This is a genomic window from Paenarthrobacter sp. 22069, from assembly GCF_052046035.1.
Lineage (GTDB): Bacteria > Actinomycetota > Actinomycetes > Actinomycetales > Micrococcaceae > Arthrobacter.
Map to the genome: position 1 here is coordinate 1 of NZ_JBQEQF010000002.1, position 47,148 is coordinate 47,148.

44 protein-coding genes, 2 pseudogenes and 1 riboswitch (1 of these 47 only partly in view) are annotated in these 47,148 nt (G+C 66.7%); of the genes and pseudogenes, 13 read left to right on the forward strand and 33 right to left on the reverse strand.

Annotated features, from left to right (window positions below):
- On the forward strand, nt 1-678 hold a 678-nt coding region (istB, locus tag ACTJK0_RS01500), incomplete at its 5' end, for an IS21-like element helper ATPase IstB (protein WP_440744013.1).
- A gap of 375 nt (nt 679-1,053) precedes the next feature.
- On the opposite strand, the gene ACTJK0_RS01505 is transcribed toward istB, so the two are convergent.
- The 3 genes from ACTJK0_RS01505 to ACTJK0_RS01515 all read right to left on the reverse strand — a co-directional run bounded on the left by ACTJK0_RS01505 (nt 1,054) and on the right by ACTJK0_RS01515 (nt 3,879).
- Nucleotides 1,054-1,359: a hypothetical protein gene (locus ACTJK0_RS01505; RefSeq protein ID WP_440744014.1), complete on the reverse strand. Its 306-nt coding sequence runs from the start codon at nt 1,357-1,359 to the stop codon at nt 1,054-1,056.
- A 286-nt stretch (nt 1,360-1,645) separates the two neighbouring features.
- Entirely contained in the window at nt 1,646-2,104 is a 459-nt protein-coding gene (locus ACTJK0_RS01510; RefSeq protein ID WP_440744015.1) for a hypothetical protein, read from the reverse strand.
- Between the two features lie 317 nt (nt 2,105-2,421).
- A complete protein-coding gene (locus ACTJK0_RS01515; RefSeq protein WP_440744016.1) occupies nt 2,422-3,879 on the reverse strand; it encodes an FAD-binding oxidoreductase in 1,458 nt (485 codons plus the stop codon).
- A gap of 468 nt (nt 3,880-4,347) precedes the next feature.
- Between ACTJK0_RS01515 and ACTJK0_RS01520 the strand changes: the two genes are divergently transcribed.
- From ACTJK0_RS01520 to ACTJK0_RS01530, 3 genes are all read left to right on the forward strand, one after another.
- Nucleotides 4,348-4,659, forward strand: a complete 312-nt coding sequence (locus ACTJK0_RS01520; RefSeq protein WP_440744017.1) for a hypothetical protein — start codon at nt 4,348-4,350, stop codon at nt 4,657-4,659.
- A 241-nt stretch (nt 4,660-4,900) separates the two neighbouring features.
- On the forward strand, nt 4,901-5,272 hold the full coding sequence (locus ACTJK0_RS01525) for a DUF7793 family protein (protein WP_440744018.1): 372 nt from the start codon (nt 4,901-4,903) through the stop codon (nt 5,270-5,272).
- A gap of 170 nt (nt 5,273-5,442) precedes the next feature.
- Nucleotides 5,443-5,856 (forward strand): nuclear transport factor 2 family protein, encoded by a 414-nt coding sequence (locus ACTJK0_RS01530; RefSeq protein ID WP_440744019.1) that lies wholly within the window; start codon nt 5,443-5,445, stop codon nt 5,854-5,856.
- A 204-nt stretch (nt 5,857-6,060) separates the two neighbouring features.
- On the opposite strand, the gene ACTJK0_RS01535 is transcribed toward ACTJK0_RS01530, so the two are convergent.
- On the reverse strand, nt 6,061-7,038 hold the full coding sequence (locus ACTJK0_RS01535) for an NAD(P)H-dependent flavin oxidoreductase (RefSeq protein ID WP_440744020.1): 978 nt from the start codon (nt 7,036-7,038) through the stop codon (nt 6,061-6,063).
- A 457-nt stretch (nt 7,039-7,495) separates the two neighbouring features.
- Between ACTJK0_RS01535 and ACTJK0_RS01540 the strand changes: the two genes are divergently transcribed.
- Nucleotides 7,496-8,299 carry an alpha/beta fold hydrolase gene (locus ACTJK0_RS01540; RefSeq protein ID WP_440744021.1) on the forward strand — a complete coding sequence of 268 codons (804 nt, stop codon included), beginning with the start codon at nt 7,496-7,498 and terminating at the stop codon, nt 8,297-8,299.
- A 595-nt stretch (nt 8,300-8,894) separates the two neighbouring features.
- Here the strand turns inward: ACTJK0_RS01540 and ACTJK0_RS01545 are convergent.
- The 14 genes and pseudogenes from ACTJK0_RS01545 to ACTJK0_RS01610 all read right to left on the reverse strand — a co-directional run.
- Nucleotides 8,895-9,578: pseudogene (locus ACTJK0_RS01545) on the reverse strand (magnesium chelatase domain-containing protein); the annotation flags it as partial.
- Nucleotides 9,578-9,934: a YraN family protein gene (locus ACTJK0_RS01550; RefSeq protein WP_440744022.1), complete on the reverse strand. Its 357-nt coding sequence runs from the start codon at nt 9,932-9,934 to the stop codon at nt 9,578-9,580. The pseudogene ACTJK0_RS01545 and the gene ACTJK0_RS01550, both read right to left, overlap by 1 nt.
- 107 nt (nt 9,935-10,041) lie before the next feature.
- Nucleotides 10,042-10,368: a DUF2469 domain-containing protein gene (locus ACTJK0_RS01555; RefSeq protein ID WP_440744023.1), complete on the reverse strand. Its 327-nt coding sequence runs from the start codon at nt 10,366-10,368 to the stop codon at nt 10,042-10,044.
- Nucleotides 10,369-10,415: 47 nt separating this feature from the next.
- Nucleotides 10,416-11,201: a ribonuclease HII gene (locus tag ACTJK0_RS01560; protein ID WP_440744024.1), complete on the reverse strand. Its 786-nt coding sequence runs from the start codon at nt 11,199-11,201 to the stop codon at nt 10,416-10,418.
- A 2-nt stretch (nt 11,202-11,203) separates the two neighbouring features.
- The gene (gene lepB, locus ACTJK0_RS01565; RefSeq protein WP_110540936.1) at nt 11,204-12,025 is read right to left on the reverse strand and encodes a signal peptidase I; all 822 of its coding nucleotides are present in this window, start codon (nt 12,023-12,025) and stop codon (nt 11,204-11,206) included.
- Complete coding sequence (gene lepB / locus ACTJK0_RS01570) at nt 12,026-12,703, reverse strand: signal peptidase I (RefSeq protein WP_110540937.1); 678 nt, start codon at nt 12,701-12,703, stop codon at nt 12,026-12,028.
- Nucleotides 12,704-12,786: 83 nt separating this feature from the next.
- The gene (gene rplS, locus ACTJK0_RS01575) at nt 12,787-13,146 is read right to left on the reverse strand and encodes a 50S ribosomal protein L19 (protein ID WP_018768283.1); all 360 of its coding nucleotides are present in this window, start codon (nt 13,144-13,146) and stop codon (nt 12,787-12,789) included.
- A gap of 235 nt (nt 13,147-13,381) precedes the next feature.
- Entirely contained in the window at nt 13,382-14,194 is an 813-nt protein-coding gene (trmD, locus tag ACTJK0_RS01580; protein ID WP_440744025.1) for a tRNA (guanosine(37)-N1)-methyltransferase TrmD, read from the reverse strand.
- Nucleotides 14,195-14,740, reverse strand: a complete 546-nt coding sequence (gene rimM / locus ACTJK0_RS01585; protein ID WP_440744026.1) for a ribosome maturation factor RimM — start codon at nt 14,738-14,740, stop codon at nt 14,195-14,197.
- A 114-nt stretch (nt 14,741-14,854) separates the two neighbouring features.
- Nucleotides 14,855-15,097, reverse strand: a complete 243-nt coding sequence (locus tag ACTJK0_RS01590; RefSeq protein WP_013601399.1) for an RNA-binding protein — start codon at nt 15,095-15,097, stop codon at nt 14,855-14,857.
- Nucleotide 15,098: 1 nt separating this feature from the next.
- Entirely contained in the window at nt 15,099-15,521 is a 423-nt protein-coding gene (gene rpsP / locus ACTJK0_RS01595) for a 30S ribosomal protein S16 (RefSeq protein ID WP_110542049.1), read from the reverse strand.
- Nucleotides 15,522-15,759: 238 nt separating this feature from the next.
- Nucleotides 15,760-16,215 carry a hypothetical protein gene (locus ACTJK0_RS01600; RefSeq protein WP_110540940.1) on the reverse strand — a complete coding sequence of 152 codons (456 nt, stop codon included), beginning with the start codon at nt 16,213-16,215 and terminating at the stop codon, nt 15,760-15,762.
- A gap of 121 nt (nt 16,216-16,336) precedes the next feature.
- Nucleotides 16,337-17,212 carry a VOC family protein gene (locus ACTJK0_RS01605; protein ID WP_110540941.1) on the reverse strand — a complete coding sequence of 292 codons (876 nt, stop codon included), beginning with the start codon at nt 17,210-17,212 and terminating at the stop codon, nt 16,337-16,339.
- A gap of 99 nt (nt 17,213-17,311) precedes the next feature.
- Nucleotides 17,312-18,394 (reverse strand): amidohydrolase family protein, encoded by a 1,083-nt coding sequence (locus ACTJK0_RS01610; protein WP_440744027.1) that lies wholly within the window; start codon nt 18,392-18,394, stop codon nt 17,312-17,314.
- A gap of 79 nt (nt 18,395-18,473) precedes the next feature.
- Nucleotides 18,474-18,581: riboswitch (TPP riboswitch) on the forward strand.
- Here ACTJK0_RS01610 and thiC point away from each other — a divergent pair.
- Nucleotides 18,577-20,403: a phosphomethylpyrimidine synthase ThiC gene (thiC, locus tag ACTJK0_RS01615; RefSeq protein WP_440744028.1), complete on the forward strand. Its 1,827-nt coding sequence runs from the start codon at nt 18,577-18,579 to the stop codon at nt 20,401-20,403. (Overlaps the previous riboswitch by 5 nt.)
- Here the strand turns inward: thiC and ACTJK0_RS01620 are convergent.
- On the reverse strand, nt 20,400-21,134 hold the full coding sequence (locus tag ACTJK0_RS01620; protein ID WP_110540944.1) for an alpha/beta fold hydrolase: 735 nt from the start codon (nt 21,132-21,134) through the stop codon (nt 20,400-20,402). The two genes, thiC and ACTJK0_RS01620, sit on opposite strands and share 4 nt — an antisense overlap.
- 103 nt (nt 21,135-21,237) lie before the next feature.
- Nucleotides 21,238-22,821, reverse strand: coding sequence for a signal recognition particle protein (ffh, locus tag ACTJK0_RS01625; protein WP_440744029.1), 1,584 nt, complete (start codon nt 22,819-22,821; stop codon nt 21,238-21,240).
- A gap of 84 nt (nt 22,822-22,905) precedes the next feature.
- Here ffh and ACTJK0_RS01630 point away from each other — a divergent pair, with 84 nt between their 5' ends.
- Nucleotides 22,906-24,324 carry a glucose-6-phosphate dehydrogenase gene (locus tag ACTJK0_RS01630; RefSeq protein ID WP_440744030.1) on the forward strand — a complete coding sequence of 473 codons (1,419 nt, stop codon included), beginning with the start codon at nt 22,906-22,908 and terminating at the stop codon, nt 24,322-24,324.
- Nucleotides 24,325-24,398: 74 nt separating this feature from the next.
- Here the strand turns inward: ACTJK0_RS01630 and ACTJK0_RS01635 are convergent, their stop codons facing one another.
- Nucleotides 24,399-24,737 carry a P-II family nitrogen regulator gene (locus tag ACTJK0_RS01635; protein ID WP_043453189.1) on the reverse strand — a complete coding sequence of 113 codons (339 nt, stop codon included), beginning with the start codon at nt 24,735-24,737 and terminating at the stop codon, nt 24,399-24,401.
- Nucleotides 24,734-26,095 (reverse strand): ammonium transporter, encoded by a 1,362-nt coding sequence (locus ACTJK0_RS01640; protein WP_440744031.1) that lies wholly within the window; start codon nt 26,093-26,095, stop codon nt 24,734-24,736. The genes ACTJK0_RS01635 and ACTJK0_RS01640 overlap by 4 nt, the downstream gene beginning before the upstream one ends.
- A gap of 225 nt (nt 26,096-26,320) precedes the next feature.
- Between ACTJK0_RS01640 and ACTJK0_RS01645 the strand changes: the two genes are divergently transcribed.
- Nucleotides 26,321-27,562, forward strand: a complete 1,242-nt coding sequence (locus tag ACTJK0_RS01645) for an MFS transporter (RefSeq protein ID WP_110540948.1) — start codon at nt 26,321-26,323, stop codon at nt 27,560-27,562.
- A 13-nt stretch (nt 27,563-27,575) separates the two neighbouring features.
- Here the strand turns inward: ACTJK0_RS01645 and ftsY are convergent, their stop codons facing one another.
- Together ftsY and smc are read right to left on the reverse strand one after the other, a co-directional pair.
- Nucleotides 27,576-28,781, reverse strand: a complete 1,206-nt coding sequence (gene ftsY / locus ACTJK0_RS01650; protein WP_440744032.1) for a signal recognition particle-docking protein FtsY — start codon at nt 28,779-28,781, stop codon at nt 27,576-27,578.
- A gap of 89 nt (nt 28,782-28,870) precedes the next feature.
- Nucleotides 28,871-32,494, reverse strand: coding sequence for a chromosome segregation protein SMC (gene smc, locus ACTJK0_RS01655; RefSeq protein ID WP_440744033.1), 3,624 nt, complete (start codon nt 32,492-32,494; stop codon nt 28,871-28,873).
- Nucleotides 32,495-32,722: 228 nt separating this feature from the next.
- On the opposite strand from smc, the gene ACTJK0_RS01660 reads away from it, so the two are divergent.
- Genes ACTJK0_RS01660 through ACTJK0_RS01670 form a run of 3 tightly spaced genes read left to right on the forward strand, consistent with a single transcriptional unit; the run spans nt 32,723 to nt 37,475 of the window.
- Nucleotides 32,723-33,745 carry a 3-oxoacyl-ACP synthase III gene (locus tag ACTJK0_RS01660; RefSeq protein ID WP_440744034.1) on the forward strand — a complete coding sequence of 341 codons (1,023 nt, stop codon included), beginning with the start codon at nt 32,723-32,725 and terminating at the stop codon, nt 33,743-33,745.
- Nucleotides 33,739-36,507: an alpha/beta fold hydrolase gene (locus ACTJK0_RS01665; RefSeq protein ID WP_440744035.1), complete on the forward strand. Its 2,769-nt coding sequence runs from the start codon at nt 33,739-33,741 to the stop codon at nt 36,505-36,507. The genes ACTJK0_RS01660 and ACTJK0_RS01665 overlap by 7 nt, the downstream gene beginning before the upstream one ends.
- Complete coding sequence (locus tag ACTJK0_RS01670; RefSeq protein WP_440744036.1) at nt 36,504-37,475, forward strand: NAD-dependent epimerase/dehydratase family protein; 972 nt, start codon at nt 36,504-36,506, stop codon at nt 37,473-37,475. Before ACTJK0_RS01665 ends, ACTJK0_RS01670 begins: the two co-directional genes overlap by 4 nt.
- A gap of 54 nt (nt 37,476-37,529) precedes the next feature.
- Here the strand turns inward: ACTJK0_RS01670 and mutM are convergent, their stop codons facing one another.
- The 5 genes from mutM to coaD all read right to left on the reverse strand — a co-directional run bounded on the left by mutM (nt 37,530) and on the right by coaD (nt 40,635).
- A complete protein-coding gene (gene mutM, locus ACTJK0_RS01675) occupies nt 37,530-38,492 on the reverse strand; it encodes a bifunctional DNA-formamidopyrimidine glycosylase/DNA-(apurinic or apyrimidinic site) lyase (protein ID WP_110540953.1) in 963 nt (320 codons plus the stop codon).
- Between the two features lie 5 nt (nt 38,493-38,497).
- Nucleotides 38,498-39,226, reverse strand: a complete 729-nt coding sequence (gene rnc, locus ACTJK0_RS01680) for a ribonuclease III (protein WP_110540954.1) — start codon at nt 39,224-39,226, stop codon at nt 38,498-38,500.
- Between the two features lie 21 nt (nt 39,227-39,247).
- Nucleotides 39,248-39,451: a 50S ribosomal protein L32 gene (rpmF, locus tag ACTJK0_RS01685; protein WP_009356569.1), complete on the reverse strand. Its 204-nt coding sequence runs from the start codon at nt 39,449-39,451 to the stop codon at nt 39,248-39,250.
- A 36-nt stretch (nt 39,452-39,487) separates the two neighbouring features.
- On the reverse strand, nt 39,488-40,012 hold the full coding sequence (locus ACTJK0_RS01690; RefSeq protein ID WP_110540955.1) for a DUF177 domain-containing protein: 525 nt from the start codon (nt 40,010-40,012) through the stop codon (nt 39,488-39,490).
- Nucleotides 40,013-40,134: 122 nt separating this feature from the next.
- Entirely contained in the window at nt 40,135-40,635 is a 501-nt protein-coding gene (gene coaD / locus ACTJK0_RS01695; RefSeq protein WP_440744037.1) for a pantetheine-phosphate adenylyltransferase, read from the reverse strand.
- Nucleotides 40,636-40,678: 43 nt separating this feature from the next.
- Between coaD and ACTJK0_RS01700 the strand changes: the two genes are divergently transcribed.
- On the forward strand, nt 40,679-41,908 hold the full coding sequence (locus ACTJK0_RS01700) for an aminotransferase class I/II-fold pyridoxal phosphate-dependent enzyme (RefSeq protein ID WP_440744038.1): 1,230 nt from the start codon (nt 40,679-40,681) through the stop codon (nt 41,906-41,908).
- The gene (locus ACTJK0_RS01705; RefSeq protein WP_440744039.1) at nt 41,908-42,696 is read left to right on the forward strand and encodes a spermidine synthase; all 789 of its coding nucleotides are present in this window, start codon (nt 41,908-41,910) and stop codon (nt 42,694-42,696) included. The genes ACTJK0_RS01700 and ACTJK0_RS01705 overlap by 1 nt, the downstream gene beginning before the upstream one ends.
- Here the strand turns inward: ACTJK0_RS01705 and rsmD are convergent.
- The 4 genes and pseudogenes from rsmD to thiL all read right to left on the reverse strand — a co-directional run.
- On the reverse strand, nt 42,693-43,322 hold the full coding sequence (gene rsmD / locus ACTJK0_RS01710; RefSeq protein ID WP_110542052.1) for a 16S rRNA (guanine(966)-N(2))-methyltransferase RsmD: 630 nt from the start codon (nt 43,320-43,322) through the stop codon (nt 42,693-42,695). The genes ACTJK0_RS01705 and rsmD overlap by 4 nt on opposite strands.
- 42 nt (nt 43,323-43,364) lie before the next feature.
- Complete coding sequence (locus ACTJK0_RS01715) at nt 43,365-45,635, reverse strand: ATP-dependent DNA helicase RecG (protein WP_440744040.1); 2,271 nt, start codon at nt 45,633-45,635, stop codon at nt 43,365-43,367.
- Complete coding sequence (locus tag ACTJK0_RS01720) at nt 45,625-46,611, reverse strand: DAK2 domain-containing protein (RefSeq protein ID WP_110542053.1); 987 nt, start codon at nt 46,609-46,611, stop codon at nt 45,625-45,627. Before ACTJK0_RS01720 ends, ACTJK0_RS01715 begins: the two co-directional genes overlap by 11 nt.
- Nucleotides 46,612-46,633: 22 nt before the next feature.
- A pseudogene (gene thiL / locus ACTJK0_RS01725) lies at nt 46,634-47,148 on the reverse strand (thiamine-phosphate kinase) (it continues 474 nt past the right edge of the window).

A 47,148-nucleotide genomic window follows, 5' to 3' on the forward strand; every position in this document is an offset into this window, starting at 1 on the left:
ATCGCGACCGCCCGCGCCCAGCGCTGGGAACCAACCGAGATCATCAAGGCACTGTTCACCGAAGAAGCCGCAGGCCGGGCCCGGTCCATGCTCGCCACCCGGCGCAAAGCAGCAGGCTTCCCGACCGGGAAGACCTTCGACGTCTGGGACCCCGCCGTCTCCTCCATCCCGGCGCCCACCCAGCAAGCCCTGCGCACCCTGGAATGGATCACCCGACGCGAGAACCTGGTCGTCTGCGGGCCCTCCGGCACCGGGAAAACGTTCTTCCTCGAAGCCCTCGGCCAGCAAGCCGTCGAAGCCGGGATGCGCGTTGCCTGGTTCAGACTCGAAGACCTCGGCGCCCTCATCCGCGCACACCGCACCGACGACAGCGTCACCAGGGCCGTGGCTAGAATCCTCCGCGCGGAACTCGTCGTGATCGATGACATCGGCCTTCTCCCGGTGGCCACCGACGCCGCCGAAGGACTCTACCGGGTCGTGGACGCCGCCTACGAGAAACGCTCCGTCGCGATCAGCTCGAACCTGCACCCCGCCGGCTTCGATGAACTGATGCCCAAAACCCTCGCCACGGCAACCGTGGACCGGCTCCTGCACCACGCCCACGTCTGCCAAACCAGCGGCGACTCCATCCGACTCACTCAAGCCCTCGCCGGGAAAGGAGTCACCGAACTGAACTAACAAACCCTCGACGATGGCCAATCCCACCGAAAACCCTCAGTGGGCAGATCTGTTGGCCATCACCGGGCAGATTTACTGGCCACCAGCGGGCCGATTAACTGGCCGCCCGTGGGCAGAAACCAAAGGCCATTGACATCCTTGCATTATCAGGCAAAACGGTGCTTTCACCACATGATCATCAAGTTCTGACTTCTAACTGTGTAGGCATGGATCTGGTAGGAGACAGCAGCCGGGGTGGGGACGGACAATGAGCGGCTATGGAACCAAATGCTGAGGTTTCCCGTGGCCCCTGCCTGGGGGAAGCGTGGGCCTACAGGCTGCGTGACGATGCGCCGTCCGAGCGGGTGCGGATTATGCGGGTGGAGGCCGGAGAAGCTATGTTGCAGCCAGGGCGGCCCGCAGGGCTGCAGGGTCCGGCAGTCCGGCCAGGCCATGGCTGGTGAGATAGACGCGGCAGGACAATGCCGGAGCGGAGGGGGCCGGGAACAGGTCCCCTCCGCCTGCGGTGAATGTGGGCGATCCATGGAAGGCAAGGGCAGTGGCGTCGTCCTCGGAGGCCACGACCCGGATAGTGAGCCGGTCAGCGGCTATGCCTTCCGCGGTCAGGGCCTCCCGGAACAACTCCGCTGCAGGGCCGGTATTGGGGCAGCCCGGGATGACCCTGAGCTCGTAGCCAGTCACTCCCGACGCCCGGGAACTCTGATGGCGACCGGCTTCGGTGCGGCATCGTCGCCGCATCCGGCGCAGCAGGAACCGCCGGTTTCTGGTTGCTGCACGGTGTCCGGTGCGGTGGTGTCAGCAGCGGCGGCGTTCGCATGACCGGCTTGTAGTTCAGACACAGTTCCCCGCGGTCCAGAGTAAGCAGACGCCCTGTTTGATGAAAGCCTAACCTGCGTCGCCCATGCGACCGGGCAGATCGGGGCAGGACTTCCGCCAGCGACCTTCGACGCCGGAGTGTGGCCAAGGACTACCCGACGCCCTTGGCTTCCAGTCGCTTCAGGCCCAGGCGCAGAGAGCTTGCCACTGGAGCGCCCCGCGTCGCGACAATCAAGAACGCTGCAACCCGCCCCGCCATGCTGGTTGGAGTCCGGTTCCACGTGATGTGAATGCGTGATCCGCCCGATACGTTCGGCTTGATCCGTGCGCTCACGTAACTTCCGGGTGCGCAGAAATTGCTCTCCTGCACAGTCCACGTCACTGTCTCGGGATCTGACCAGTCGTAGTGTTCCTTGGCCCAGATCGCGCCGCCGGGAGCCTTGCTCCCTTCCCTGATATCCGCGTACGTGTCCCCCACGTCGTACACCTCATACAGCGGCGCATGAATGCCCGGCCAGACGTTCGGCCTGCCCGGGCTGAAATCCAACAGCGCTTCCCTCACCGTCGCCGGCGGAACGCGGGTATCCACAACCATCTCCACTTTAGGCATTCCAGTTCCTTCCCTGATACATCCAGTCTGACCACTTCCTGCACGCGCACCAGCGGACCGGCTCGAGGGGACAACACATCCAAGGTCCTGCTCCAGCTTCGCGGGCGGAGTTACGAGGGGGACTGAACACCGATTACCTGCTTTTGACGGTGTCGAAGGTATTCTCGCCCTGCCACAGCCAAGGTCACAGGCGCTAAAGGATGACGGCAGCACCGCCTGAATGCGGCCCCACGAGCCCATCGAACCGCCGGGGTTTGCCGGTTATCTCGCTGAAGCAAAGCCCCGAAATATTGACTTAGTGAAGGCTCTTCCGCGTTTCAGGCCACCGGTTTGATGTTCTGGTTGATGTGGAACAGGTTGCCGGGATCGTACTTGGCCTTGATCTTGGCTAGCCGGGCGTAGTTTCCCCCGTAGTTGTCCTCTATGCGGGACTGGTCGTCGGCGTCAAGGAAATTTACATAGCCCGCGCCGGCCCCATGGGGATGCAGGGCCTGGTAGTAGTCTCGGACCCACTTCGTGTTGGCGTCGTTGTCCGCCGGGGACTCCCACATTCCGGCGATGGCTACCGAGAAGTTGACGTCCCGGTAAGGAAAGGCAGTCTCATCCTGTCCTACGCGTTGGGCCGCGCCATTAATGGGATAGAAATGATTGGCGGTTTGGGGGCTGGGCACGCCGGCTCCGAATTTCTGGGCAACGCCGATCACATCGTCGCTTAGCTCTGGAAGGAACTCCGCCTTCCAATATGCTTGGAGGCCTTTCGGAAGAAGCGGGTCGAACAGAGTGTTGAGCATCGGGTACGGGAGCGGCCCGATAAACGACCCAGCAACGGGGGCGACGTCCAGGAATTGCTTCCATTGCCGCTCGCCTTCATCGTGGGGACCTGTCCAGCCACCCACCACAACCACCACGGGCTTGCCGTGGTGCTCCTCCGGCAGGAAGGGGACCGGCGGGCCCTGGTGGAATCCGAGGAAGATTCCCATCTCTTCCGGAGCCGTGGCAATGTAGTCCCGGTACAGCTGGGAAACAGCCTCAGCGTGCTCGAGCAGATAGATGACCACACCGCCGTACACCACGTCGACGGGATGCAGGTCGAATTCCAGGGAAGTGACGACGCCGAAGTTTCCTGTGCCGCCACGTAACGCCCAGAACAGATCATCATTCTCGGTTGCGCTGGCTGTGAGGAACTTCCCCTCTGCGGTAACCACATCCGCGGATTTGAGGTTGTCGCAGGACAGACCATACTTACGGGCGAGGTAGCCGATGCCGCCGCCGAGCGTCAGTCCAGCAACACCTGTGGATCCGATAATGCCGCCGGTTGTTGCTAGCCCGAATGCGTTTGTTGCGTGGTTGAAGTCAGCCCAGGTGGTGCCGGCCTCAGCCCGGGCCGTTACGGCAGTAGGATCTACCCGGACGCCCCTGCGGTCGGCGAAGTCCAGCACGAGGCCCCCGTCGCAGGTCCCGAATCCGGGCGCACTGTGCCCACCACCTCTAAGCGCCAGGTCCAGGCCCTCGTCGCGGGCAAAGTTGACTCCCGCGATGACGTCCGCGACTTGCGAAACACGCAATATGGCTGCGGGATGTTTGTCAATCATGCCGTTATAGACGGTTCGTGAGGCGTCGTAGAGGGGGTGGTCGGAAGTGATGACCTGGCCGCGTACTTTTTCCTGCAGGGCCTGAAATCCGTTGTTGTCCATGGTGACTCCCATTCCCCCTGAGCATGCCTGCACGATCAGGGACTCGGCACAGCCACCCTCCCGGCCGTGCGGGACATTCATGATGTAGCCACTGCGGGCCGGAGGAGAGCCCGGGAGCAGACCGACAGGCCTGCTGCAGCGGCGGAGACCGGATGCACCTATGCTGCGTGAGTCTTGGCACGCAGCTATCGGCGTGATTCGCGAACATGCGCCTGCCGCGAGCCCGGTAGGCGAAGCTGGCGAGCACACCCTTCGGATCGACGACTAACCGTAACGTACGCCTGCCCGTTTCCGAGGTCAAGAAGCGGCAAGAAAAGGCGTTGCCCTCTACGCCGTCATCACCTGGCTACGGCATGAGGAGACACGCGGCAGCCGAGCTGCGCCTGCCGACCTGAGGCGGTCGCCGATTTCAACAGATGGACACTGAATTACTGCCGCCCATTGAGGGCCGGTTGTTTCGAATGCCGGCGCTATTGTCTTTGCCTTCGGTAAAAGAGCTTAATGGAGCTCGAGCGACGCTCCGTCGCTCCTGACAGTAAGGAGAAAGCCATGACCCTGACAAGGAGATCACTCGCGGTTGCGGGCATTGTATTTGCGGGGACTTTGGGACTGGCGCCGGCTGCGTCTGCAACGATCCACCCCATTGTCGAATCGTATGATTGCGCCAGCGATGCAGCCTTTGCGAATCATCCACTGGGAGACGTGGCAGAGGTTCCAGGTGTGACACCGGGCTATGGCAGCCACTCGACGAACAGTGACCTCGCATCGCTGTCCGCCACGTCGGATGGCTTCACGGACTTCTCGAGCCCGGCGTGGTCTGACTTCAAGCTCAACGGTGTTTGCGGGCAGGTTGGCCGGTAGGCAAGCAGGATGCGCGGCCCCTGTCTGGGAGGGGCGCGTGTATAAGTTTCATCGACAGACAGCTGCGCGCTCAGGACGAGCGCGCTTTTCGTGGAAAGAGTTGTTGGGCGTCCAACTATGCGAAGTTCGCCAGCAAATTAGCGGTCATCGTCTCCCACTCGTCATCAGGTCACAAAGAGCATTTCCGCTTCGCCACTCGGCCTACAGCCGCTGCCGTTGCAACAGAGCTAGGGGATAGACGATGGAATCGATAGTGGTCGAAGGCGGCAAAGGCGCCGTCGAACTCCAAGCTGATGGAGTCATTCACCTTACCTGGAAACCCAATGTCAGTATCGAGGCTCAAGACGCATACGCCGCAACGGCCGCAGTCAACGAAATAGCCGAGGGTTCGGAATATCCGCTGCTGGTGGAAATGGTGACAGTAGAGGCCGTGAGCCGCCAGGCCAGCGCCGTCTTTTCCATCCCGTCTGCGGCCTCCCGGATCGCCTTATTTGGATCCGGCCCTGTGGATCGCGTTCTCGCAAACTTCTTCTTCGACGTGCGCGTCCCTCCTTGCCCCACCCGCTATTTCAGTTCCCGGACCGAATCCATAAACTGGCTGCTCGGAGAATAAGCTGCCCGCCGCCGTGGTTCAAACTCGCCCCGCGGCGAAGGAATGGGTTTCCTGTATCTACGAGCCACATTCTGTACCTTGGAATCTGTTGTCGGGCAGTTCCATCTTCCTCGACGCCCCGAACGTTCGGACTGTTGCCAAACCGGCTCCGGACCTCCAGCATTGTGTGAATGGGCAACGATCCAGAGGCAGTGGCGCAACGGTGGGTCAGGGCCTTGTCGTTACATGACCTGGAAGCAGCAGTGAATTGCTTCGACAGGGCCTACATCGACGAAGCTCCGGCGCGCCGTGGGGAATCCGTCCAGGGGCAAGACGCTGTCCGGCAAAATTTCGAGACACTGCTGAGGGACCTTCCTGACCTCACGGCGAAGATTTCCCATACGGTAGCGGACGGCGACGAGGTGTGGATGGAGTGGGGCATGCGCGGGACCCGCCGGGATGGCACGGTCATGGATTTCGTGGGAGTCAACATCTTCCAGGTCCTGGACGGCAGGTTCCGCTCCGGCCGGATCTATACGGAAATTGTGCGCGATGCCGGCGGTATCGATGCCCAGATTGACCGTATGACCAAGGGTGCGCCGTAAGAGCCCGGGCCCACGCTCCGGAACGCTCGTCGCCGCAGTACCCTGCCGAGCAGGCGACAATGCAGACCAAGTGTCCGGAGGAACGGGACAGGCGCCACAGTCCCCGGGGAGCCGGTTGACATCGTCATTTCCCCAGACTCTCCGGTCAGGGTCGCAGCCCGACCGCTGGCAGCCCCAATCCGGGAGGTTCGGCTTCTGCGGACGTCAGCCATTAAGACGGGAAGTGCTCTTGAGCGCTTCGGTGGCCTGCTCGATGAGTCGCTGGACTATGTCCCGGGCCGGCAGAACCTCGCCGATCATGCCGGCCGACTGTCCTGTGAACGGCACGAATCTCTCCATGCTCTGCTGCCTGACGGCTTCCATGATCTCGCCCTGGAGGCGGGCGGCGTCAGCGGATGCATCAGCGCGGTGGTCTTGCCATTGCTCGATGAACGGCGTCCACAGAGCCCGGGGAACAACATCGAAGGCGCCGCCACCGGGCTTACCGAAGATGTCATCCCACACGTCCACCTTCACAGCGCTCTGGGAACCCGCCGCCAAAATCGCCTGTTTCCATTCACCACTGATAGTCGCCTCTTCCGAAGCCAGAAACCGGGTACCAAGGTTCACGCCCTGTGCACCGAGGACAAGGGCAGCAGCCAAACCCCTGCCATCGGCGATTCCTCCGGCTGCCAGGACCGGCACCGGACTCACAGCATCCACCACCTGGGGGACAAGGACCACCGTCGATACCTTGCCGCCGAAGCCCCCTGCCTCGGTTCCCTGGGCGATGATCACATCAACTCCCCGCTCAGCGACCAGAAGCGCCTGTTCCACCGTATGCACCTGCTGGATAAACAGGGCACCCGCCTCATGTGCACGCGCGGGCAGATCGCCCGGATCGCCGAGTGCAAGGGATACGACAGGCGCGTGCATCTCAAGGGCGATGTCGAAGGAATCGGGATGCTGTTGAAGCCAGGGCTGCGTGAAGTTGACCGCGAACGGACGCTCGGTCAGTCTGCGCAGAACGGCCAGTTGTTGCCGCAGGTCTTCAGGCGACCGGGCCGCGCCGCCCAGGCTTCCCAGGGCGCCCGCATTGGACACCGCGGCCGCCAGTTCGGCGCCGCTGCCGAATGGTCCCATGCCCGCCTGAACAACAGGGTGCTCGACTCCGAGCAATTCGCAAAAGGTTGTCCACAGCATTTCATTCCTCCCGGAGAAGCCGTTGATCAGGCCGAGTTTACGCCCGAGCGGTCATTTTGTGCGGCGGCCGCTGCGAGCAACCAACGGGATCCGGACGCGGGTTAACCCGGACGGACCTCCGACGGGTTGAACCGGTGCCACCACATAGTGAGCTGCACGCATGCAAGCGACTCCGCGCGCAGAGGGCGAAATCGGCGGGTTTCCGGTCGGCCAGTTCAGGGACGTAGTGCACAATGAAACACTCCGCGGTCGGCGTGGTGAGGAAGGATCTGATTCTCAGCTTCCTGGTACGACGCGCGGCTGGGATCGCTGGCGGTTGCCGGTGATCAAGACCTGCCCGAGAACGCATTAGACGCTTGAGGTCACGGACGCGGCGGGCGACGATGGCGGCCGCCGCTGCCACCGCCCCTTCGGATGCAACCTTGACACCTCAGGGCAGTGCTCCGATAGTGATCGCATGGATGCCGTCAAAGTCGATGCCCAGCGCATCACATACCGGACGGCGGGCACCGGCCCGCCGTTAGTCCTCCTGCACGGGGCCTATGAAGACAGCCGGGTCTGGGAACGACAGCTGAAGGACCTCTCCAGCGAGTTCACCGTCGTCGCGTGGGACGCACCGGGCTGTGGTGAGTCTGACGACCTGGTGGACGGGGCAGGCACTCTGGGCGAGATCCTCGCCGGATTCCTCGCGACGCTCGGCCTGACAGGCGGGACGCAGAAGCCGCACGTGCTGGGCCTGTCCTTCGGCTCGGTTGTTGCGCTGGATCTGTGGAAGGAACATCCCGAGATCCCGGCAACGCTCATCCTCGCCTCGGCGTATGCCGGCTGGGCAGGCTCGCTCCCACCTGAGGAGGTCGAGCAACGGTACCGCCAGGTGAGTGCGGAACTGGAAAAGCCTCCGTCCGAGATCATCCCAGTCTGGCTGCCCACGCTCCTCACGGAGCGGGCCACGGAGCCGATGAAAGCCCAGGTCGCCAGCCTCTTCGAGAACTTCCGTCCGTCGGGGATGCGGGCGCTCTTGGCTGCGTCGGGGCGCGCAGACTACAGCCCGGTGCTGCCGACCATCACGGTCCCAACGCTCCTGCTGTATGGGGCCGCGGACGTTCGCTCGCCCCTTACGGTGGCGGAGGACATGCACCGGCGGATCCCGGGATCCGAGCTCGTGATCCTCCCGGACGTGGGTCACTTGAGCTTCATCGAGGCCCCGGAAGCGTTCGCCGGTGCGGTGCGCCGTTGGCTGCACGCGCACAGCGAGACCTGACCCGGCGTTCCCGGCGCGGTTCGTGCGTGAATGCGGGCCCTCACCTCGGGTGTTTCTCCCCCAATCGTCACCAACCGGGTCGGACCGCCAGCAAGTGTCCGGACGTCCGGCCAGCGGCCTAGCCTGCTTCTGTTCCGGGACGTAGCCTTTCCGTAGTACATGCTGCGGAGAAAAGGGCAGGATTCGATGACGTTCGGAGGCCCACCATGATGCTCGATACCACGACCCTGCGTGCCGCTTTCGGCGTGATCGCACTTACCCTGCTGGTTCTTTTCTACCTCGTGACGTTCCGTCACACCCGTTCGGAGTACAGTGCCTGGTGGTGCACCGCGCTCGGTTCCTTTTCGGATCCGGCGCTTTTCTTTTGGACGGAACCTCCCAGCAGGTGTGGGCGAACCCGCTGGGAAACACACTGCTGGTCGCCGGCACCGCCAGCGTCTGGTCCCAGCTCACCGCTCGTCGTCCACGGCGAGCCCGGGCAGCAGCTCGGCCGGGCTCGGGCAGGCGCTGCTTCCGCGCGATGAATGTCGCGCGCATGTTTGACGGCAAGTCGGCCGCCGCTTAGGCCTTCACGCATACACGGTTAAGGACATATACCCGGTGGCCCGGTGAGCAGCACGTGGTGTGCTCCGGCGGCCGCGACCTCCAGCGCCCGGCGTGCGTCGCCCTGCCCCGAGACGTCGGCCATGTCCGGGCACGGTCCCGCTGCAATCGAACCATCACCGGCGTCGTCTGCGTCGTCCGGCTCAAAATCGAGGGCAAGCTCCTGTGGATCCGCGCCACAGTCGAGCGCCAGCCGGGCCAGCGTGCGATAGCCGCGGACCCTGGCCCCGGGGACGAGGGAGGCCTCGCAAAGGTTGGCCTGTGCCACCACGATGTCGGGATAGCCGGCCTGCACTGCTGCCATGACCGCGGGCAGGACGCCGCGGACCGGCCGTAACCGGCCGTCGAGGCCCAGTTCGGCGATGAAGACGGTGCGTCCGGTAGGTTTGATGTCGTTCGCGGCCCTGAGCACAGCCATGGTGACGGCAAGGTCGAAACCTGAGCCACGCTTGGGCAGCGAGGCGGGGATGAGGTTTGCGGTGATCTTCCTGCGGCTGAGCGGGATCCCGGAGTTCTTTGCGGCCGAGCGGATGCGCTCCTTGGCTTCGTTGAGGGCTGCATCCGGCAGTCCCAGGATGACGAAGGCGGGCAGCGTCTGCCCGATGTCCGCCTCGACCTCCACCATGTACCCGTTGAGCCCCACCAGGGCCACCGAGTAAGTCCGGCCGAGCACCATCACCCCACCCCCTTGAGGTGTTCCACCACGGGTTCCCCGCCGCCGTCGTCCACGACAGCAATGACGTCCACGCGGCGCAGGGGCATACGCAACTCCCGGTCACGGCACCACGCTGCCCCCAGGCGATGCAGCCGCGCCAGCTTTTCCGGGCCCACGGCTTCGAAGGGATGGCCATAGTCCAGGGTGCGGCGCGTCTTGACTTCGGCGATGACCAGTATGTCGCCGTCGAGGGCAACGATGTCGATCTCGCCCTCAGAACACCTCCAGTTGCGCTCCACAACGAGCATGCCCAGCGCCTCGAGAAGGCCGGCCGCAAGGTCTTCGCCGTGCCTGCCCAGCAGATCTTTCGATTTCATGTCTACCTCCGCAACCAGCCTGCAGGCGGGCGGCCACGGACGACAGGAGGCCCCTGCCGTATGTGGACAGGGGCCTCTGTGGAGGGTAAGTGGGACTGCGGGAAGGTCTAGTTGCCCAGGTCCACGTCCTTGGGCAGCGCCAGTTCATCGCTGCGGGGCAGTTCCTCGACGTTGACGTCCTTGAAGGTCAGGACCCGGACGCTCTTGACGAACCGCGCAGAGCGATAGACGTCCCATACCCAGGCATCCTGGAGGGTCAGGTCGAAATAGACTTCGCCGTCAGCGCTGCGGGCCTGGAGGTCCACATGGTTGGCGAGGTAGAAGCGCCGCTCGGTCTCGACGACGTAGCTGAAGAGGCCGACAACGTCGCGGTATTCACGATAGAGCTGAAGCTCCATGTCGGTTTCATAGTTCTCAAGATCTTCAGCACTCATGCTTCCATCTTGCACCATGTCCGGCACGGCTGCCGCCGCAGGGCGGGTCAGTCGTCGAACGGCTCTTCCCCGTCGGGCACCTCGACGCCCTGCAGTTCCCCGCCCAGCAGCCGCCAGCTGACCCGGTGGTAAGGCGTGGGCCCGGCGGCACGCAGGACGTCGCGGTGCGTGCGGGTGGCATACCCCTTGTTGACGTCCCATCCATAAGCCGGGTATTCGACGTGCAGGCCGCGCATGATCCGGTCCCGTTCCACCTTGGCTATGACGCTCGCGGCCGCCACGCTGAGGCACTGCATGTCCGCCTTCACCTTGGTGTGGACGGGCGCGTCACAGGAGGCCTCAAGCACCGGCTGGTCGAACAGGGAGAGCTGCTCCGCCGGTGAAAGCCAGTTGTGGCTTCCATCCAGCAGCACGGCGTCCGGAACGACCCCGGCGCCGAGGATGCTGCCCCAGGCCCGGGTTCCGGCGAGCCGCAGGGCAGCGATGATGCCGAGCGAATCAATCTCGCCGGCGCTTGCGTGCCCCACCGCCGAGGCGACGCTCCAGCGCCGCACCAGGGGATCCAGCCGTTCGCGTTCCGCGGGGCTGAGGAGCTTGCTGTCCCGCACGCCGGCCAGCGGCTTTTGGCGTTCCAGATCCACCACGGCAATTCCCACGCTGACAGGTCCGGCAAGGGCGCCGCGGCCCACCTCGTCCACACCGGCAAGCAATCGGATTCCCTGGGCCTTGAAGGTGCGCTCATGCCGCAGCGTGGGAGCCTTGCCGCCACGGGCCGACGGCTTAGTGCCGGAACGTGGCGTGGGCGCCGGGGAGGTCTGCACCGCGGAGGACATGGTCAGCGCGCCGCCGGGACGTTCTTGAAGACATCCGGATAGTTGTCCAGTGTCTTGATCCGGTTCAGCGGCCAGGCGATGACGGCGGCCTTGCCTTCCAGGTCCTTGAGGTCGATGAATCCGCCGTCGGTCTCCATGTGGGCACGGGAATCGGCTGAGTGGTTGCGGTTGTCGCCCATCACCCACACCTTGCCTTCCGGGACGGTGACGTCGAAGTTGCGGACCTGCGGGACCTCGGCGGGATTGATGTAGGCCTCGTCGATGGAGGTTCCGTTGATGGTCAGTTTACCGCCGGCGTCACAGCACACCACATGGTCGCCGGGGAGCCCGATGACGCGCTTGACGAGGTGCTGGTCCGTATTGTCAGGCAGGAGTCCAACGAATGTCAGGCCGTCCTGGACCCAGGTGAACGGGCCCTGTTCCTTGGCCGGGGCGGGCGGCAGCCAGCCCTTGGTGTCACGGAATACCACGACGTCTCCGCGGCTGAGTGCGAAGGGCTCCGGAACCAGGAGGTTGACGAAGATCCGGTCGTCGATGTCCAGGGTGTTCACCATGGACTCCGAGGGGATGAAAAAAGCCCGGAACAGGAAGGTCTTGATCAGGAAGGACAGCACCACCGCGATGACCACGACGGTGGCGATTTCCTTCAGCCATCCCAGCAACGGGTTGCCGGATTTCGCGGCGGTTTTCGAGGCCGTCCGGTTGCGCCGGTTGACGGAGCCGGCGGCTTCGCCGGCGTCAGTAGTCCCGGAGGCTGGAACGGCCGGCGGTTCTGTGGGGCCGTCGTGGCGCGGGTCGGGGTTCCGCGCTTGGTTCTCGGGCATTTACCGTCCGTTCTGTGTTGTGGGCACCGCTGCGGGCGGCCGTGCTACTGGAGCAAATCTATCAAGCGGCCAGAGGATCTGGACCGGCCGGCCGATCACCCGGTCCACCGGGACCAGGCCGCCACCGGGGGCACCGAGCAGGCTGCGGGAATCGGCGGACACGGAGCGGTGGTCCCCCATCAGCCAGAGCCTGCCCTGCGGGACCACCACGTTGAATTTTTGGGTACTGGGGGCATCCCCGGGGAAGATATAGGGCTCGTCCAGGGCGGATCCATTGACGGTGACGTGCCCACCGGCATCGCAGCAGGCCACGGCGTCCCCGGGGAGGCCGATAACGCGCTTGACGTAGGTGGTGTCACTGCCCGTGAGCCCAACCCATTGCAGGGCCGAGGCGGCGGCATCCATAACCGGACCCTTGCCACTGTTGAGGGGCGCAAAACTGCCCCGGCCGTCAAAGACAACCACGTCGCCGTGCCTGATGGGTTCGCCCTGGAAATCGGTGCGGGACACCAGGATGCGGTCCCCGCCCTGCAGGAGCGGTTCCATGGAATTGGAAGGGATGAAGTAGACATCCAGCCAGAGGGACCGCACCAGTCCGCTGATGGCGACCGCCACGACCAAGGCCGCCAAAACAAAACGCCAGCCCTTTTTGCGGGGCTGGCGTTTTGTCTGGTGCATGGTCCGTATCCTGGCGCTGGTGCAGTGCTCCGGCGCTTGCCGGCTACGGCCGCGCTCCTGCCTGGGTGAAGTCCGGCAGGGACTTACTTGGCGGAGCTGAAGTCGCGCTTTTCCTTGATCTTGGCGGCCTTGCCACGCAGCGCACGCATGTAGTACAGCTTGGCGCGGCGGACGTCACCCTTGGTGACAACCTCGATCTTTTCGATGATCGGGGAGTGCACCGGGAAGGTACGCTCCACACCGACACCGAAGGAAACCTTGCGGACGGTGAAGGTTTCGCGCACGCCGTCACCCTGGCGGCCCAGGACGAAGCCCTGGAATACCTGGACACGGGTGTTCTTGCCTTCGATGATGTTCACGTGCACCTTGAGGGTGTCGCCCGCGCGGAATTCGGGAACATCGTTGCGCAGCGAGGCTGCATCGACGGAATCGAGAATATGCATGATTGCACTCCTGGTGAACGCCACAGGTCATTCACTTTGGGTCACGGCGGTCAAGTCCGGCTGCTGGTGGGCAGGCCGGGTCTCACCGCCGAAGAAAAAGTGGTCCGGCCGCTTCAAGGGTTGATGGGCCGGTTGTCCGGCTGTTGGCCGCGCTACCCCCTGTGGCAGGTGCGGACCCAGCAGACACAAGGGTTAATTTTGCCACAGCGGCAGGGTTACGCCAATTCCGTCGGGATTAATCCTGCTGCCCGGCCGCTGCATCCGGGCGGTGCACCAGTTTGCCGTCCACGATGTCGTACCCCAGGCTGTGCAGTTCGGTACGGTCGGCACGCGGCAGGCTGCCGGCGTCGAACCCTTCCAGCAGGTCCGGCCGGCGCTGGGCCGTCCGGCGGTACTGTTCGTGGCGCCGCCATTGCGCGATCCTGCCGTGGTTGCCGCTGAGGAGGACAGGGGGCACTTCGCGGTCGCGCCAGACCGAGGGCTTGGTGTAGACGGGGTACTCCAGGAGTCCGTCCGAGTGGGACTCCTCCACCAGGGACTCGGGGTTACCCACCACGCCGGGAAGCAGCCTGCCGATGGCTTCGACCATGGCAAGGACGGCCACTTCCCCACCGTTGAGCACATAGTCACCCAGGCTGACGGGACGGACGGTGAAATGTTCCTGCGCCCATTCGATGACCCGCTCGTCAATGCCTTCATACCGGCCGCAGGCGAAGGCCAGGTGCTGCTCTTCCGCCAGTTCGTAGGCGAGGGCCTGGGTAAAGCGTTCACCTGCGGGTGACGGGACGATCAGCACGGGCCGGCGGGTGGGGTCCGGACGTCCGTCCGCGACGGCGGAGAGTGCCTGCGCCCAGGGTTCGGGCTTCATCACCATCCCGGCGCCGCCGCCATACGGGGTGTCGTCGACGGAACGGTGCTTGTCGGTGGTGAAGCTGCGCAGGTCGTGGACGTGCAGGTCGAGGATTCCGTCCTGCCGCGCCTTGCCAATCAGGGAGAGTTCCAGCGGAGCCAGGTACTCGGGAAAGATGCTGACGACGTCGATCCGCATCTAGTCAGCGCTTTCCGTTGCGGAGGGGGCGGAGTCTTCGGTATTGAGTTCGAAGAGGCCGTCCGGCGGGGTGAGGAGGATGAAGCCTTCCTCGATATTGACCTCGGGGACGATTTGCTCCACGAACGGGACGAGGATTTCAGCCCCTTCCGGGGTAGTGACCAGAAGCAGATCCTGGACGGGCATGGTGTTCAGGGCGCTCACCTTGCCCACCACCTGTGTCCCCACCCGCGCCTCCAAGCCGACGAGTTCGTGCTCGTACCAGCCCTCGTCGTCGTCCTCGTCAAGCTCTTCCGTTTCGATGAACAGCTTGGCGCCGCGGAGGGTTTCGGCCGTGTTGCGGTCCGCCACTTCCTCGAACCCGAGGAGCAGGATGTCCTTGTTCCAGCGCGCACTGCTTACGGTCAGGGGCCCTGCCGTAGCAGGCTCAACCACGAACTCCGTGCCGGGGACGAAGCGGTCCTCCGGAGCGTCGGTCAGCACCTGGACCGTGACTTCCCCGCGAATGCCGTGCGGCTTGCCAATCCGTGCCACCTGAAGCTGCATCTGTTCCTCTGTTCCGGGTTGTGGTGGTTCTGTTAGGGCTTTTGTTGATAAAGCAGTCCGGCCCCTCCACCTGTGGTGGAGGGGCCGGAGCAGAAACTGAATGTTGCCGAGCGCTCAGCGGCGGCGGTCGGTGTCGACGACGTCGACCCGCACCGGTTCGCCGCCGGCCAGCGCCGCCACGACGGTGCGCAAAGCGCGCGCCGTCCGGCCCTGCCGGCCAATCACCCGTCCCAGGTCGTCCTGGTGAACGCGCACCTCGAGGGTGTCCCCGCGGCGGTTGCTCTTCGAACTGACCTTGACGTCATCCGGGGAATCGACGATTCCGCGGACCAGGTGCTCCAGCGCTTCTGCCAGCAACTTACTCAGCCTCGGTGGTCTCAGCTTCGGCGTCGGCCGGGGCCTCGGCAGCGTCAGACTTGGAGGCCTTCTTGGTGATGGCTTCCGGGATGATGACCGAGCCCTTCTCCGGGGCAACGAAGGATTCCTTCTCGACCTTGGTCTTGAGGGTGCCTTCCTGGCCCGGCAGGCCCTTGAACTTCTGCCAGTCGCCGGTGATCTTCAGGATCGCGGCAACCTGCTCGGACGGCTGGGCGCCGACGGAGAGCCAGTACTGGGCACGCTCGGAGTTGACCTCGATGAACGAGGGCTCTTCGGTGGGGTGGTACTTGCCGATTTCCTCGATGGCGCGGCCATCACGCTTGGTGCGTGAGTCCGCAACAACGATGCGGTAGTACGGGGCGCGCATCTTGCCGAAGCGCTTAAGGCGAATCTTTACGGCCACTTTTGTGGTCACTCCTGTTTCAGAAAAGGGGGTGAACCCGGCTTTCTGCACCCGTGGGGCGGGCCGTACTTGCGGGCTCGAAGGACAGGATCCGGACACGGAGAGAGGGGCCGCGCGGATCGAGTACCTGTCCATTGTGCCAGATGGGCGGCGTTATTTCGAACTTGGAACCACCGGACCGTCCACCGCGGGAGCTTGAAGGAATGCCGGATGGTTCCGCAGGTGCAGGCGGGAAAGGTCAGGCGGACCAGACGTACAGGCCCGTGCGCTCCGAATCGTCGATTCCGGCGGCGAGTTCCGCCACCAGCTGCACGTAGGTGCGCGCCTGCCCGGCGTCGAATGGCATGTCTTCCTGCGCCGCCCACTGCTCGGCAACGTCCTCGAGCACGTTGCCGTCGCCTTCGGTCTCGTAGGTAAGCAGGTCCGCGAGGGCGCGCACCATGGCCGGCGGCACCGCGAGGAGGGTGTCGCTGGCGACGTCCACCAGGGTCAGCTCATAGTCTGCGCCACCGGCGTGCACGGCCGTCCCGGCGAGGTCCCCGAGCTGCTCCACTTCAAAGTCGCTGATGTCCGGGATACGCACCGCCTGGCCGGCAGGGCCCGCATCCGCCCCCGCAGCGCCGCCTTCGTCAAGGATGCCGGCGCGTTTCAACGCGGCGTCATGGGTGGCGGCAAAGATTTCGGTGAAGCCCATGGGGGGTGCCCTTCTTCCGTTGGCGGAACTGCGCGCCGTCCGCTGCCTGCGGCCCGGCCGTACGGGATCAGCCTAGTAGTTGCGGGGATGCCGGTGCACGCGGGGCGGTGACGGGCACCGGTCAGCGGACCGCCACCCGCAGCCTGTTCCGCCAGGGATCCTCGAAGCGAAGCTCCGCTCCGGTGTGGTGCGCGGGCACGCCGGCGACCTTGAGCCGGTCAGCCAGCGCTCCGACGTCGTCCCCGGAAGGAACCTCGACGAGTACTTCGCCCAGTCCAAGCGTGTCCTTTCGCGGTCCGGCGCCGCGGCTGTTCCAGACGTTCATGGCCATGTGGTGGTGATAGCGGCCGGCGGAGACGAACAGTGCCTGGCCATGCCAGCCGGCAGTCTTTTCGAACCCGAGAGTTCCGACGTAGAAGTCCCGGGCCGTCTGGACGTCGCCCACCTGCAGGTGGACGTGGCCCACCCCGGCGGATGCCTGCCGCTGGCCTTCAAGCGACGCCTCGGTAAGGTGCTGGTCAAGATAGCGCTGGGGCGGCAGTGCGAGGCTGTCCATGACCACATCGGTCCCGTTCCAGGACCAGTTGCTGCGGGGCCGGTCCCAGTACAGCTCAATGCCGTTGCCTTCGGGATCGGTGAAGTAGAAGGCCTCACTCACCAGGTGGTCGGCGCTGCCGGTAAACGACCGCGGCTCATACTGGGCCGCTGTGGCGATCGTGGCAGCAAGGGACCCCTGGTCCTCGAACAGCAATGCCGTGTGGAACAGGCCGGCCTCTCCCCTGCCGGGAAGATTCAACCCCGGCGCCGGTGCCAGGTGGACCAGGGGGCGGCCCAACCTGCCAAGGTAGAGTCCGCCATCCTGTTCGGCCACCACTTCAAGGCCCAGCGCGCGCTGGTAGTAGTCGGTCATGACCTTCATGTCGCCCACCTTGAGCATCACCGTGCCCATGGCGAGGTCGGCAGGAAGAAGATCCTGGCTGCTGGGTGCTGCGGTCATCTGAAGCTCCTTGTATTGGAAGGCCGCCCGGTTGCCGGCCTGTCACATATTAAAATTACTTGAAGCTTCAATTTATTCCAAGTCCTGGAAGGGCAGAGATCAGCGGATGATGCGTCCGGCCAGGACCACGTGGGTGAGTGTCCTGATCGTCTCCGGCACCGCCCGCGGATCGTCGCTGCACAGCACCACGTCCGCGCGGGCCCATTCCTCCAGGCCTTCCGCGCCCAGCCACCTCCGGGCTGACCAGCAGGCGGCATCCAGGGCAGCTGCCATGGGGAGGCCGGCGGCATGCAGCGCAAGGATCTCGTCGGCAATCCTGCCGTGCCGGATCACGCTGCCCGCGTCGGTTCCGGCAAATATCCGCACCCCCGCGGCATGGGCCTGCGCCACACGCTCCAGGCGGCCCTCCCACAGGGCGCGCATGTGGGCCGCGTACCTGGGAAACTTTGCGTCAGCCTGCGCTGCAATGTCCGGGAAGGTGGCGATGTTGATGAGCGTGGGCACGATCGGCACCCCTTGTTCCACGAACCGCGGCAGGTGCCGGGGCAGGAGCCCGGTGGCGTGCTCGACGCAGTCGATGCCTGCGTCCAGCACCTGGTCCAGGGTGTCCTCGGCGAAACAATGGGCGGTCACCCGGGCGCCTTCGTCATGGGCCGCATGGACGGCGTCACGGACGACGGCGGCAGGAAAGGACGGAGCCAGGTCACCGGCGCTCCGGTCAATCCAGTCCCCCACGAGCTTGACCCAGCCGTCGCCGTCGCGCGCCTGCTTCCGGACGGCCTCCACGAGGCCCTCCGGCTCGACTTCCTCGGCGAACCCGCGCAGATAGCGCCGGGTGCGGGCCACGTGGCGGCCGGCGCGGATCAGCACCGGGAATTCCCGGCCGCCCTGCATCCACCGGGTGTCCGCAGGTGAGCCGGCGTCCCGCACCAGCAGGGTTCCGGCGTTGAGGTCGTCGAGTGCCTGGTCCCGGGCGGCAGCAGGCTCCACTGGCCCACCCGGACCCAGCCCGATGTGGCAGTGGGCGTCCACGAACCCGGGCAGGACCCAGCCGTCGAGGACATGGTCGGGAAGGGCAGCCGGCGGCGTGAACGTCAGCCTGCCGTCCACTGCCCAGAGCCCGTGGCGTACCCGGTCCGGTGCCGTGAGAACGGGCCCGCGAAAGTGAATGATTCCTGCCATGCCGGCTCCTTTCAGTGCCCGGTCAGGCTAGCACCCGCATTTGTGACACGACTGTTCCGGGCGCCTGTGATAGCTTCGTTGCTGACCACACGGGTGCCCCTGCAGGGGCTGAGATCGGGCTGATGCAGCCTGCGACCGTTGAACCTGTCCGGGTAATGCCGGCGAAGGAAGTGAGTATTCCCTTGAGTACACAAAACACCCAGTTGAACCCTGCCCAGCAGCTGTCCACGGGAGAGCCCGGGGACACTACCACTCCCGGGGTGACCCAGTCCCTGGCGTCGCATTCGCTGGCGTTCATCGAAGATGCCGGCGCCGGAATCCGGGTGCCCGTGACGGAGATTGCCCTGGAGCCATCACCCAACGGGCAGCCGAATGAACCGTTCCGGACCTACCGGACCGCAGGTCCGGGCAGTGACCCCGTGCGCGGCCTGCAGCCGTTCCGCGCCGAATGGATCGAGGCGCGCGGGGACACGGAGCCCTACAGCGGCCGGGAGCGCAACCTGCTCGACGACGGCCGCTCCGCCGTGCGCCGCGGCGCCGCGTCCGCCGAATGGAAGGGCGCCCAGCCGGTGCCCCGCCGCGCCGTCGGCGGCAGGACGGTGACGCAGATGCACTATGCCCGGCAGGGCATCATCACCCAGGAAATGCGCTTCGTGGCGCTGCGCGAAAACTGCGATGTTGAACTGGTCCGCAGCGAACTGGCCGCGGGCCGGGCCATCATTCCCAGCAACATCAACCATCCGGAGTCCGAGCCGATGATCATCGGCAAGGCCTTCCTGGTGAAGATCAACGCGAACATCGGCAACTCCGCGGTGACCAGTTCCATCGCCGAGGAAGTGGACAAGCTGCAGTGGGCCACCCAGTGGGGCGCCGACACCGTCATGGACCTGTCCACAGGCGACGACATCCACACCACACGGGAGTGGATCATCCGCAACTCCCCCGTGCCGATCGGCACCGTTCCGATCTACCAGGCCCTGGAAAAGGTGAACGGCGAAGCCAACGCGCTGACCTGGGAGATCTTCCGCGACACGGTCATTGAGCAGTGCGAGCAGGGCGTGGATTACATGACCATCCATGCCGGCGTGCTGCTCCGGTATGTTCCGCTGACGGCCAACCGCGTGACGGGCATTGTCTCCCGAGGCGGGTCGATCATGGCCGGATGGTGCCTGGCCCACCACCAGGAAAACTTCCTGTACACGCACTTCGATGAGCTGTGCGAAATCTTCGCCAAGTACGACGTCGCCTTCTCCCTCGGCGACGGGCTGCGCCCCGGTTCCACGGCGGATGCCAACGACGCCGCGCAGTTCGCGGAGCTGGACACCCTGGCAGAGCTGACGCAGCGCGCCTGGGAGTACGACGTGCAGGTAATGGTGGAAGGCCCCGGCCACGTCCCCTTCCACCTGGTACGCGAAAACGTCGAGCGCCAGCAGGAGCTGTGCAAGGGTGCGCCCTTCTACACCCTGGGGCCGCTGGTGACCGACGTTGCCCCCGGCTACGACCACATCACGTCGGCAATCGGCGCCACCGAGATCGCCCGATACGGCACCGCGATGCTCTGCTACGTCACTCCTAAGGAACACCTCGGCCTGCCCAACAAGGACGATGTCAAGACCGGCGTCATCACCTACAAGATCGCCGCGCACGCAGCCGACCTCGCCAAGGGCCACCCCGGGGCGCATGAACGCGATGACGCCCTGTCCAAAGCCCGATTCGAATTCCGCTGGCGGGACCAGTTTGCACTGTCCCTGGACCCGGTGACGGCCGAGTCGTTCCACGACGAAACCCTTCCGGCCGAGCCTGCCAAGACGGCGCACTTTTGTTCCATGTGCGGTCCAAAGTTCTGCTCGATGCGGATCAGCCAGGACATCCGGGACGAATTCGGATCAGCGGAAGCGCAGGCGGCGCTGGCCGGGGCGGTTGACGGGATGCGGGAGAAGAGCCAGGAATTCCTGGCGGCCGGCGGCAAGGTCTACCTGCCGGAGCTTCGCGTTCCTGCGGACAACTAGGACGCCCGGGCGGGCTGGCTCCGGCTGACCCCGCCAATGAACTGCCGGATGGCCCGGTCGCCGTCGGGCGAGTCATGGGGCCGGTGCCCGCCCGCGGCGACGCGGTGCAGGGCACCGGTCTCCCGAAGGTATCCGGCAATTTCCTCATAAAGGGGTTCCCACCCGCCGGTCAGCACCAGGGTGGGCACGCCGGGGACGATGTGGAGCGGCGCCTCCCAGGCCGGGGCCTGGAGCCTCAGCCTGCGGGCCGACCGTTTTTCCTCCGTGGTGGCGGGCTGCTGAAGGTCCGTGGCGTACACCCTCCGGACGAATTCACGCTGGAAGTCTTCGTCGCTGAGCTGGTGCCGGACCTCGAACAGGGGCTCCATGAGGCTGATGTGGGCAGCCGTGGCAGGAAGTTCCGCCGTCAGTGACAGGCAGGCCGGCTCGACGAGGGTCAGTGAAAACACCAGGTCCGGGCGTTCGACGGCGGCCATCATCGCCGCAATCGCGCCTTGTGCGTGTGCCACCACATGGCCGCCGGCGGCCCCGCGGCCATCGTCGGCCAGGGAGCGAAGGATGATGGCGGCATCCTCGGCGAAGGACGATTCCAGGGGCTCGGCGACCGGGTCGAAGCCGTGCCGGCGGAGGAACAGGGCGTCATAGGACAGTGCCATACCGTGCTGGCGCGGCCATGCGGCGGCACCAAAGGTACCGGCGCCGTGCACGAACACTACCCTCTGCTTGAACATGTCCCAACCCTATTCCACACTGCCGACATCCCAACGAAAAAGCGCCAGGTGTCGTCTTGAGCGGTCAAAACGACACCTGGCGCTTCCTGATGCCGGGGAACTCCTACTTGCCCAGGAACTTGTCGAAGCCCTTGGGAAGGTTCAGCTGGGACGGATCGAAGTCCCCGCCCTGCTGGCCGAATGCCGCGCCGGTGGGCAGGGCCTTGGCTGCGTTGGCGCGGCGGGCCTCCATCTCCTTGCGTTCCTGTGCCGCCTTGGCCGGGTTGCCCGACTTGGCCTTCTTCTTGGGGGCGTTCTTTGCGTTCTTCCGCGAACCCGCGCCGGCACCGGGCATTCCCGGCATCCCTGGCATTCCCGGCATGCCGCCCTGGGCCATCTTCTTCATCATCTTCTGGGCCTGGGCGAAGCGTTCCAGCAGGCCGTTGACCTCGGAGACATGGACGCCGGAACCACGGGCGATGCGGGCCCGCCGTGAACCGTTGATGATCTTCGGCGCCAGCCGCTCGTGCGGCGTCATCGACCGGACAATGGCCTCCACGCGGTCGATTTCCCGCTCGTCGAAGTGCTCCAGCTGCTGCCGGATGTTCTGCGCACCCGGCATCATCATGAGCATCTTCTTCATAGAGCCCATGTTGCGGATCTGCTGCATCTGGGCCAGGAAGTCCTCAAGGGTGAAGTCTTCCTGGTCGGCGAACTTCTTCGCCATCCGGGCAGCTTCATCCTTGTCCCAGGCCTTTTCGGCCTGTTCGATAAGGGTGAGCATGTCGCCCATGTCCAGGATGCGCGAGGCCATCCGGTCCGGGTGGAACAGCTCGAAGTCGTCCAGGCCTTCGCCGGTGGAGGCGAACATGACGGGCTTGCCGGTGACCGACGCGACGGAGAGCGCGGCACCACCGCGGGCGTCGCCGTCGAGCTTGGACAGCACGATGCCCGTGAAGTTGACGCCTTCATCGAAGGCAAGCGCCGTGTTGACGGCGTCCTGGCCGATCATGGAGTCGATCACGAACAGGACTTCGTTGGGCACGATGGCGCGGCGGATCTGGCGGGCCTGCTCCATCATGTCGGCGTCCACGCCGAGGCGTCCGGCGGTGTCGACGATAACGACGTCATGCAGCTTCTGGCGGGCTTCCTCGACGCCGGCACGGGCGACGGCGACCGGGTCGCCGGCGGGCTGGTCCAGCTCGGTGGAGGTGGCTCCGGGGTGCGGGGCGAAGACCGGCACATTGGCGCGCTGGCCCACCACCTGGAGCTGGGTGACAGCATTGGGGCGCTGGAGGTCGCAGGCCACCAGCATGGGGCTGTGGCCCTGGGCCTTCAGCCATTTCGACAGCTTGCCGGCCAGGGTGGTCTTGCCCGCGCCCTGGAGGCCGGCGAGCATGATGACCGTGGGGCCGTTCTTTGCCAGCCGGATCCTGCGCGTCTCGCCGCCAAGGATCTCCTGGAGTTCCTCGTTGACGATCTTGACGATCTGCTGGCTCGGGTTCAGCGCAGCCGACACCTCCGCGCCCAGCGCCCGTTCGCGGACCCGCCCGGTGAATTCCCGGACCACCGGGACGGCAACGTCCGCGTCCAGGAGGGCACGGCGGATCTCCCGGACGGTGGCATCAACATCGGCCTCCGTGAGGCGGCCCTTGCCGCGGAGATTCTTGAAGGTTGCTGTCAACCGGTCAGAGAGTGAATTGAACACGCGCCGTGAACTTCTTTCAGGAGATGATCGGGACTCGACTATCTAGGGTATCAAGTCAGGCGCGGTAGGTGGCATGCTGGCAAAATGACGAGCCAAACAACAGTGAAGACCCTGCTCATCCTTGGTGCCTCGGGCGACCTCACCGGCCGGCTCCTGCTTCCGGGCCTGGCCCGGCTGGTCGCGGCAGGCCACACAGAAGGCCTGCGCCTGGTGGGGGCCGGTTCCGATCCCTGGACGCCGGACCAATGGCGGGAACGCGTCCAGTCCTCCTTCGAGGCCGCCGCCGGCACGGCCGCTGCGCACGGCAAGGAATCGCTTGAGGCGGTTCAGAAAGACACCGTTTACCACCAGGTGGATGTCACCGCCAAAGGTGCGCTCGCGGCATTGCTGAAGAGCCTGCAAGGCCCGGTGGCAGTCTATTTCGCACTTCCTCCCCGGATCAGCCAGCTCGCCTGCGAAATCCTCCAGCCACAGGAAGTCCCGGAAGGCACCCGCCTGGTCATGGAGAAGCCGTTCGGCTCCAGTGAGGAATCCGCACGGTCCCTGAACCGGACGCTGGCACGGCTGGTCCCTGAGGACCACATTCACCGCGTCGACCACTTCCTGGGCAAGGCCACCGTCCTGAACATCCTGGGCCTGCGGTTCGCCAACAATTTCCTTGAGCCGGTGTGGAACAGGCAGCACGTGGAGAAGGTGGAAATCTTCTTCGACGAGGACCTGGCCCTGGAAGGACGCGCCCGGTACTACGACAACGCCGGCGCCCTCCGGGACATGATCCAGAGCCACCTCCTGCAGGTCATGGCGATCATGGCCATCGAGCCGCCTGCCACCATCGGCGAGCGCGACCTTCGCGACGCAGTCTCCACCGTCCTGCGGGCCAGCAGCGTTAACGCCCCCTTCACTGAATCAACGCGGAGGGCCCGCTACACGGCAGGCTCCGTTGCAGGGAAGGACGTCCCCGACTATGCGAGGGAGGAAGGCGTGGACCCCGGACGCGAAACGGAGACACTCGCCGAGATCCAGGTAGGAATAGACAACTGGCGCTGGCGGGGCGTGCCCTTCATCCTGCGCTCGGGTAAGGCACTGGGTGACAGGCGCAAGGAAGCTGTGGTGACCTTCCTGCCGGTGCCCCACCTGCCCGAGGGATTCACCGGGGTGGACTCCCCCAACCAGCTGCGGATCGGTTTCGGTCCGGACACCCTGGAATTCGACGTCGACGTCAACGGCCCCGGGAACATCTTCAGCCTGGGCCGGGTCACGTTGGAAGCGGAACTGAGCGCCTCCGACCTCCTGCCCTACGGCGAAGTGCTGGAAGGCGTGCTGGCCGGCGACCCGCTGCTGTCCGTCCGGAGCGACACGGCGGAGGACTGCTGGCGGATCGTTGAGCCGGTCCTAAAGGCCTGGGAGCGCGGGGAGGTCCCGCTGGAGGAGTACGACGCCGGTTCGGCCGGTCCGCCGTCGTGGCCCACCAACCGCCAACCCACCCCCGCCGTGGGGGACTGAGCGGGCTTCCGCCGCTTTCGGGTGGAAACAAAGACAGGTGGGGNCGAAGGCGGCTTTTTGGAGCCAGGGGCCGCCTAGATGGCGGCCACTCCGCGCTCCCCGGTCCGTACCCGGACTGCTTCATGCACGTCGATGGTCCAGACTTTGCCATCCCCGGCCCTGCCGGTGTTGGAGCTGGCGATGATCACGTCCAGGATGTCGTCGGCCTGCTCATCCGTGGCGAGCACCTCCACCCGGATCTTGGGCAGCAGGTCCACGTTGTATTCTGCTCCGCGGTAGACCTCGGTGTAGCCGCGCTGCCGGCCGTAGCCGCTGGCTGCGCTGACGGTCAGGCCCTGTACGCCGTAGGCTTCCAGTCCTTCACGGATGGCTTCGAGCTTTTCCGGCCTGACGATTGCAGTGATCAGTTTCATGCCCCCACGCTTTCCTTACCTGTTGCCGGCTGTGCCTTCTCTGCTCCCGCTGCCGGCTGCACGGACTCGTGGGACTGGCCCTGGCCCTTGCCGGTGATCATGTCGTGCAGCGGCTGGAAGCTTCCGCCGTGTCCGCTGACGCCGAACTCGTAGGCAGTCTCGGCGTGCAGGCTGAGGTCCACACCCACCGTTTCCTGTTCCTGCGAGACGCGGAAGCCCATGGTCTTGTGGATGGCCAGCGCGATGATGGTCGTCAGGACTGCGGAGTAGGCGATGGCGACGCCCGCCGCTGCGAGCTGTGCCCAGAGCTGCGTCAGTCCGCCGCCGTAGAAGAGCCCGCCGCCAACGCCGTCTGTGGGCAGTGCGATGAAGCCCAGGGCGATGGTGCCGATGATGCCGGAGACGAGGTGGACGCCGACGACGTCCAGCGAGTCATCGAAGCCCCAGCGGAACTTCAGGCCGACTGCCAGGGCGGAAGCCACACCGGCCACGACACCCAGGCCCAGGGCGCCCACCGGGCTGACGTTGGCGCAGGCGGGGGTGATGGCCACCAGGCCTGCCACCACACCGGAGGCGGCACCCAGGGAGGTGGGGTGTCCGTCGCGGATGCGTTCGGTGACCAGCCAGCCAAGCATGGCTGCAGCAGGTGCTGCGAGGGTGTTGATCCAGATCAGGCCGCCCTGTTCGGCAGTGGTGGCCGCGCCGCCGTTGAAGCCGAACCAGCCGAACCACAGGATGGCTGCGCCGAGCATGACGAACGGGATGTTGTGCGGGCGGTGGTTGGGGTCCTTGCCGAAGCCCTTGCGGTTGCCGATGATCAGGACCAGGATCAGCGCGGCCACACCTGCGTTGATGTGGACCACGGTGCCGCCGGCGAAGTCGATGGCGGGGCCCAGGGCCTTGCCGATTGCGCCTTCAGGGCCGAAGAGGCCGCCACCCCACACCATGTAGGCAAGGGGGCAGTACACCAGCGTCACCCAGATGGGGACGAAGACGGACCAGGCGCCGAACTTGGCGCGGTCGGCGATGGCGCCGCTGATCAGTGCCACGGTGATGATGGCGAAGGTGGCCGCGTAGCCCACCTTGATCAGGCCATCGGGGGTGGTGATGCCCTCAAGGCCGAAGGTGGCGAACGGGTTGCCCACGATTTCCATGAACCCTTCACCGGAGCTCATGGAGGCACCCCAGAGCACCCAGACCACGCCCACCATGCCGATGGAGATGAAGCTCATCATCATCATGTTCAGTGCTGCTTTGGCGCGGGTCATGCCGCCGTAGAAAAATGCCAGACCGGGCGTCATGAACAGCACCAGAGCTGCCGCCACCATCACCCAAACGTGACCTGCGGTAAGTTCCATGGTGCACGTCCTCTCTCATCGAATCTTGCGGAGTCCTCCGCCTGCCAACGCCTTTTGCGTCCTGTAAAGAGTTTGTGGGTGGCGTGTTTCGCCCGCGGAGGATTTAGATTGCCGGCCTGTTACAACAACCTCTAGGAAGTAAATGGTGCATATCCGCCTTGTTACGGTTATGTTTCCGCACCCGCGCAGCCACCCGGCTCCCCTTCCAGCAAGGACACCTGCACCATGACGGCACCACCCCGCGCAAGCGGCGCCACTTCGAGGTTTTTGGCGCGGCTGAGGCCGCAGCGGGAGAAACTTCCGCGCGACATCAAGGTGATGCTGGCCGCCGCGTTCCTCATCGCGCTGGGATTCGGGCTTGTTGCACCCGTATTGCCGCAGTTCGCAACAACCTTTGGGGTGGGCAACACCGAGGCCGCCGTCATTGTGGCGATCTTCGCGTTCATGCGCCTGGCTTTCGCGCCCGCGGGCGGCGCCCTGATCGGCAAGCGCGGCGAACGTCCCGTCTATGTCGCCGGGCTGCTGATCGTGGCTGCGTCCACGGCGGCATGTGCGTTCGCGCAGGACTACTGGCAGCTGCTTCTTTTCCGCGGCCTTGGCGGAGCGGGATCGGTGATGTTCACGGTGGCATCGATGGCCCTGGTGGTGCGGCTGGCTCCGCCCAAGAGCAGGGGCCGGGTCTCGGGAGCGTACGCATCGGCGTTCCTGATCGGGAACGTGTGCGGCCCGATCGTGGGCGGGCTGCTGGCCGGCCTGGGGCTGCGGGTGCCGTTCCTCGCGTATGCAGGCGCCCTGCTCGTGGCCGCGTTCGTGGTGCAGACGCAGCTCAGCCATCAGCGCCGGGGCGGGGAGGAAGCGGCGGCCCGGGCGCCGGACATGCCCTTCCGGGAAGCACTGGTCGCCGGAACCTACAGGTCGGCCCTCGCCTCCAGCTTTGCCAATGGCTGGGCCACCTTCGGTGTGCGCATGGCCACGGTGCCCCTGTTCGCCGCGGCTGCCTTCGGGGCCGGCCCGCAGGCGGCAGGCCTGGCATTGGCCGTTTTCGCCGCCGGAAACGCGGCCGCCCTCACGATGTCGGGACGGCTGGCGGATTCGCTGGGCCGCAAGCCCATGATGATCTCGGGCCTGCTGGTGGCGGCCCTGGCAACGGCGGCAATCGGCGTGACCTCGGATTTGCCGTGGTTCCTGGTGGCATCAACGCTTGCCGGCGTGGGCTCGGGGCTTTTCGGCCCCGCCCAGCAGGCCGCCGTCGCCGATGTCATCGGCAATGGCCGGTCCGGAGGCAAGGTGCTGGCCGTCTACCAGATGACGTCCGACGTCGGGGCGATCGTCGGTCCGATCGTGGCGGGCCTGCTGGCTGACCGTTTGGGCTTCGGCTGGGCTTTCGGCGTGACCGGCGGGATCATGCTCCTGGCCGCCGTCGGGTGGCTTCCCACCCGCGAAACGCTGCGGACGGCCGGCAGCTAGCGCCCAACGTCTGTCAGTTCAGCAGGGCGTCGACGAAACCTTCGGTATCGAACGGCGCCAGGTCATCGGCGCCTTCGCCCAGGCCGATGAGCTTGACCGGCACGCCCAGGGTCTTTTGGATGGCGACGACGATGCCGCCCTTGGCGGTTCCGTCCAGCTTGGTCAGGACGATGCCGGTGATGTTGACCACCTCGGAGAAGACCCGTGCCTGGTTCAGGCCGTTCTGGCCGGTGGTGGCATCCAGCACCAGCAGGACCTCGTCCACCTCGGCCAGTTTCTCCACCACGCGCTTGACCTTGCCCAGTTCATCCATCAGGCCCACCTTGTTCTGCAGCCGGCCTGCGGTGTCAATCATGACCACGTCGACTTCCTGCTCGATGCCGGCCTTCACGGCCTCATAGGCGACGGAGGCCGGGTCGGCGCCGTCGATGTCCGACTTCACGGTTGGAACGCCCACGCGCTGGCCCCAGGTGGCCAGCTGTTCGGCCGCGGCCGCGCGGAAGGTGTCTGCGGCGCCGAGCAGGACGTCCTTGTCCTCGGCCACCAGGACGCGGGCCAGCTTGCCCACGGTTGTGGTCTTGCCCACGCCGTTCACGCCCACCACCATCATCACGGCCGGCTTGTCGGCGTGGCGGGTGACGTTGAGGCTGCGGTCCATGGTGGGGTCCACCAGCTTGATGAGTTCTTCGCGGAGCATCGCCTTGACGTGTTCGGGTGTCCTGGTGCCCAGTACCTTGACGCGCTCGCGAAGGGCGTCCACCAACTGCATGGTGGGTTCGGTTCCCAGGTCCGCGAGCAGGAGGGTTTCCTCCACCTCGTCCCAGACGCTCTCGTCGATGCGGTCGCTGGACAGCAGGGCCAGCAGGCCCTTGCCCATGATGTTGTTGGAGCGGACCAGCCGTTCGCGGAGGCGGGTGAGGCGGCCTGCCACCGGCAGGGGGGTTTCGACCGGAATGGTTTCCAGTCCGGCAGCATCATCCGGAACCGTGGCAGTGTCCAGTCCCTCGAGGTCCGCGTAGCCGGGGGCCTTCCGCTCCAGGGTTTCATCCCTGTCCGCCACGGCTGTGCTGCCACCGGAACGGATCTCGGGGTCGTTGGCGTCCCGGGTTCCGGGGTACCGGGTGATGTTCCTCCGCGTCTTGAGCAGGACCGGGATCAGCCCGCCGATGACCACCAGGGCAGCAAGGATGGACAGGACAATGGGAAGGATGTCATTCACTCCCCTAGCTTCTCACAAACGGCAGTGCCGCTTCCGGCCGCCGTCACGCAGCTGACCTGCCCCAATACGGCGCGCGGCAGCTGCTGTGCCTACACGCCCAGGCGCTGGCTGATCACGGTGGAGACGCCGTCGCCGCGCATGGTCACGCCGTAGAGCGCGTCCGCCACTTCCATGGTGCGCTTCTGGTGGGTGATCACGATGAGCTGGCTGGACTCCCTGAGCTCCTCGAAGATGGTGATCAGCCGGCCCAGGTTGGTGTCGTCCAGGGCCGCCTCCACCTCGTCCATCACGTAGAACGGCGACGGCCGGGCCTTGAAGATCGCCACCAGCAGCGCAACCGCGGTCAGGGACCGTTCGCCACCGGAGAGCAGGGACAGCCGCTTGATCTTCTTGCCCGCGGGACGGGCTTCCACTTCGATGCCGGTTGTCAGCATGTCGGAAGGGTCGGTCAGGACCAGGCGGCCTTCGCCTCCTGGAAAGAGCCGCTCAAAAACCCTGATGAACTGGGCCTGGGTGTCCTCGAATGCTTCGGCGAAGACCCGCTGGACCCGGTCATCCACCTCTTTGATGATGTCCAGCAGGTCCCGGCGGCTGGCTTTCAGGTCCTCCAGCTGCGTGCTCAGGAACTGGTGGCGTTCCTCGAGCGCGGCAAACTCCTCCAAAGCCAGCGGGTTGACCTTGCCGAGGCTGGCGAGGTCCCGTTCGGCCTTCCGCAGCCGCTTTTCCTGTTCCTGCCGGACGTAGGGCTTTCCGTCCCTGATGTCCTGGCCGTCGGCATCGACGGGGGCCCGCAGGGCTGCCCATTTGTCGCCGGACTCCTCAACGGGAACGGGAACGGGAACATGCGGCCCAAATTCGGCGACCAGTGCTTCCGGACTGATACCGAGTTCGTCGACGGCGCGGGTTTCCACTGCCTCTATCCGGGCCCGCTGCTGCGCCCGCGCCAGTTCATCCCGGTGCACGTTGTCCGTAAGGTCGGCCAGTTCCCGAGCCAGGGCGTCGTTGGCTTCCCGGATCTCCCGCAGGCCACGGTCACGCCGTTCGCGGTCTTCCTCGGCCAGGTCCCGCTCGTGCCGGGCAAGATCAACGGAAATGTCCACGTAGCCCAGGGCCAGCTCCACCCCGGCGGAAACGGCCGCAGCGCGCCGGGCCTGGATGGCACGCCGGCGTGCCCGTTCCGCCGCTTCTTCCCGGGCCCGGCGCTCGGTGGCGGCGGCGCGTTCCAGGGATGCCACCCTGTTGCTGGTTGCGGACTGCTGCTCTTCGGCGCTGCGCAGGGACAGGCGCGCCTCCACCTCGGCTGCGCGTGCGGCGGACGCGGCCTTGGCCAAGGCGTCGCGCTGTTCGGTGGAAGGCTCCTCTTCCTCGGGGGCTTCCTGTGCGGCCGCCAGCCGTGCGGTGACGGCCGCGAGCGCTTCCTCCTCCGACGCCACGTTCTGTTCTGCCCGGGACAGGGACGCTGCCAGCCGTTCGCTCTCACCCACGGCGCTGCGCAGGACGGAGTTGAGGTGGCCAAGGCGTTCGGCAACGGCGGCGAGGCGGGCATCTGATTCATGCAACCTGTCCAGGGCGGCATCCGCTGCCTCCTGCGCGTCCGCACGCCGGGCTTCGGCAGCGGCCAGGGCGAACCGGTTCCGCTCCAGATCCGCGGTGACCCCTGAAAGCCCGCGTTCGGCGTCGTCCACTGCCGCCTGCACCTCCAGCAGGGACGGGGCCTTGGCCGACCCGCCGGCAGCGGAGAGGGCGGTGAAAACGTCACCCTCACGGGTGACGGCCCGCAGCGCGGGAAGCGATGCCACTAGCTCTGCTGCCGCGTCGATGCCGGTGACGACGACGGTCCCGGACAGAAGGTGCCTGACCAGCGGGAGGTGCCCCTCAGGTCCGTCCACCAGGCTGGCCGCCCATCGGGCCCCGCCGGGCAACGGGGTTTCTTCCGGCAACGGCGCGGCGTCGGCCGGGCGCGCTCCGTCGCTGCCGTTGCCCCTTCCGTCGTCCACTGCCGGCGAGGCGAGGAGCAGCGCCGCCCGCCCGGCGTCGTCATCCTTGAGCCGCCGCAGCACTGTTGCTGCGGCGTCCCTGTCCTGGACGAGGATTGCCTCGGACGCCTCCCCCAGTGCCGCGGCAATGGCGGCCTCATACCCGCCCTGCACGGTGATCGCGGCAGCAAGGCTTCCGTGGACTCCCGGAAGTCCGGACTCCAGCACGTGCCGGGCGCCGTCCTTGCGGTCCAGGCCGAGCTTCAGCGCTTCGAGTCGGGCAGCAAGGGCGTCCCGTTTCCGGACCCCCTCATTGACGGCTGCCTTGAGGTCGGCGATTTCCGCAAGCACGGCGTCCAAGGCTTCGCTGGCGGCCTCGTAGTCCGCGTCCAGGGATTCTTCCCCTTCCTCCACCCCGGCAACCTGGTTTTCCAGGGCCGTGAACTCGGTCTGGGCACGGGCGCGGCGTTCCGTGCCTGCGGCGAGGGATTCGCGCAGCCGGCCCAGTTCGGCCTGGGCTGACTCCACGCGGGACCGGGCCGCACCGACCTGTCCAGCCAGCCGTGCCATGCCTTCGCGCCGGTCGGCCGCGGCGCGGAGCCGGGCCGTGAGCCGCTTGTCCTCCTCCAGCGCCGCCTGCTCAGCTTCCGCCTTGGCTGCGCTGGCAGCGTCAAGGGTGCTGCGCCTGGCCGCGATGTCCTGTTCAAGCCCGGCCAGCTCCTGCCGCACCCTGGCTGCCTGGCGTTCAAGCTGCTCGGGATCACGGCCCGGCGGTGGCGCCGCGTCCTCGGACCCCAGCAACCGGCTGCGTTCGGTGGCAAGGGAGCCGAGGGATCGCAGCCGCTCGCGTGCTGTGGAGAGCCGGTACCAGGTGTCCCGGGCGGCATTAAGGCGGGGTGTGGCCTCCGCTGCCAGCTGCTCCAGTGCAGCCTGCTGCCGGCGGCCCGCTTCGAGTTCCTGCTCGACGGCGGCCCGCCGGGTCTTGAGCGCGGCTTCGTCGGCCACGTCCTTCTCCAGTGCGTTTTGCAGCTGGACGAGGTCGTCGGCCAGGAGGCGGGCGCGGGCATCCCGGACGTCGAACTGGACGCGCTGGGCGCGCCGGGCCACCTCAGCCTGCTTGCCCAGGGGCGTGAGCTGGCGCCGGATCTCCGCCGTGAGGTCGGTGAGGCGCTGGAGGTTGGCCTGCATGGCCTCCAGCTTCCGGACCGTCCGCTCCTTGCGCCGGCGGTGCTTGAGGATCCCCGCTGCTTCCTCGATGAAGCCGCGGCGGTCCTCCGGCGTGGCGTGCAGGACGCGGTCCAGCTGGCCCTGGCCCACAATGACGTGCATTTCCCGGCCGAGCCCGGAGTCGGAGAGCAGCTCCTGGATGTCGAGGAGCCTGCAGCCGGCACCGTTAATGGCATATTCGGAGCCGCCGGTCCGGAACAGGGTCCGGGAAATGGTGACTTCGCTGTACTCGATGGGGAGGGCGCCGTCGGTGTTGTCGATGGTCAGCGAAACGTGCGCGCGTCCCAACGGGGGCCGCCCGGACGTCCCGGCAAAAATGACATCCTCCATCTTGCCGCCGCGGAGGGTTTTGGCCCCCTGCTCGCCCATGACCCAGGCCAGGGCATCCACCACGTTGGACTTGCCGGATCCGTTTGGACCCACGACGGCGGTGACGCCGGGTTCGAAGTCGAAGGTGGTGGCAGACGCAAACGACTTGAACCCCCGGACGGTGAGGCTTTTGAGGTGCAAGGCTTTTCTGGTCTCCTGGAGCGGGTTGGGCACATTGCTGGATCCGGCTCACTACAATCTACTGCGCACGACCGACATTTCCCCGCAGCAGCGCCCGGTGCCGGGGCCGGCGCGACGGCCGGATATGCGGGTTACGGCGCGGCAAAGGCATAGTTAAGCTCTTGAGCCTGCGCTTTTGTGGGTACAGTCACCGCATGAATGCGCGACCGAAACGAAGAGGGGCTTGAATTGGCAGGTAATGCGACCTTCCGCCACAGCAACACTGCGCTGCTCTCGGTCAGCAGCGTCGAAGCTCCCAGGATTGTGAGCTCCACGGACTTTGACCGCCGGCTGGCGTCAACCCTGCAGCGGCTGAAGTTTCCGCCGCGCCTGCTGGAGCGAGTCGCCGGAATCACGCACCGCCGCTGGTGGGCCCCCGGAACTTCCTTTGACGATGCTGCGGTGGAAGCAGGCGCCAAGGCTTTGGCAGAGGCGGGCGTCGAAGCGTCCGAGGTTGGCCTGCTGATCAACACCTCGGTCACCAGGCGCAACCTGGAACCGTCCGTGGCCGTGAAGATCCACCACGGGCTCGGCCTGCCGTCGTCTGCGATGAACTTCGACCTCGCCAACGCCTGCCTCGGATTCGTGAACGCCCTCACGCTGGCAGCCAACATGATCGATTCCGGTCAGATCAGGTACGCCGTCATCGTCAATGGCGAGGACGCCCAGCTGACCCAGGAGGCCACGCTGGCCCGGCTGCAGCGGCCGGAAACCACGCGCGAGGACTTCAACCGGGAATTTGCGACCCTGACGCTGGGGTCCGGTGCTGCCGCGGCCGTCCTGGGACCGGCCGACGAGCACCCGGGTGCACACCGGGTGGTGGGCGGCGTGATGCGCGCCGGCACCGAGCACCATGAGCTGTGCGTGGGCGGCATCGACGGCATGCACACGGACACGAAGGGACTGCTCGACGGCGGCCTTCAGCTCGTCGTCGACGCCTGGCATGAAGCCCAGCCCGAGTGGGACTGGACGTCGATGGACCGCTATGTCACGCACCAGGTCAGCAACGCGTATACGCAGGCGATCATCGATGCCATCGACCTGGACCCCGCCAAGGTGCCCATCACGTTCCCGCACTGGGGCAACGTGGGACCCGCGTCACTGCCCATGACACTCGCCGCCGAGTCGCAGTCCCTGGGGGCCGGGGACCGCGTCCTGTGCATGGGCGTCGGTTCCGGCCTGAACACCGCCATGCTGGAAATCGCTTGGTGATCGCCAACTGGCCCGGCGTCGCCGCCGAATGGCCGCGTGAAATCGACGTACCCTCCACATCGCCCGTTGATGCCCCCGGTTCGGTGCGCCGCTGGCACCTGCTGGACAATGCGGCACACCTCGCCCGGCAGGGCCTGGCACCGGAAGGGACGCTGCTGTGCGTGCACGGCAACCCCACCTGGTCCTACCTGTGGCGGACGCTGCTGGCCGCCGGATGCGATCCTGCCCATCCCTGGCGCGTAGTGGCGGTGGACCAGCTCGATATGGGCTTTTCGGAGCGCACCGGTACTTTCCGGCGCCTCGCGGACAGGATCAATGACCTGGGGGACCTCACCGCTGCACTGGGCCTGGACGGACCGGTGGTGACGGTGGGCCACGACTGGGGCGGCGTGATCAGCCTCGGCTGGGCTTTAGCCCACCAGGAACAGCTGGCGGGCGTGGTGCTGACCAATACAGCGGTCCACCAGCCGGCAGGTTCCGCCATCCCGCCGGCGCTCCGCCTTGCCCTGCATCCCGCGGTGCACAAGTGGGGAACCACGACGTCGGACGCCTTCCTCCGGGTGACGCACTCGCTGGCCCACCCGCCGCTGCCGGCGGATATCAAGAACGCCTACATGGCGCCCTACCGCGGCGCTTCCCGGCGGACCGGGGTGGGCAACTTCGTGGCGGATATTCCGGTGGACGCCAACCACCCGAGCTTCGCCGCACTCAACGCTGTGGCGGACGGACTGCCCGGGCTCAAGGTCCCTGCCCTGATGCTCTGGGGACCGCGGGACCCCATCTTCTCCGACCGCTACCTGAAAGACCTCCTTACCCGGCTCCCGCACGCCGCCGTGCACCGTTTCGAGGGCGCCGGACACCTGGTGGCCGAGGACCGGGACATCGCCACGGCCGTCTTCGACTGGCTGGCCGGGAATCCCGCGGCCGGTGAAAAGGATCCCCAGTCAACGGGTGCGCCCCAGCCCGCCGACGGGACGCCCGAGACCCCGGCGCCGGATGCCGGGCAGGGTTCAGCCCCGGCTGCCGGCTTCCGGCCCCTTTGGGCGGAACTTGCCGAACGGGCCGCCGGACCTTCAGGAGGTGGGCAGGCCGTCGTCGAAATGGCCGCTGACGGGACCGTTGCCCGTTCCCTGACCTGGACGGAGCTGGCGGAGGACGTTGACCATCTCGCAGCAGGCCTGCGGATGGCCGGGGCAGGGCAGGGCACCCGCGTCAGCCTGATGGTTCCCCCGGGGGTCGACCTCACCGTTGCCCTCTACGCCTGCCTGCGGGTGGGAGCTGTGGTGGTGGTGGCTGACGCCGGCCTGGGCACCCGGGGCCTGAGCCGTGCGGTCAAGGGAGCCACCCCTGACTTCCTGATTGGGATCGACAAGGCCCTTGTTGCTGCCCGGGCCCTGGGGTGGGCGGCCAGGCGGATCAGCGTCCGGGACCTTCCGGCCGCCCGCCGAACACTCCTGGCCGTGGAGACCTCCCTCGAAGCCCTGTCCCGGGCAGGTGCCGGCGCCGGTGCCGCTGGAGCGGCCACTTCCGGTGCGGGTAATGCAGCCGGTGACGCTGAAACAGGGGCAGCGGCTGCCGGCTGTCCGGACCCGGACTCCCCCGCCGCCGTCCTCTTCACGTCCGGCTCCACCGGTCCTGCCAAGGGCGTGCTCTACACCCACCGGCAGCTCGCGGCGATGCGCGACATCGTGGCCGCCACGTTCGGCCTCCACCCAGGCCACCGCCTGGTGGCAGGCTTCGCGCCCTTCGCCCTGTTGGGCCCGGCGCTGGGAACGGTCTCGGTGACGCCTGCCATGGACGTGACCGCGCCACGCACCCTGACGGCCCGTGCCCTGGCGGACGCCGCGGCGGCCGTCGATGCCACAGCGGTCTTCGCGTCTCCCGCTGCCCTGCGGAACGTCGTGGACACCCGGGCCGGTCTGCCCAAGGAGCGCGCCGCGGCCCTCGAACGCATCGAGCTGCTCCTGTCCGCCGGGGCCCCGGTTCCGGAACCGCTCCTTGCAGCGGTGCAGCTGCTGCTGCTGTCGGCGTCGCTGCACACCCCCTACGGGATGACCGAGGCCCTGCCCATAACGGACATCAACTTTGGGCAGATCCAGGCCGCCGCCGCCGACGCCGCCGCTGGAACGGTGCCGGGAGCAGGCAACGGTGTCTGCGTGGGCAAGCCAGTCCACGGTGCCCGGGCGGCGGTCATTCCCCTCGCCCCGGACGGCACCGCGCCCGGGACGACGCCGGTCACCGTTGCCGGGGTGACGGGTGAAATCCTGGTCAGCGCACCGCACGTCAAGGAGGCCTACGACCGGTTGTGGCTGACCGAACAGCTCAGCGCCGGCCTGGCCGGGTGGCACCGGACCGGCGATGTGGGCCATTTCGACGCCGAGGGGCGGCTGTGGGTGGAGGGGCGCCTTGGGCATGTGATCACCGCCCCCGGCGGCGTGGTGACGCCGGTCGGTGCCGAGCAGGCGATTGAAAGCCTTGACGTCGTGCGCATGGCTGGAATCGTTGGGGTGGGACCGGCCGGCACCCAGGTGGTCGCCGCCGTCGTCGAAACCCTTCCCCCGGCACGCAAAGCGGGCCCTGCCGGCCCCGAACTGGCTGGAAAGGTGCGGGACGCCGCCCGCGCCGCGGGGGTAGCCGTGGCAGCGGTCCTGGTGGTTCCCGCGCAGCCCACCGATATCCGCCACAACGCAAAAATCGACAGGACGCGGCTGGCCCGGTGGGCCTCCTCCACGTTGGCCGGCGGCCGGGTGGGTACCCCGTGAGGGTCCTGGTCACCGGCGCCAGCGGCCTGCTGGGCCGGGCAGTCGCAGGACTCCTGGTGCGCCGGGGCCAGGAGGTCACCACGTTCCAGCGGCGTCCCTCCGGGGTTGACGGCGCTGTGGACCGCTGCGGCTCACTCGCCGACGCTGCCGCCGTCGCGGAAGCCGTCCGGGATGCGGAGGCGGTCATCCATTTGGCCGCCAAAGTCTCCTTCACGGGCCGGGCCGCGGAGTTTGACGAGGTGAACGTCCAGGGAACGCGGGGCCTGCTTCGTGCCGCCCGCGAGGCAGGGGTACGGGACGCCGTGTTTGTGTCCTCCCCCTCGGTGGCCAATTCGGGTGCCGCCATCGCTGGACTTGATGCAGAGCCGGCAGATCCTGTGCACGCCCACGGTGACTACTCCCGTACCAAAGCCGAGGCAGAGCTGCTGGCCATTGCCGCGGACTCCCCCGACTTCCGGGTGGCGGCAGTCCGGCCGCACGTGGTGTGGGGCCCCGGGGACACCCAGCTGGTGGAGCGCGTACTGGCCCGCGCCGCCAGGAAACGGTTGCCGCTCCTGGACGCAGGCGCTGCCCTGATAGACACCACGTACGTGGACAACGCGGCGTCGGCGATCGTTGCCGCGCTGGACCGGATGGAGCATATCCACGGCCTGGCGCTGGTTGTCACCAATGGGGAACCGCGGCCGGTGGGCGAACTGATCGCCGGTATCTGCGCCGCCGGAGGCGTGCCCGCGCCATCGTGGTCAGTTCCGGGGAAGGTTGCGAGGATCGCGGGAACCGCGGTTGAACGGGCCTGGCTGGGACTGGGCAAGCAGGACGAGCCGCCCATGACGAAGTTCCTTGCCGAGCAGCTCTCCACGGCCCACTGGTTCGACCAGCGCCGGACCCGGCAGCTCCTGGACTGGGCGCCTGCCGTGTCGATTGACGAAGGACTGGCCCGGCTGGCGGCCCACTACCAGTCCCGGTGACCCGACCGGCAGGGCCGGCCGGGCAAGCGCTCCTGCCCTTCGGGCTGGAGGGCGCTACCAGCGGCCGTTGCGGGGCCGGGGCTGGCACACCGGGCAGGTGTGGGATGAGCGGTTCATGAACTGTTCCCTGCGGATGACCGAGTGGATGCCGGCTGCGGCGCAGCGCCGGCAGGGCTCACCCTGGCGGCCGTAGGCATTCAGGGACCGGTCGAAGTAGCCGGAGGCGCCATTGACGTTGACGTACAGGGAATCGAAGCTGGTCCCGCCCGCCGCCAGGGCGTCAAGCATGACGTCCCGTGTGCTGTCGAGGACCCGCTGGGCCTCACCGCGGCGCAGGGTGTCGGTGGGGCGGGCGTAATGCAGCCGGGCACGCCAGAGGGCTTCGTCGGCGTAGATGTTCCCGATCCCCGAGACGAGCCCCTGGTCCAGCAGCGCCCGTTTCAGCCCGGTCCGCCGCTTGCGCAGCCGCTGGTAGAAGAGGTCGAAGGAGAAGGCAGGATCAAGGGGGTCGCGCGCGATGTGTGCCGCTTCCTCCGCGATCAGCGGCAGCGGCGATTCCGCGAGCCCGCCGGGGCCGCCGTCGTCCGTGGGAACCAGGGCAGTGACGAACAGGCCGCCGAAGATCCGCTGGTCCACGAACCGCAGCTGCTCGGGCATGCCCTCCCGGGGGCTGAGCCGCAAGCGGACTTTGAGGTGCTTTTCGTCCGGGACGCCCGGGTCCTGCATCAACAGCTGGCCGCTCATGCCCAGGTGCGCCATGAGGGCCACGTGCGGGGTACCGGAGGCACCCGCAACGCCGGCTTCGGTGTTGTCCACCAGCGGCAGCCAAAGGAACTTGCCCCGGCGCACGACGTCGGCCACGGTGGCGCCCTGGAGGTTGCCGATGAAGTCTTCCGTGCCCAGGGCGTGGCGGCGGATGGAGCGGGGATCGAGCACTTCGACGGCGCTGATGCTCCGGCCGCGGACCCAGCTCACCAGGCCGCGGCGCACCACTTCCACCTCGGGCAGTTCCGGCACGGGCGCTACTTGGCGGCTACGGAGCCCGCGGAGGGGCTGGCGGCGTCCGGGGCCGCCGCGCCGGTGAGGACCCGCCAGGCGTCCGCAGCTGCTTCCTGCTCGGCCTCCTTCTTGGAGTGGCCGGAGCCCTTGCCGTAAGCCGTGCCGCCGATGTTGAGGACGGCTGTGAAGGTGCGGGCATGGTCAGGTCCGGAACCGTCCACCGCGTAGTGGATGCTGCCCAGCTGCCTGCTGGCCGCGAGTTCCTGGATGCTGGTTTTCCAGTCGGTGCCGGCGCCCAGGACGGCGGCGTCCTTCAGCAGCGGTCCGATCAGCCGCATGACCAACTGCCGGGCGGTTTCGATGTCGTTGGAGACATAGGTTGCCCCGATGAGGGCTTCCATGGTGTCCGCGAGGATGGACGCCTTGTTTTTCCCGTGGGTCAGCTTTTCGCCCTGGCCCAGGTAGATGTACTCGCCAATGCCCAGGCTCCTGCCGATGCCGGCCAGGGCACGCGTACTGACGACGGCGGAGCGCCGCTTGGCCAGTTCACCTTCAGGCAGGTCCGGGTTGTCCCGGTACAGGGCATCGGTGACGGAGAAGCCCAGGATGGAGTCGCCCAGGAACTCAAGGCGCTCGTTGGTGGGGATGCCGCCGTTCTCGTACGCGTACGAGCGGTGGGTAAGCGCAAGACGAAGCGTCCCGGCATCAATAGAGACACCGAGACGCTTCAGAAGCTCTTCAGTTGAAGACATCAGTCAGCCTGTGGGGGCCGATTAGACGTCCGCGACCTTGCGGCCCTTGTACTCAAGGAACAGCGCGGTGCCAGCAGAGTCGGTAACGACCTTTGCCTGGTGCGGCAGGCTGTAGGTGACCTGGCCGTTCTCAACGGTCTTCACCAGGTGGGGGGCGGTCGCCTTCCACTGCGAGCGGCGGGCGCGGGTATTCGAGCGAGACATTTTCCGCTTGGGAACAGCCACGGCTAACTCATTTCTCTCTAGACAAACACGTACAAATCAATTTTGCCGGTCAGGCTTAGCCATATCAGCTAGGGCAGCCCAGCGAGGATCCAGGACCTCGTGGTGGTGCCCCGGCTCGTCTTCCAGGCGTACTCCGCATTCGGAGCAAAGGCCCTGGCAGTCTTCCCGGCACACCGGCTGGAACGGCAGATTGGTGACAACCGCGTCCCGCAACACCGGTTCAAGATCGATTACATCGTGCTCGACTCGACGTTGCTCTTCATCTTCTTCTTCGTCCGAGTGCTCAGCGCCCTCGTAGAAGAAAAGTTCTTGCACATTGACCTCGAGGTCATACGCAAGGGGATCCAGGCATCGGCCGCACTCGCCGGTTACTTCGGCGACCACGGTACCTGATACCAGAATTCCTTCGTGTACGGCCTCAAGCCTCAGGTCCAGCTCGACATCCGAGCCTTCCTGAACACCAATGAGCGCCACACCAAGATCACCCGGTGCGGGTACATGTTCCTTCAGTGTCCGCATGCTTCCCGGGCTGCGCCCGAGGTCCCTGACGTCGAACGCCAGGGGCGAACCAGCATCTCTGTTAATGAGAACTCCTGTTGAACATATGACCGACGTACCATCTTAGCCTGAAGAGCCGCAGGGACTCAAACCGGCAGGAGGCAGCGCCGAAGTACCGATCCAGCCTACCGCTTGGGCTGCTGATCCGGCGAAGGCTCGCCGGCAACCAGGCGCCGGTGCACCGACCGGGGGACATAGTCGGACACGCTGCCGCCAAGCGCCGCAACTTCCTTGATGAGCGTGGAGGACAAGTGCAGGTAGCTGGCCTCCGCCGGGAGGAAGACGGTTTCAACGCCGCTCAGCTGCCGGTTCATGGTGGCCATGGGCAGTTCATAGTCAAAGTCGGACGAGGACCGTAGTCCCTTGACGATGGCGGACACGCCGCGCTGGCGGCAGTACTCCGCCAGCAGCCCTTCCCCCACCGGCTCCACCACGATGCCCTTGAGCGACGCCAGGGTTTCGCGTGCCATCTCCAGCCGTTCTTCCAGGCTGAACATGTACTTCTTGGCGTAGTTGGTGGAAATGGCGACGATGACCTCGTCAAAGAGGCCGGCAGCCCGTGCAATGACTTCGAGATGGCCGTTGTGGATGGGGTCGAAGGAACCGGGGCACACAGCGCGTCTCATGCTCCGAACCTACCTCATCGAAAGGCCGGGATACCATGACTGGATGCATCCACCGCGGGAACTTTCCACGCCCCTGGCATCTGCTCCCTGGCAGCGGACAGCGCTCGGAGCCAACCTCCTGGCACCCGGCGGCGGCCTTGGAGTCACCATCTTCGAAGAGATGACCACGCTGGCTGTCCAGACCGGCACCATCAACCTCGGCCAAGGCTTCCCCGACGAGGACGGCCCGGCCGAAATCCGGGAGGCGGCACGCGCCGCCATCGCCGCCGGCGCCAACCAGTATGCTCCGGGCAAGGGCCTGCCCGAACTCCGGGAAGCCGTCTCGGCACACCAGGAGCGCTTCTACGGGCTCACCCCGGATCCCGCGACCGGTGTCATCATCACCACGGGGGCCACCGAGGCCATCGCGGCTTCACTCCTGGCGTTTGCCGGGCCGGGCGATGAGGTCCTGACGTTCGAACCGTTCTACGACTCCTACGGGGCCGTCATCGGACTCTCCGGAGCTTCCCACATGACCGTGCCGCTGGCCGCCCCCGATTTCATGCCGGACCCGGCGGCGCTGGAGGCGGCCTTCAGCGAGCGGACAAAAGTGGTCCTGCTGAACAACCCGCACAATCCCACCGGCGCCGTGTTCCCGCCGGCCATCCTGCAGCGCGTGGTTGACCTTGCCGCCCGGCACGGCAGCATCATCATCACCGACGAGGTATACGAGCACCTTACGTTCGGTGTGGCCCATACCCCCGTGGCCACGCTTCCCGGCGCCGCCGGCCGCACCATCACCATCTCCTCCGCCGGCAAGACCTTCTCCCTGACAGGTTGGAAGGTCGGCTGGCTGAGCGGACCGGAAGAGCTGGTGGCAGCAGTCCGGACGGTGAAGCAGTTCCTCACCTACAGCTCGGGCACCCCCTTCCAGGCCGCGATCGCCAAGGGACTGGCCCTGCCGGACACGTTCTACACCGGCATCGCATCGGCCCTGGAGGAGAAACGAAACATCCTCAGCGCCGGGCTCCGTGCCGCCGGTTTTGACGTTTTCACCCCGCAGGGCACCTACTTCGTCAACGTGGACACCGCGCCTTTGGGTATCGCCGACGCCCTGGACCTGGCCAGGCGGCTGCCGGCGCTGGTGGGGGTCGCAGCCATCCCGGTGCCCGTCTTCTGCCACCCGGAAGGAGCCGAGCGTACGCGAAGCCTCCTCCGGTTTGCCTTTTGTAAGAAGACGGAAGTCCTGGAGGAAGCCGCCTCCCGGCTGGCCACTTTGCGCGGCCGGCTCTGATGGCCGCCGCCAACGGGTTGCCTGCCAGCCGGTTCCTGCGGACCACGGGCCAGCACGCGGCCATTGAACCGGCCCCTTTCACCGACGGCGCGTACGTGCTCAGTATTGGCGGAGCGGAGCAGTCCCACGTCAACCTGGACCGGCCCGGCGAGATCTTCTATGAGTACCTGCGAAGGATCGGGCACCTCGTGGACCTGGCGGCGCCGCCCGGAGAACCGGTCAGGGCGCTCCACCTGGGCGCCGGTGCGCTGACGCTGGCCAGGTACATCCAGGCCACGCGTCCCGGCTCGGTTCAATATGCGGTGGAACTGGAACGCGAGCTGCTCGACTTCGTCCTCCGGCACCTTCCCATGCCGGAGGGCACCGACCTGACCACGATCATCGGGGACGCCCGCGAAGCCCTCGGAGAGCTTGGCACGGACGGCCCGTTCGACGTCGTCATCCTCGACATCTTCTCCGGCCCGGACGCGCCCGCCCACATCGCCGAACGCGGGTTCTACCGTGAGGCCCGCGGGCGGCTGTCTCCCCACGGCCTGCTAATCGTCAACGTGGGCGACGAAGCGGCGCTGACACTCGTCCGGAGCCAGGTGGCGGCGATGCGCGGGGCCATGGCGGACGTGGCTGCATTCGGGGAGGCCGGCATGTTCGAGAGCAGGTACCCGGGCAACATCATCCTGGTGGGAACCCAGGGCCGGTGGCCGGAATCCTGGACGGCGGAACTTACCGCGCGCGGTCCCCACCCTGCCCGTGTCCTCGCCGGAGTGGACCTGGATCCCTTTTCGGGCTAAATCCCCGGGACGTCCGGCCCGGGAGCATCAGCAACGTCATCGGGAGCAATCGCGTCGGGCACGGACGGCTCGGCGAACCACAACCTGGTTTCGCCGTACTTCTTCTCCGCAAACCGTGCCATCCCTTGCGGCCATCCCGGTTCCGGGGAGCGGGACGAGCGCTCCACCACCACCACTGCACCCGGGGCCAGGTGAGCCGCCAGCTTCTGCAGCACCGCAGACAGCGCTCCATCCTCCAGCGGGTAGGGCGGGTCGAGGAATACCAGGTCCCAGGCTGCGTCCGGGGCGGCGCGGTCCAGGAAGGGCTCAACCTTGGAACGGTGCACGGTGACGGCCTTGCGGCCCACCACGCCATTGATCAGGTCGGCATTTCGCTGGCACACAGCGCTGGCTTTGGCGTCGGATTCCACCAGGTCCACGGTCCGCGCACCCCGGCTGCCGCTTTCCACCCCAAGGGCACCGGAGCCTGCGTAGAGGTCGAGCACCCGGGAGTCCGCCACCACGCCGAAGGCATCGAGGCGGGAGAACAGCGCTTCCTTCACCCGGTCCGTGGTGGGCCTGGTCAGGGACCCGGGGACAGCGGCCAGCGTGGTGCCGCCGCCCGCGCCGGCGATGATCCGGGTCACCGCACCCACCCCAGTCCGGCCGCGTCCGCTGCGCTGTCTTTGCTAACCGCGTTCAAGGAACGCCTCCTTCTCGGGGTTGAGGTACTTCTCAATCGCATCGGCAAGTTCCAGGTGGCCGGACAGCAAGGGGTCGCCGGCGACGATGGCCTGTGCGTCGTCCCGGGCCCGGGCAATCACGTCCTCGTGTTCGAGGACCCGCAGCAGTTTAAGCGTAGAGCGACCGCCCGATTGGGAGGCGCCCAGGATGTCGCCCTCGCGCCGCAGCTTGAGGTCCTCCTGGGAAAGGACGAATCCGTCGGTGGTGGCGGCGACTGCGTCCAGCCGGCGGCGGCTTGGATGGCCGGTTTCCAGGGCGGTCACCAGCAGGCATGTTCCGGGCAGTCCCCCGCGCCCCACCCGTCCACGCAGCTGGTGCAGCTGCGAGATGCCGAACCTGTCGGCGTCGAGGATGATCATCAGGGTGGCATTATGGACGTCAACCCCCACCTCGATCACCGTGGTGGACACGAGCAGCTTGATGTCGTTGGCGGTGAACCCCGCCATGGTCTCCGTTTTCAGGTCCGGATCCTGGCGCCCGTGGAGCGGGGCCAGTGGTACGCCGGCCAGCGACGGTTCAGCCAGCAGGTGGTCCACGACGGCGGTGACCGACGCGAGCTCCCGCCCTTCCTCTGCCTCCACGCCCGGAGGTGCCGCCTCCCCGGGACTGAAGTCGCCGTCGTCGTCCGTTCCAATCTTGGGGCAGACCACGTACACCTGGTGGCCGGCGTCGATCTCTTCCCGGGCGCGCGCCCAGATCCGCGCAGCCCATGCCGGGTTCTCGGCCAGCCCCACCAGATGGGTGGTGATGGGCGCCCTCCCCTTGGGAAGTTCATCGAGGGTAGAGGTTTCAAGGTCGCCAAACACGGTCATGGCCACCGTGCGCGGAATGGGCGTGGCTGTCATGACCAGCAGGTGCGGGGGCTTCCTGGCCTTGGCCCTGAGGGCATCGCGCTGCTCCACGCCAAAGCGGTGCTGTTCGTCCACCACGATCAGGCCAAGATCGTAGAAGGAGACGGTGTCGCTGAGCAGCGCATGCGTGCCGATAACGATGCCTGCGGTGCCTGACGCGGCGTCCAGCATGGCCTGCTTCCGGGCGGCTGTTGGCATCGAGCCCGTCAGCAGCGTGACCTGGACGGAAGGCCCGCTTCCGCCGGCCAGCCCGCCCAGGAGCCCGTCGCCGGACAGCGGACCCAGGGTGCGGCGGATGGAATCGTAGTGCTGGGCTGCCAGTACTTCGGTGGGTGCCAGGAGCGCAGCCTGGCCGCCGGCATCCACCACCTGCAGCATTGCCCGCAGCGCCACGACGGTCTTGCCGGAACCCACCTCACCCTGGAGCAGCCGGTTCATGGGGGTGTCCTGCGCGAGTTCCCCGGCCAGGGTCCTGCCGACGGCGGCCTGGCCGGCCGTGAGCGTGAAGGGCAGATCCTGGTCGAACGCGGCCAGGATTCCGTCACCTGCCGGGCGCCGGGCAGTGGCCTCCTCCGCGGCAAGCTGGGCCCGCCGCCGGGCGAGGGCGGACTGGAGCACCAGTGCTTCCTGGTAACGGAACCGGTCCCGTGCGCTCTTCCAGTCGGCCGGCGTTTCAGGTGCGTGGATGAGCCGGTACGCTTCCGCCACAGGCAGGAAGCCTTCCCTGGCGGCGACAGCCGGCGGAACGGGGTCCGGCAGGGAGCCGAGGTCCAGGGTCTCGAGCAGGGTGCCGATCACCTTCTGGATCCGCCACGAGGGCAGCTTCGCCGTCGCCGGATACACCGGAATGGGCATCACGGCCAGCTTTTCCGGGTCGCCACTGCCGTGGACGAAGGGGTCCTCGTCCAGAACCTGGAAGTCCGGGTTGGTGAGGCCCAGCTGGCCTTTGAAGCTGGTGACCTTGCCCGAGAACAGGGCCCGCCGCCCCTGCAGCAGCTCGTTCTTGGCCTTGAATCCGTTGAAGAAGCTGATTTTGAGCGTCCCGGGCACTTTGCCGTGGAAGTCCCGGCCGCCCACCAACCGGAGCCCCTGCTGCCCGTCGTCGTCGGACACGATGACGTCGGTAATGGTGCCGCGGCGCGCCTGCATGTTCCTTGTGCTGCTGGACAGCACCCGGGCGATCAGGGTGACTTCCTCGTTCAGTGGCAGTTCGTTGATGGCCGTCAGTTCCCCCCGCATGAGGTAACGGCGGGGAAAATAGGTCAGGAGGCCTTCGACAGTGGTGATGCCGAGGTGTTTCTCAATGACTGCGGCGGAACGTTTTCCGATCCGCCGTTCCAGGGCCAGGTCCAGCTCAGCGTTCATGCCCGCCGGAGTTCACTGCATCGGCGTCCGGGTCGCGCGGCAGGGCAAGGTCACTGATGCTGAGCTGGGCCGGCTCGCCCAGGGACCGGATCGTGTCCACGGCCTGGCCGGGCTCCGGGACGTGGACATGGACGCGCCAGCGGTAGTTGCCGTCGGAATCCGGACCGCTGCCCACCTGGCTCATGATGACGGACTCGCCGATCTCGTCCAGGCGCTGCCGGAGCGTTGCGGCGTTCAGGGGCGACAGGCTGATGGTGCACATGACTTCCACGCCGTCATCGTCCGGCAGGGAGGTGTGGATATGGGGATCGGAGACGTCGTAGCCGTGCAGGCCATCGAGGAGTTCGTTCTGAAGTTCCTCACCGAGGACCGCCGAGCGGAGGCAGTCGAGGATCAGGAGCATGCCCACGCCCCCGGCATCCACCACGTGGGCGGACTGCAGCGCGTCCAGCTGCTCCTCGGTGTGGATCACGGCGGCCAGGGCCCCCTCCACCACTGCGTCCAGGGCCAGGCCCAGCGCGTGGTTGCTGTCGTCGCCGTCCTGGCCCGCGTCGACGGCCGCCGCGGCACGGGCGGCCGCCTCCATGACCGAAAGCATGGTCCCGGGAACGGGGTCGCTCAGGGCTGACCAGGCCCGGATCTGGGCGCGGTTCAGCGCCGCCGACAGGAGCGTGGACGTCAGCCGGGTATGTCCGGCCAGCGGTTCCGCGGCAGCGCACAGGAACACGGAAAACAGCGTCCCCGAGTTTCCCCGTGCTTCCTCCATGGCCGCCTGTCCGGCGATGGCGAGGACTTCGCCGACGTCAACGGGGGCCGGCTGGTCTTCGCCCAGCACCAGTGAACGGGCGGCGGCGCGGACGGTGAGGTAGAGGTTGGTTCCGGTATCGCCGTCGGCCACGGGAAAGATGTTGATGGCGTTGAGCCGGTCGCTGTGGTTCCCCAGGGCAGTTTCAGCCTTGCCCAGCCACCTCTTCATCGCCAGCGCGTTGGCGGCAACCTTAGTGTGCAAAGTGATCCCATCCCCCGGTGTCCGCGGGCCCGCCCGCCATCAGGACACCCGGGCCGTCGTCGGTACCGAGTGCATGTATCGAGCCTATCGCAGTGAATCCGGCTGGCAGCTGAACGCCGGCAGGGAATGTGGCAAGCAGGCCGTGGTCCTCGCCGCCGCCCAGCACCCACTGCGCGGCATCCGCGCCCAACAGTTCCGCTGCCGGAGCAAGGAGGCCCGCCATCTCTTCCAGCCGGCCGGGGTCGAGGGCGACCGCGACGTTGCTGGCCCGGGCCAGCCGCCCACCGTCGCGCAGGAGTCCGTCGGAAATATCGAGCATGGCCGTGGCGCCCGCTGCCCGGGCTTCGGGGCCGGCATCCAGCGGCGGACGCGGGCGGGACTGCAGGTCCACGAAGACACGCGCCGCCGGGCCCAGGCTGTCCACCGGAACTCCGGACTCCAGCAGGGCAAGGCCGGCCGCTGCGTGGCCGGCTGTTCCGGCAAGCGCCAGGGTATCCCCCGCTC

Bases quoted from the DNA above. Each gene is read 5' to 3' on its own strand.
- ACTJK0_RS01635 (WP_043453189.1), bottom strand. From the start codon at position 24,737: ATGAAACTGATCACTGCAATCGTCAGGCCGGAAAAGCTCGAAGCCATC.
- ACTJK0_RS01640 (WP_440744031.1), bottom strand. From the start codon at position 26,095: ATGGAACTTACCGCAGGTCACGTTTGGGTGATGGTGGCGGCAGCTCTG.
- ACTJK0_RS01600 (WP_110540940.1), bottom strand. From the start codon at position 16,215: ATGGGCTTCACCGAAATCTTTGCCGCCACCCATGACGCCGCGTTGAAA.
- ACTJK0_RS01605 (WP_110540941.1), bottom strand. From the start codon at position 17,212: ATGACCGCAGCACCCAGCAGCCAGGATCTTCTTCCTGCCGACCTCGCC.
- ACTJK0_RS01560 (WP_440744024.1), bottom strand. From the start codon at position 11,201: ATGTCCTCCGCGGTGCAGACCTCCCCGGCGCCCACGCCACGTTCCGGC.
- rnc (WP_110540954.1), bottom strand. From the start codon at position 39,226: ATGTCTTCAACTGAAGAGCTTCTGAAGCGTCTCGGTGTCTCTATTGAT.
- ACTJK0_RS01700 (WP_440744038.1), top strand. From the start codon at position 40,679: ATGCATCCACCGCGGGAACTTTCCACGCCCCTGGCATCTGCTCCCTGG.
- ACTJK0_RS01705 (WP_440744039.1), top strand. From the start codon at position 41,908: ATGGCCGCCGCCAACGGGTTGCCTGCCAGCCGGTTCCTGCGGACCACG.
- lepB (WP_110540936.1), bottom strand. From the start codon at position 12,025: ATGCCCGAGAACCAAGCGCGGAACCCCGACCCGCGCCACGACGGCCCC.
- ACTJK0_RS01510 (WP_440744015.1), bottom strand. From the start codon at position 2,104: ATGCCTAAAGTGGAGATGGTTGTGGATACCCGCGTTCCGCCGGCGACG.
- ACTJK0_RS01715 (WP_440744040.1), bottom strand. From the start codon at position 45,635: ATGAACGCTGAGCTGGACCTGGCCCTGGAACGGCGGATCGGAAAACGT.
- ACTJK0_RS01610 (WP_440744027.1), bottom strand. From the start codon at position 18,394: ATGGCAGGAATCATTCACTTTCGCGGGCCCGTTCTCACGGCACCGGAC.
- ACTJK0_RS01535 (WP_440744020.1), bottom strand. From the start codon at position 7,038: ATGCTGTGGACAACCTTTTGCGAATTGCTCGGAGTCGAGCACCCTGTT.
- lepB (WP_110540937.1), bottom strand. From the start codon at position 12,703: ATGCACCAGACAAAACGCCAGCCCCGCAAAAAGGGCTGGCGTTTTGTT.
- ACTJK0_RS01520 (WP_440744017.1), top strand. From the start codon at position 4,348: ATGACCCTGACAAGGAGATCACTCGCGGTTGCGGGCATTGTATTTGCG.
- ACTJK0_RS01530 (WP_440744019.1), top strand. From the start codon at position 5,443: ATGGGCAACGATCCAGAGGCAGTGGCGCAACGGTGGGTCAGGGCCTTG.
- trmD (WP_440744025.1), bottom strand. From the start codon at position 14,194: ATGCGGATCGACGTCGTCAGCATCTTTCCCGAGTACCTGGCTCCGCTG.
- ACTJK0_RS01555 (WP_440744023.1), bottom strand. From the start codon at position 10,368: ATGAGTGCTGAAGATCTTGAGAACTATGAAACCGACATGGAGCTTCAG.
- ACTJK0_RS01620 (WP_110540944.1), bottom strand. From the start codon at position 21,134: ATGTTCAAGCAGAGGGTAGTGTTCGTGCACGGCGCCGGTACCTTTGGT.
- ACTJK0_RS01720 (WP_110542053.1), bottom strand. From the start codon at position 46,611: ATGAAGAGGTGGCTGGGCAAGGCTGAAACTGCCCTGGGGAACCACAGC.
- rimM (WP_440744026.1), bottom strand. From the start codon at position 14,740: ATGCAGCTTCAGGTGGCACGGATTGGCAAGCCGCACGGCATTCGCGGG.
- ACTJK0_RS01645 (WP_110540948.1), top strand. From the start codon at position 26,321: ATGACGGCACCACCCCGCGCAAGCGGCGCCACTTCGAGGTTTTTGGCG.
- ACTJK0_RS01550 (WP_440744022.1), bottom strand. From the start codon at position 9,934: ATGAAATCGAAAGATCTGCTGGGCAGGCACGGCGAAGACCTTGCGGCC.
- ACTJK0_RS01515 (WP_440744016.1), bottom strand. From the start codon at position 3,879: ATGAATGTCCCGCACGGCCGGGAGGGTGGCTGTGCCGAGTCCCTGATC.
- ACTJK0_RS01630 (WP_440744030.1), top strand. From the start codon at position 22,906: ATGACGAGCCAAACAACAGTGAAGACCCTGCTCATCCTTGGTGCCTCG.
- ACTJK0_RS01540 (WP_440744021.1), top strand. From the start codon at position 7,496: ATGGATGCCGTCAAAGTCGATGCCCAGCGCATCACATACCGGACGGCG.
- rplS (WP_018768283.1), bottom strand. From the start codon at position 13,146: ATGCATATTCTCGATTCCGTCGATGCAGCCTCGCTGCGCAACGATGTT.
- coaD (WP_440744037.1), bottom strand. From the start codon at position 40,635: ATGAGACGCGCTGTGTGCCCCGGTTCCTTCGACCCCATCCACAACGGC.
- ACTJK0_RS01525 (WP_440744018.1), top strand. From the start codon at position 4,901: ATGGAATCGATAGTGGTCGAAGGCGGCAAAGGCGCCGTCGAACTCCAA.